We start from the raw sequence: 57671 nt of genomic DNA on the forward strand, positions 1-57671 counted from the left end.
GTGCCGGGCCGGGCCCGGCACACCCCCCGCCGCCGTCTCATGCCTGCCGCAGCTCCAGGGCGTCCAGGGCTGCTTCGGTGACCTCTTCGGGCGTCCGGCCGTCGGTGGCGACCATTGCCGTGGCGACCTCTTCGTAGAGATGCCGTCGCGCCTCGGCCAGCTTCCCCCAGCGCTCATGGGGGTTGGCGGCCAGCAGCGGCCGCGACGAGTCCAGCCCGGTCCTCCGTACGGCCTCCTCGGCGTCCATCGACAGCCATCCGACCCTCAGCCCGGCGAGCAGTGCGCGCGTGTCGGTGTCGAGGATCGCTCCCCCGCCCAGGGCCAGAACGCCCTCGTGCTCGCCGAGCGCCCGCCGCACAGCCGCCTTCTCGATCGCCCGGAAGGCCGACTCGCCCTCATCGACGAAGATCTCGGCGATGCTCCGGCCCTGCGCCGCGACAATGTCGTCGTCGGTATCCCGGTAAGAGACGCCGAGCCGCTCAGCCAGCAACTGCCCGACCGTGGACTTGCCCACACCCATCGGACCGACCAGGACGACCAACGGCCCGCTCATCGGATGGCGAGGTTGTCGAGGTACGACGTCACATTGCGGCGCGTCTCCACCACACTGTCACCGCCGAACTTCTCCGCCACCGCATCCGCCAGCACCAGCGCCACCATCGCCTCGGCGACGATACCGGCGGCCGGAACCGCGGACACGTCGGAGCGCTGATGGTGGGCCTGCGTCGCCTCGCCGGTGGTGACATCCACGGTCTGCAAGGCACGCGGCACGGTCGCGATCGGCTTCATCGCGGCGCGCACCCGCAGCAGCTCACCCGTGGTCAGACCGCCCTCGGTACCGCCCGAACGGCCGGAGGTGCGCCGGATACCGTCCTCGGTCCTCACGATCTCGTCGTGCGCCTTGGAGCCGGGCACGCGGGCGAGGCCGAAACCGTCACCGATCTCCACACCCTTGATCGCCTGGATACCCATGAGAGCACCGGCCAGCCGGGCATCCAGCTTGCGGTCCCAGTGCACATGCGAACCGAGACCGACCGGCACGCCGTACGCCAGGATCTCCACCACACCACCCAAGGTGTCGCCGTCCTTGTGGGCCTGGTCGATCTCCGCGACCATCGCCTTCGACGCGTCCGCGTCCAGACAGCGCACGGGGTCGGCATCCAGCTTCTCGACGTCGGCCGGGGCCGGGTACACGCCCTTCGGCGCCTTCGCCGCCGCCAGCTCCACCACGTGGCTGACGATCTCGACGCCGGTCGTCTCCTTCAAGTACGACCGGGCCACCGCGCCCAACGCGACCCGGGCTGCGGTCTCACGGGCGGAGGCCCGCTCCAGGATCGGCCGGGCCTCGTCGAAGCCGTACTTCTGCATACCCGCGAGGTCGGCGTGACCGGGTCGCGGCCGGGTCAGCGGCGCGTTACGGGCCAACTCGCCCAGAACCTCCGGTCCGACCGGGTCGGCCGCCATGACCTGCTCCCACTTGGGCCACTCCGTGTTGCCCACCATCGCCGCGACCGGTGAGCCGAGGGTGAGACCGTGCCGGACACCGCCGAGGAAGGTGACCTCGTCGCGTTCGAACTTCATCCGGGCACCGCGCCCATAGCCCAGGCGCCGCCTCGCGAGATGGTCCGCCACCATGTCCGTGGTGATCGGCACGCCGGCGGGAAGGCCCTCCAGCGTCGCGACGAGTGCGGGGCCATGGGACTCCCCCGCGGTCAGCCAGCGCAACCTGCTCAACGGTGCTCCTTCGTCATGCCGGCCGTGCCGCCGGGGTGCTCGTATCGGGGGAAGAGGCGTCGCATCTCGTCGTGGAAGCCCGGAAACGTCTTGGCGACGCACGCCGGATCGTCGAGGGTGACGGTCCCGGGGGCCGCGAGTCCGAGCACGGAGAACGCCATGGCGATCCGGTGGTCCCGACGACAGGAGATGCGCGCGGGCCGGAGGGGCCCCGGGTGGATGGTGACGCTGCCGGCGCCCTCCCGCGTCGCGACTCCGCAGGCCGTCAGGTTCGCGACGACCGCGGCGATCCGGTCGGACTCCTTGAGCCGCGCGTGGCCGATTCCCCTGATGGTGACGGGCGCGTCCGCCAGCGGTGCGACGGCGGCGAGGGTCATGAACGTGTCGGAGATCTCGCCCATGTCGACGGTGAACCCACCACGCAGCCCGTCGCCACCGGTCACCGTCGTCGCGGCCGGGCCCACGTCCACCCGGGCACCGGCCCGCGCCAGAACCTCGACGAACCGCAGGTCTCCCTGCAGGCTGTCGGTGGTCAGGCCGGGCACCGTCACCGACTGCCCCGTCACGGCGGCGGCGGCGAAGACGTACGAGGCGGTGGACGCGTCAGGCTCGATCGCCGAGTCGGTCGCCGTGTACGCGCCGGGTTCGACCACGAAACCACCGTCGTCCCGCTCCAGGACCCGCGCTCCGAAACGGCGCATCAGGGACACCGTCATGGCGATGTAGGGGCGGCTGACCAGCGGCCCTCCCTTCACGACGAGTCCACGGCGCATCAGGGGCGCCGCCATCAACAGACCGCTGAGGTACTGGCTGCTCATCGACGAGTCCACCGTGACCTCACCGCCGTCCAGGCCCTCGGCCCGGATCACCAGGGGCAGCCCGCCGCCCGGACCGGCACCGGCCCGCACCCCGATCCGGGAGAGCGCTTCGAACAGCGCCTTCTGCGGACGGGCACGCAACTGCGGGGAGCCGTCGACGAGAAAGGTCCCGTGCCCGGTCGCGACGAAGGGCGGAAGGAACCGGCCCGCGGTTCCGGCGTCCGCGCACCACAACCGGGCCGGACCGACGGGGCCCTTGCCGATTCCGGTCACGTCCCAGGAGTCCGGCAGGCCGTTCTCCACTCGCGCGCCCAGTGCCTCCACGGCGTCCCGGAACGCCACGGTGTCCTCACTGACGAGCGGATCCCGGATGCGGCTGACACCGCCGGCGGCGGCGGCCAGCAGAAGCGCTCTGTTGGTCAGACTCTTCGATCCCGGTATTCGGGCGGTGGACGCTGCGGTGTGCGGGGTGAGCGCGCTCATGTATTCCTTTCCATGGCGGACATGACGGATCGGAATGCCGGGCGGAGATGCCACGACGCCAGCAGAATTCGCGATGGCATCCGCGCCCGCAAGGCGGAAACAGCGTTTCGGATGTGCAACAAGCTGCACCACAGCTTGCTGCATTCGGCGGCGATGGCAGATCGCTCACCGGGAACGGCAATCTGGTGGTGGCGGATTCCCGCAGACTTTCACCGCATTCGGCCTCAACCTCGTAACGGAGGCATTTTCCATGTCCGTTGAGCGAGTTCCCGTACTCGTCGTCGGTGGCGCCTACACCGGGCTGACCACCGCTCTGAGCCTCGCAGCCCGCGGCGTGCGCCCCCTGCTGGTGGAGCGCCGGCCGCACGCCTCCACCTTGCCGAAGGCGTGGGGCCTGAACACACGGTCCCAGGAACTGCTCAACACGCTGCCCGGGGTGGCCCGGCGCCTGCGCGCCGCCCTGGGTGAAGCGCAGTGGCCCCGCATGAGCCACGGCGTCTCCCTGGCCGACCCGCAGCGGACCTTCCTCGACCCCGAGGCGGGACAGCCCGACCCTCAGCTGCTGTCCTCGGTTCCTCCGCTGGCCTGGGTGTCGCAGGCCCAGGTCGAGAACATCCTGCGGGTCAGCGCCGAGGAGGCCGGCGCCGACCTGCGCCCCGGCACCGAGCTGGTCTCCCTCACCCAGGACGAGGACAAGGTCACCGCGACGCTGCGCGAGGTGTCCGACGGCCGCACCTACGTCGTCGAGGCGGACTACCTGGTCGCGGCCGACGGAAACACCAGCGGGGTCCGCGACATGCTCGGCATTCCCGTCCACGGCGGCGGGACCATCGGCCACATGTACATCATCACCTTCGAGGCCGACCTGACCCGGTACGTGGAGAAGGGCGCGGTCGAAGTCATCGGCATGCCCGGCAGCGGGTCGAGTTTCATCCTGGACGGCTCGGAGCGGCACACCCTGTGGGTCGACTACTTCCCCGAGCGGGGCGAGACGCCGGAGGACTTCACGCCGGAGCGCTGCCTGGAGCGGATCCGCGCCGCCATCGGCGATCCCGAGATCGACGTCACCGTCGTCAACGCCCGTTTCTTCCCCATCAATCACAAGCTCGCCGAGCGCTTCCGCGAGGGCCGTGTCTTCCTCGCCGGGGACTCCGCGCACGCCTGCCCGCCGAACGGGGGGCAGGGCGGCAACCTCGCCATTCAGGACGCCTACGACCTGTCCTGGCGGCTTTCCCTGGTACTCACCGGGCAGGCAGGGCCCGGTCTGCTCGACACGTACGAGAGCGAGCGCCGTCCGGTCGTCACCCTCACCCTGGAGCGCGAGCTCGAACTGGCGAAGATCTCCGAGGGCCGGGTTCCCGCGAGTTACAACCCCGCCGATCCCAACGCCCCCATTCCCAAGCCCAAGGAATACCTGGGCTTCCGTTATCACTCTCCGGCGGTCCGCACGGAGGCGGACGACGACGGCAGCCTCCAGGAGGACCCGTGGAATCCGACCGGGCGCCCCGGCGGACGAGCTCCGCACGTCGTTCTCTCCGACGGCCCACGGGAGTTCTCCACACACGACCTGTTCGGTCGCGGTTTCGTCTTTCTGGCCGGGCACGAAGCCCCGGAATGGGTCGCCGCGGCGGAAAAGGTGGCCCGCGAACTCGGGGTGACTCTCACCGCGCACCGGATCGGCGACCGTCTGACCGACACCGGCAACGCCTGGTGCGGCCGGTACGGCGTCGAACCGGCCGGTGCCACCCTGGTGCGCCCCGACGCCGTCGTGGCCTGGCGCGGCAAGCAGGCCGCCGACGATCCGGAGGGCGACCTCACGACCGCCCTGACCGCGATACTCGCCCGCTGACCCGGAGGCGGAACGGCTCCGGACGGCCTGCGAGCCGCCCGGAGCCGTCGCGTCACCTGAGCCGACGGGCCGTACTCCTCAGGCGACATGAGGGTCCGCCGCGGACATCCCGGACCCGGAGCCGGACTCGAGCATGTGGTCGCGGACGATCCATCCGGCCTGGAAGCGGCTCTGCGCGCCCAGATCACCGAACATCTCCGCGATGTACTTGCGGCACGTCCGCACCCCGATACCCAGCCGCCGGGCCACCACTTCATCCTTGTAGCCCGCCGCCAGCAGCCGGACGATCGCGGTCTTCGTCTCCTGGGTCAGGCAGTCCGGGATGCGGTTGCTGCCACCCGTGCGCCGGAAGGCCACGCTCGTCGCCCACGCGCTCACGGCCATGTGCACGATGAACTCCACCAGGGCCTCGTGCCTGACCATGTGGGCCCGGCCCGTGTCCTCGCCGTCCAGCAGGAAGGCCACGGAACGGTCGAAGACGATCAGCGGTGGTAAGGACGCGGCGGTGGTCCGCACCTCTCCTCCCGACGCCGAGATCCGGTCGGCACAGTCGCGCACCTCCGCGTCGTAGCGGGACAGATGCGGGAGCAGCACCCGTACGCCGGCCGAGGACGGCACCGGCACCGAGGCTTGGGAGACGACCTCGCGGGCGAGCGCCGGGGCTCCCTGCCCCAGGGGCTGCACGGCGAACACCTCCTCCGTGCACTGCGCCGCGCAGCCCCGGAGCAGTTCGCTGATGTCGGAGACTCCCTCGACCGTGACCACGGGGCTGGTGCCCGAGCCCTGCACGCCGTCGACGCTGAGACTGGAGAGCGCGTTGAGCTGCTCGCGCATGCCGTCCAGTTGGGCTTGCCAGGCGTCGATGACACCGGAGAGAGGCTCGGCGTACTGGAGCTTGGCGGTCTCGGGATGGACCGCGATCCAGTCGCTGCGGTCCTCGGTCCGGGATCGGGCCAGCTTCATCCTTCGCAGCCGGGACAGCACACGCTCCGTCCGGCCGGCCCCCCATCCCAGACCGCTCGCGAGTCTCTCCAGCTTGGCCCCACCGGAGGCGAGCAGGAACTGATAGGCCGTCAATTCCTCTTCACCCATGAGCGGCATGAGCTGGGTGATGTCCACAGCACTCCCCCTTACCGACTTAGGAAACTGCGAAGCAAGATTAAACATGGGCGCAGTTATGAACGCAAGTCCAAGTTTTTTCCGGAGTTCATAAAGGGCACGTCGCCCCAAAGCGGGCGACTATGCCCACCCGAGATCAAGTCCTCGTGAAGAGCGTGAGGGGATCCCAGGCGAATAATGGTCGCGAGTGTATTTTTGTATCCCGACTTGATCGATCATCCGCCTCGCTCCCCGACTCAAGCCTGGAGACGTCCATGCGTCCAGAACCGTCGAGCCCGACCCCCCTCGCGATCGTCGGCATGGGGTGCCGGTTACCGGGGATCGGGAGTGTCGAAGAGCTGTGGGACGTCCTCATGGCCAACACCGACACCGTGACCCCGGTCCCCCATGACCGCTTCGACGTCGGTGAATACCACGACAACGCCCCCATGACCCCTGGCCGGACCGTGTCCCGGCACGGCGGTTTCCTCACCGACCCCTTCGGGTTCGACGCGGCCTTCTTCGGCATCTCCCCCGCCGAGGCCCGCGCCATGGACCCACAGCACAGGCTTCTGCTGCACGTGGTGTGGGAAGCCCTGGAGTCGGCCGGGACGCCCCCCTCCCGACTCGCCGGCAGCCGGGGCGGCGTGTTCGTCGGGCAGGCGACGTCCGAACACGCGGACACCGACCCCGAAGCCCGCGAACCGGACGTCCGCGACCTGATCGGCAGCCGGCTGCGCGCGGTCACCGCCGGCCGCGTCTCCTACGCCCTCGATCTGCGCGGGCCCAGCGTCGTCCTGGACACCGCCTGCTCCTCGTCGCTGGTCGCCGTGCACGCCGCACGGCAGAGCCTGCTCACCGGTGAGAGCGACCTGTGTGTGGCCGCGGGGGTCAACGTCATCCTGTCCCCGCACGACGCCATCGCCTATTCCCAGGGCGACATGCTCTCCCCCGGTGGCCGCTGCCGCTTCGGCGACGCCCGCGCCGACGGGTTCGTCCGCAGCGAGGGCGTGGGCGCGGTCGTGCTCAAGCGACTGGACGACGCGGTCCGGGACGGCGACCCCGTGTGGGCGGTACTGCTCGGCAGCGCGGTCACCAACGACGGCGCCGGCAGCGGCCTGTTGATCCGCCCCAGCGAGCGCGGGCAGGCCGACATGCTGCGCGATGCCTGCGCCGGCGCCGGCGTCGACCCCTCCGAACTCGACTACGTGGAAGCGCACGGCACCGGTACGAACGTCGGGGACGGAGTGGAGCTCCAGGCACTCGCCCAGGCGGCCGGGGCGGGCCGGCCGGCGGACCGGCCGCTGCTGACCGGATCGGTCAAGACCAACCTCGGTCACACCGAGGCCGCGGCCGGCATCACCGGTCTGATCAAGGCGGCGCTGATACTGCGGCACGGTGTCGTTCCGGCGTCGCTGCACCTCGACGAGCCGCACCCCCTGCTCGCGCAGGACGACTTCCCCGTACGCGTGGTCACCCGCAACCGGCCTCTGGACGCGGCCGGTTCACGCGCGCTGGTCGGCGTCAGCTCCTTCGGGCTGTCCGGCACGAACGCCCACGCGGTCCTCGGCGCCCACACCCCCGCCCCGGCGCCCGAGGACCCGGCCGACACCGAGGGCACCGCTTCGGACAGCGGGCCGCACCTGCTCGTGCTCAGCGCCCGGACGCCCGGCTCCCTCAGCCGCCTCGCCGAGCGTTACGCCGCCTACCTCGCTCCCGGCGGTGCCGGACGCCGGTACCCGCTCGCCGACATCTGCTCCGCGGCGGCCACCGGGCGTGATCCCCACCCCCACCGGCTGTGGGTCGTGGGTGACGACCACGACTCCCTTGCACGGCGACTGTCCGCCCTCGCCGCCGGGGAGACGCTGCCCGACGGCGCGACGGCCGACGCCGGCCTGTCGGGTGACAAGGAGGTCGTGTTCGTCTTCTCGGGTCAGGGCGCGCAGTGGGCCGGCATGAGCCGGGACCTCTACCGCTCCTCGCCCGCCTTCAGGAGCACCCTGGACGCCTGCGACGGTGCGGTGCGCCGGGAGCTCGGCTGGTCGGTCGTGGACCGGCTGATGTCCGACGACCAGGAGTTCCCCACCGATGTGGGCATCGTCCAGCCCGCCCTGTGGGCCGTACAGGTGGCGCTCGCCGCTGCCTGGCGCGAGCGGGGCGTGGAGCCGGGCCTGTGCATGGGGCACAGCATGGGCGAGGTCGCGGCCGCGCATGTCTGCGGTGCCCTCTCGCTCGACGACGCGGCCGCGGTGATCTGCCGTCGCAGCCGGCTGATGCAGCGCGCGGCGGGACAGGGCGCCATGCTCGCGGTCGAGCTGTCCGCCGGGGAGGCCCGCCGGTACGCGGAGCGCTACGGAGACGCGGTGTGCGTGGCGGTCGAGAACGCCCCCGGCAGCACCGTCCTCGCGGGCACCCCCGGCGACCTCGCCGCCCTCCGGGCCGACCTGGAGGAGAACGGGATCATGTGCCGTGCGGTCAAGGTGAACGTCGCCTCGCACTCACCCCAGATGGACGCGCTGTGCGAGGACCTGCTGCAGGAGCTGGCCGGCCTCTCGCCCGTCTCCGGCGCCACGCGCATGGTCTCCACCGTCGACGGCTCCGAGATCGAGGGCCGTGAACTGGCGGCCGCATACTGGACGGACAACCTGCGTCACCCCGTACGGTTCGCCGACGCCGTACGCAAGACGGCCCAGGAGACGGAGTGCGTCTTCCTTGAGGTCAGCCCCCATCCGGTCCTCGTCGCCGCCGTGGACGACACCCTGGGCGAGGGCCACACCGGCTCCCCGGCGGTGGCGTCCCTGCGCCGGGCGTGCGACGAGAACGCGGAACTGGCCCGGGCGGCCGGCCGGCTCTTCGCCCGCGGCGGACGGGTGGACTGGCGGCGCTGGTACGGCGACGGCCCACGGCACGTGCCCTCGCTCCCCACCTACGCCTGGGACACGGTCCGGTTCCGGCGCGAGGCGGCGGCCCCGGCGGACGGGGACCGGTCCTCCGCCTCCAGGGTCCGGCAGCTCGATCTCGCGTCCTGGGCCGCGACCGCCGAGTGGGGTGACGGCGTGGCCGTCGGCGGAGTCACGCCGGTGCCCCCCGTCGTGTACCTCGAAGCACTGCTGGAAACAGCCCGAAAGGCCGAGCCCGGAACGTCGTTCGAACTGCGGGACGTGCGGCTGGGCGATACGCACGTCCCCCTCGAAGCGGCCGGGGAAACGACCCTCCGGGTGACCCTCGAAGGACACCCGGACGAGGACGGACCGGGCCGCGCGGCGACCGTGCGCGCCCTGCTCGGGGACGCCCCGGCCGCCGTCCACTGCGCCTCCGCCAGGGTCGTCGCCGCGGACGACGACGCATCCCCCCCCACGGCCCCGGACCCTCTCGACACCGCGCTCGCCCGGTGCCGGGAGTACCTGGGAGCACAGGACTTCCCGGACTTCGCGCGGCGCCACGGGTACGACGTCGCGGAGCCCTTCCGCGCCGTGGCACACCTGTGGCGGCGCGACGGCGAGGCCGTGGCGCTCGTACGGCCGGCCAGGCCCCTCTCGCGGGCCGGCTGGGAGACCGGCCTCCAGCCGGTCCTCGCGGCCCGGCCGGGAGCCATGTCCGGCGACGGCGTCACCTACGTCCCCGAGTCCTTCGACTCGGTGCGGCTGTACGCGGAGCCCGAGCGGGAGTTCTGGAGCGTGAGCAGCGTGCGCGCCGAGGGCGGCGGGGCCCGGCTGGTGGCCGACGTCCTCCTGATCGCCCCGGACCGTCGCGTCCTGGCCCGCTTCTGCGGGATCCGCATGCGCCGGCTCGCCCGCACTCCCCCGGCAACCACGCCGCTGGCGCAGGTGTCCGCCTTCGTGTCGGCCCTCTCCGAGCAGTGCGCGGCGCCCCTCACCGGCCTGGTCAAGGCGGCACCTCTCACCACCCTGGTCAAGGCAACGCCCCTCACCGGCCTCGTCAGGGCGGAACCCCTCACCAGCCTGTTCAGGAAGGTCGCGGAACCCCTTGGCCCCGGCTTCCTCAGCGCCCTGCTGCCCGCCGGGCCACCCGCCGGTTCCGCCCGGGTACCACCGCCCCCGCCCCGGGAAGCCGCACCGCACGACCGACCCCGGCCCCAGGACCCCGCGGACGCGCTGGTCGAGATCTCCGCGGCGCTGCTGGGGATGCCCGCATCGGACCTCGACGAGCGCCGGTCGCTGCGCGAACTCGGGCTCGACTCCCTCATGGCCTCACAGCTCCGGCAGCGCCTGCACCGCGGTCACGGTATCGAGATCACCGCCGGCCGGCTCCTGGGCGCGGAGAGCGTCGCGAGTCTGCGCGAGGCCCTGACCGGGTCCGCCGCGCCGACCGGCCGTACGCAATAGGAGGGGCGGCATTCAAAGTTGCACCATGGTATAAAAACTACCCGGAGGTCACAGCCTCGACTCGAACAGAAGGGGACACCATGGACTCGCGCGCGACAACGACGCCGCCGCCGGTCGGCCGCCGGGAGCGCAACAAGCAACGAGTCAGAGAACGTCTCTACATGGCCGCGGTCGAGCTCTTCGTGGAGAAGGGGTACGACCAGACATCCATCGACGAGATCGCGGAGCGGGCCGATGTGGCACGTGGCACCTTCTTCAACTACTTCCAGCGCAAGGAAGACATCATCGGCGCCTGGGGGGAAAGGAGGCGTGCCGCGCTCGTGACGGGCCTCGAAGAGAGCGGCGCGTTCACTCCCGGCTCGATCGCCCGGCTGCAGCAGTGCATGGCGGTCCTCGTGCGGATCAACCAGGAGGAACCGCGGCTCACCACGGCCATGCTCACGGCCTGGGTCAAGGCGGGTCGGCCGATCCTGGAGGAACCGTACGTCGCTGAGGTGTTCGCCGAGATCGTCGACAGCGGGATGGGCCAGGGTGAGCTGAACCCCGGGATGTCGCCCATCGGCGTCGGCAACGTGCTGCGGGACGTCTACCTCGGCGCGCTCTACCGCTGGGCCAGCCGATCCCCGGACACGACCGGGACGCTGGCCGAGGAGCTGCAGCAGATCCTGCAGCTCCTCCTCGACGGCATGACCGCGCCGAAGACACGCTAGGGGCGCTGCCAGGACAGGCCCGCGGACCTCAGGCGGAGCCGCCCGGGGCGAGGGTGACGGTCAGGGCGGGCACCCGGCCCGCCGCCTCGCCGAACACCTCCCGGAGGATCTCCCACTCGTCCGCGCGCGTGGCGGCGTACCGCTGCCAGTCGCGTACGACGATCAGCAGCCCCTCGGCCGCGGCGCCCTCGGGCCAGACCGTGGGGTCCGCGAGGCTGTCGGCCAGCGCGTCCCAGTTGCGGCCGAACCAGTCGGGCAGGGCCAGGTCACGGACGCAGCGGTCCATGAGGCCCGCCTTGTCCGTGACCCCGCCCAGGTCCAGGACGAGCACGATCCGACCGGCCGGGTCGTGCACGTCGTGCGCCTGGCCGGTCACCCGTCAGACCCCGTCCGGGTCGGACCTGTTGAGCGCGGACTTCGGCGCCGGTCCGGCCGTCATCAGATAGTCGGCGGCCGAGGTGTCCGTCACCAGGCTGGTGACGAGCCCGGACCGCAGCACCGCGTCGATCGCGGGCCCCTTGCGCTGCCCTCCCGCGATCGCGACGACCTCGGGGATCCGGCGGAGCTGGTCGGCCTTGACGGTGATGCACCGCTCGCCCAGGTCGCGGCCGACCCGGCGGCCGTCGGAGTCGAAGAGATGCGCGGACATCTCGGCGGCGACACCGAGGGAGGCGTAGTGCGCGCGCTCCTCGTCGCTGAGCATGTCGTGCACCGTGGAGATGCCCGGCTCCCAGGAGCCGATGGAGACACAGGCGACGGTGACCTTGTCGAAGTGCTCGAAGGCCCGGGCGATTCCCGTCTGGTTGCGCAGCGCCGTGGCCGTGGCCGCGTCGGGCAGCAGCATCGGGGCGTAGATGGGGTGGGCGTCGCCGCCGGACACCTGGGCGGCGCGGCGTACGGCCTCCACCGAGCCGCGTTCGGCGGTGCCGGCGTCGTAGACACCGGTCAGCTGCACCACCGTGCAGGGCGGCAGCCGGTCGAGCGCCGCCGCCATGTGGATGGTGGAGCGGCCCCAGGCCAGGCCCAGCACATCTCCCTCGTCGACCAGTTCGCCGAGCAGGTCGGCGGCCACTTCTCCCAGGTTCTCGGGGTCGGGGGTCTCCTCGGCCTCGGCCGGGGACTCGACCACGACGGCGTGCCTGAGGCCGTAGCGGGCGCGGAGCGCGTCCGAGCGCTCGGCGTCCAGCTCGGCCGGCACGCGGATCTCGATCCGTACGAGATCCCGTTCGAGAGCGGTTTCCAGGACCCGGGCCACCTTGAAGCGGCTGACGCCGAACTCCTCCGCGATCTGGATCTTGGACTTGCCCTCAAGGTAGAAGCGGCGGGCCATGGCCGCCGCCTGCACCAGCTCAGCGGGTCCCATCCGCATGGCTGACCGGCCCGCCGACATACCCGACACGGCGTTCTCCTCACTGCTGTTCACACTCTGGATTCGCCGTTCATCCTTGCAGATGTGGCGCGGTTGATCAGCCCTGATGAGAGCCGTTCACTTTGCTGTGGCTCAGTGGTTGCAGGCCCAGCTGGCCTTCGACGTCGCCGCCTCGGCCTGGGTGCGTAGTGCACGTACCGCTTCTGCCGGGTCGTTTGCCCCGTAGACAGCCGATCCCGCCACGAAGACGTCGGCTCCGGCGTCGGCGCAGCGCTCGATGGTGGAAGCCGAGACTCCGCCGTCGACCTGGAGCCAGAGCTCCAGTCCGTGCTTGCTGATCAACTCGCGGGTGCGGCGAATCTTCGGAAGCATGATGTCGAGGAAGGCCTGTCCCCCGAAGCCCGGTTCGACCGTCATGATCAGCAGCATGTCGAGCTCGGGGAGCAGGTCCTCGTACGGCTCGATGGGTGTCGCGGGCTTCAGCGCCATGGAGGCGCGGGCGCCCTTGGCGCGGATCTCCCGGGCGAGCCGGACCGGAGCCGCGGCGGCCTCGACGTGGAAGGTGACCGAACCGGCCCCCGCCTCCACGTACTGGGGCGCCCACCGATCGGGGGCCTCGATCATCAGATGGCAGTCCAGCGGAGTGTCCGTCGCACGGGCCAGCGACTCTACGACCGGCACGCCGAGCGTGAGGTTCGGGACGAAATGGTTGTCCATGACGTCGACGTGGAGCCAGTCGGCTCCTCCCACTGCCTTCGCCTCGTCCGCGAGGCGGGCGAAGTCTGCGGACAGGATGCTGGGGTTGATCTGCGCGGCCATGTCCTAAGACTGCCATGCCCTGTGGGGGTTGTGAGCATCGGACCCGGGTCGTCCGCGGGCTGCGGGAATCGTGTGGCTCGTCGCGCCCACGCGGCGGAGCCGCACATGTCACAGCCCCGCGCCCCTCACGGGGCGCTTCCGCTGAGGGGGACGACATGAAGCAGGGCGTCGCGCACCTCGTCTGCGGGCGGCGGGCCAAGTGGCTCGTGCTGGTCTTCTGGGTGGTCGTGCTGGTCGTCGCGGCACCGCTCGCCATGAAGCTCACCGACGCGCAGGACAACGACGCCGCGTCATGGCTGCCCGGCTCCGCGGAGTCGACCCAGGTGCTGCAGATCTCCGAGGACTTCCGGCCGGAGCAGATCCCGGCGGTGGTGATCTACGCGCGGGACAGCGGCCTGACGGCGCAGGACCGGGCGCAGATCGCCGAGGACGTGCGGCAGCTGAAGCAGCTGCGCGACCACGGCATCATCGGGGAGCAGACGCGGGGGCCGGTGTTCGACCGGCAGGCCGATCCGCGCGCGGCCCAGGTCTTCGTGCCGATCATGATGGACGAGGAGGGCTGGGAACGGATCTCGCCCGCCGTGGCCTCGATCCGGGACGACGTCGGCACGGGCAGCGACGGGATGACCGTGCACATCACGGGCCCGGGCGGCACGTCCGCGGACTTCGCGAAGGCCTTCGAGGGCATCGACTCGACTCTGCTGGTCTCGGCGATGGCGGTCGTCATCGTCATGCTGCTCATCACCTACCGCAGCCTGACCCTGCTGCTGGTCCCCCTGATCGCGGTGGTCTGCGCCCTGTTCACCGCCCAGGCGCTGATCTACCTGCTGGCCGAGCACGGCGGCCTGACGGTCAACGGCCAGAGCGCCGGCATCCTCACGGTGCTGGTCTTCGGCGCGGGGACGGACTACGCCCTGCTGCTGGTGGCCCGCTACCGGGAGGAACTGCGCAGGCACGAGGACCGGCACGAGGCGATGGCCCTGGCCCTGCACCGCGCAGGCCCGGCCGTGCTCGCCTCCGGCGCGACGGTCGTGCTGAGCATGCTGGTCCTGCTGGCCGCCGAGATGAACTCCACGAGCGGACTGGGCCCCGTGGCCGCGATCGGCGTCGCCGTCGCCCTGGTGGCGATGATGAGCCTCTTCCCGGCCCTTCTGGTGATCTTCGGCCGCTGGATCTTCTGGCCCGTGGTGCCGCGTCACGGCACGCCCGACCCGACCGAGCGCGGCGTCTGGGCCCGCACGGGACGCAGTATCGCCCGCCGCCCGCGGATGATCTGGGCCGTGACGGCGCTCGCGCTGGCGGTCTGCTCGCTGGGGCTGATCCAGCTGCGCGCGGAGGGCATCGGCAACGCGGACGCGTTCACCGGCAAACCCGACTCGATCACCGGCCAGGAGGTGTCGGCGCGCTACTTCCCGGCGGGCAGCGGCGACCCGCTGGTCATCGTGAGCAACCAGGCGCAGGCCGTACAGGTGGGCCGCGCGGTCGCCGGAACCCCGGGCGTGGTCCCCCAGTCCCTCGGTCTGCCGCCCGGCACCAGACCGGCCTTCGAGGGCAGGGTCCTCTTCGAGGCCACCATGACCGCCCCGTCGGACAGCGAGGCCGCCAAGCAGACGGTCGAGCGGGTGCGGGACGCCGTGCACGCGGTGCCGGACGCCGACGCCGAGGTGGGCGGCGGTACGGCGGCCCTGCTGGACATGGACGAGGCGACCACGCACGACAACGTGCTGATCATCCCGCTGGTGCTGGTGGTCGTCCTGGTGATCCTGTGCGGCCTGCTGCGCGCCCTGATCGCCCCGCTGCTGCTGATCGGGACGGTGATCCTGTCCTTCGCGGCGGCCCTCGGCATCAGCGCGCTCGCGTTCCGGTACGTCTTCGACTACGCGGGCGAGGCGACCGACTTCCCGCTGTTCGTGTTCGTGTTCCTGGTCGCCCTGGGCATCGACTACAACATCTTCCTGACCACGCGCATCCGAGAGGAGGCGGCCCGCCAGGGCACCAGACCGGGTGTGGTCACGGGCCTGGCCGCCACCGGCGCGGTCATCACCTCCGCAGGGCTGGTCCTGGCCGGTACCTTCGCCGCCCTCGGCACCCTTCCGATGGTCGCCTTCGCCGAGATCGGCTTCACGGTCGCCCTCGGCGTCCTCATCGACACCTTCATCGTCCGCTCGGTCCTGGTGACCTCGCTGTTCCTGGACGTCGGGCCGAAGGTGTGGTGGCCGCACCGGCTGGCGCACCACGACGGCGGGGCACCGGACCGGGCGGCGGTGGCAGCGGGAGTCAGCCGGTCCGGCGAATGAGCGCCAGGTACATCGCGTCGGTCCCGTGCAGATGCGGCCACAGCTGCACGTCCGGCCCCTCGCCCAGGTCCGGTACGCCGGGCAGCAGTGGCCGGGCGTCGACGAGGTCGGTGTCCGGGTGCTGCTTGAGCACGTCGGCGACGACGGCCCGGGTCTCGGCGAGGTGCGGCGAGCAGGTCGCGTAGCCCACCACACCACCGACCCGCACCGACTCCAGGGCGGTGCGCAGCAGCCCGCGCTGCAGCGGCGCGAAGCCCTCCAGGTCCTCGGGGCGGCGCCGCCAGCGTGCCTCGGGGCGGCGGCGCAGCGCGCCGAGGCCCGTGCAGGGCACGTCGACCAGCACCCGGTCGAAACTGCCGGGCCGCCACGCCGGGCGCGTCCCGTCGGCGGCGATCACCTGGTACGGCCCGGGATTGCCGTCCAGCGCCCTGGCGACGAGGCCGGCGCGATGCGTCTGCTTCTCGGAGGCGACGAGCAGGGCGCCCCGCTCGGCGGCCAGCGCGCCGAGCAGCGCGGCCTTGCCGCCGGGCCCCGCGCACCCGTCCAGCCAGCGCCGGTCGGGTCCGTCCAGGGGCGCGTTGGCGAGGGCGATCGCGACGAGCTGGCTGCCCTCGTCCTGCACGCCCGCGCGCCCTTCCCGCACGGCCGCGATGGCGCCCGGCTCCCCGCCCTCGGTCAGCCGTACGGCGTAGGGCGACCAGCGGCCCGGCACGGCGGCGTCCTCGTCGAGCAGCTCGTCCGCGGTGGCCCGCCCGGGCCGCGCGACGAGCGTGACCTCGGGCCGCTCGTTGTCGGCGCGCAGCAGCTCCTCGACGCCGTCGCGCCCACCGCCGAGGGAGTCCCACAGCGCGGACACGACCCAGCGCGGGTGGGAGTGGACGACGGACAGGTGATCCTCGGGATCCTCGTCGTAGGGGGGCGCGACCCGCTCCAGCCAGCCGTCCAGATCGTCCTGCGCGACCTTGCGCAGCACGGCGTTGACGAACTTGGCCCGCCCGTCGCCGAGCACGACCCGCGCGAGCTCGACGGTGGCGGACACGGCCGCGTGGGTCGGGATGCGGGTGCCGAGCAGCTGGTGCGCGCCGAGGCTCAGCACGTCCAGCACCGGCGGGTCGACCTCCCCGAGCGGCCGGTCCACGCAGGACGCGAGGACCGCGTCGTACGTGCCCTGCCGCCGCAGCGTGCCGTACACCAGCTCGGTGGCGAGCGCGGCGTCCCGGGCGTCGAAGTCGTCGCCCTCCCGGGCCTTGCGCAGCAGCGGGGGCAGTACGAGGTTGGCGTAGGCGTCCCGCTCGTCCACGGCCCTCAGCGCCTCGAAGGCGAGGATGCGGACGGGGTCCTTCTTGGGCCGGCGGTAGGGCTTGCCTGACGTGCGGGCTCGACGGGGCTGTTCGCTCACGAAAAAGGTGCTCCGGGGGTGAGAAGAAGTGCGCCGTCAAGCCTACGCCGCCGGGTGCGGTCAGGAACCGGCAGCGGGGGGTCGGTCCGCGTGAGGGGCCCGGCCCGGATTCATCCTCCGAGCTGCTCGCCCTCGCCGATCCGTACCCCGCGCGCCCAGTCCGCCGCCCGCATCGGCTTCTTGCCCTGGGCCTGCACCCACAGCAGCTCGACGCCGTACGAGCCGGTGCCCGCGTACACGTTGTTCTTCCCGGCGGCGATCTGCCCCGGGGCGAGGTCCGCCCGGTCGGGCACGGGGGCGACCTGGATGAGCTTGAGCCGCTCACCGCGGAACGTGGTCCAGGCGCCGGGGGCCGGGGTGCAGCCCCGCACCATCCGGTCGACCCGCAGCGCGGGCGCGCTCCAGTCCAGGTGCGCGTCCTCGACGTTGACCTTCGGAGCGAGGCTGATCCCGTCGGCCGGCTGCGGTACGGCCTTCACCGTGCCGTCCTCGATGCCGTCCATGGTCGCCGCGAGCAGCCCGGCACCGGCGAAGGCGAGCCGTGTCAGCAGGTCCCCGCTGGTGTCGGTGGCCCGGATCTCCTCCGTCACCGTCCCGTACACCGGGCCGGAGTCCAGCCCCTCCTCGATCAGGAAGGTCGACGCCCCGGTGATCTCGTCACCGGCCATGATGGCGTGCTGCACGGGCGCGGCACCGCGCCAGGCCGGCAGCAGGGAGAAGTGCAGATTGACCCAGCCGTGGGCCGGGATGTCGAGGGCCACCCGGGGCAGCAGCGCCCCGTAGGCGACGACGGGGCAGCAGTCCGGCCCGATCTCCCGCAGCCGCTCCAGGAACTCGGGGTCCTTCGGCTTCGCGGGCTTCAGCACCTCGATCCCGGCCTCCTCCGCCCGCTCGGCGACGGGCGAGGCGACGAGCCTGCGTCCGCGGCCGGCCGGCGCGTCGGGCCGCGTGACGACGGCGGCCACCTCGTGCCGCCCGGAGGCGAGCAGAGCGTCCAGAGCGGGAACGGCGACCTCGGGTGTACCGGCGAAGACGAGCTTCATGGGGTGGTGGGGGCCTCTCGGGCGGGATCGGACGACGGGCAGCACACAAGTCTATGAGCCGGACACGGAAAGCCGCCGACGGCGGCCCACGCCCGCGGGAGCGCTCGGCCTCTCGGCCGGCAGTCACGGGCGGTGCGAGGGCCGGAGACACGGGCCGACGGCCGAAGGCCGAGGCGCACATCCCGCCCGCACAGGCGCACGCATGTACTCCCACGCCCCCACACCGTGACCCACGGAGCGAATCCGCGTTGGTCAAGACAGAGTTGACCACAACGGGCCGCGATCGCGGCCCCTTCCCTTTCAACGCCGGTTCGAGAGGCTTGTTCATGGCCGACCACGCAACCCACGACGCCCAGGCTCGGGCCAGCCTGCACTTGCTGGTGCGGGACATCGAGCGGGTCCGCCGGCAGGTGGACGCACTGCGCACCCTGACCGCCCAGTTGGGCAACGTCTACCGCCCGCGCCGCTCCGGCCCTTCCACGGGCTTCGTCGTCTACGGACGCGCTCCCGCCCCGACCGTACGTCTCGCCCAGGAGCTGCGGGACAGTGTCGAGACCCTGGTCACGGCGGCCGTGGACTTCGACCGCTCACTCGGCTTCTCCTGGGACGCGGTGGGCTCCGCGCTCGGAGTCACCAAGCAGGCGGTCCACCGTCGTTACGGGGCCCGCCGCGCCACGGCCCAGTCGGCCGCGCCCGAGCCCGAGCGCACACCGGAGCCGACGGGCGGGCGTCCGGTCGGTGTGACGACCGGCCTGCCCCCGGTTCCGACGGTCCCCGCGGCCCGTTCCATGCCGACGCAGCCCACGGCCGGCAGCCCCGCTCTCCGCGACGAGGCCAGGCCGACGGCCTTCCCGGGGCCGCGCAACGGCTGACACACGCCCCGCCCTGCCCTCTCGGTCACCTTCCGGGAGGGCGGCCGTCTGTCCGCCCGGAACCCGCCGACCACTCCGGCCGCCACCTGCAACGCCCGATCCGGCCACATGCCACACCCGGCTCCGCACCCGCAACGCCCGTCCCCGCACGCGCACCCACCCCCTGCACCGCCCGACGCCGCACCTGCCCCACCCGGCCCCGCACTGCAGCGCCGCCCGGCATCCGCGACACCGACCACTCCCCCGACCGCGGCGCCTCCTCGTGCCCGCCCCGGGCGACGCTCACCCGATGTCGGCCGGGTCGATCCGCACCCAGACCCCGGCACCGGCACCCGCCCCACTGCCGTTTCCCCTGGCCATCCGCGCGGCCTGTGCGGCTTTGAGCGCGGCGGCCAGCGCGGCGCCCCTGCCCGGCGGCACCCGCAGCAGCGCCCGCTCCCACTGCTCCCCGGGCGGCGGCGCCCCCGCCCGGCGAGGTCGCCCGGGCGCGGGGACGGGCAACGGCACCGGCCCCAGCACCTCCGCCTCGGGAGGCAGTTCGGCCGCACGGAGGAATTCGGCCACCGCATCCGGCGGACCCGACACGGCCGCCATCCGCGACACCGGCGGAAACCCCAGCTCGGACCGCTCGGCGAGCTCCCGCACCGCATGCCCCACGGGGTCCCAGCGGACGAGCGCCTGCACGGGCCGCAGCGTCGGCTCGGCCACGACCACCACCGTGCCCCCGGCCGACTGCGGCCGGACGAGGGACGCGGCCGCGATCCACCGCCGCAACGCGTCCTCCCCGGCCCGCAGGTCGGGCCGCCCGAGCATGGCCCACCCGTCGAGCAGCAGCGCCGCCGCGTATCCGCCCTCGGCGACGGGCTCGGCACCCGGGGTGCTCACGACCAGCGCGGGCGCCCCCGGCACCGTGTCGAGCACGTGTTCGCGCCCCGAGGTGCGGACCGGTACGGCGGGAAAGGCCCGGCCCAGTTCCTCGGCGGTCCGCCGGGCCCCGACGACCGAGGCGCGCAGGCGAAAAGAGCCGCAGTCGGGACAGTGCCAGCCGCTCTCCTCGCGCCCGCACCACCCGCAGTTCAGGGCGCCGCCGTCCGGCGCCTCCAGCGGCCCGGAGCAGTGCCGGCAGCGCACAGGGGCACGGCACTGGGCACACGCCATGCGCGGCACATATCCCCTGCGGGGCACCTGCACCAGCACCGGGCCGTGCCGCAGGCCCTCCCTGACGGCCTGCCAGGCGAGGGTCGGCAGCCGGGCGGCGCGGGCGGCCTCGTCCCGGGCGAGATCCTGGTCCCCGACGGTCCGCACCAGCGGGGCGGTCCCCCGCACCTGCTCCCGCCCGGCGACGAGCGGCCCGGCCCAGCCGCTCTCCACGAGCTGCGCGGCCTCCACCGTGCAGCCCCAGCTCCCCAGCAGGAAACCGCACTTGTCCTGGGCGGCCCGCAGCAGGAGCACCTCGCGGGCGTGGGGCTGCGGGGCGTGCTGCTCGCTGTGGCTGTCGTCGCCGTCGTCCCAGAGGGCGACCAGGCCGAGGTCCTGGACGGGCGCGAACATGGCGGCCCGGGTCCCGATCACGGCCCGCACGGAACCGCGCCGCACCGCGAGCCACTGCGCGTAGCGCTTCTCGGGGCCGGCGTCGGCGGTGAGCACCGCGTGCCGCCCCTTCCCCAGCAGGGAGGTCAGGGCGGCGTCGACCCGTGCGACCGCCCGTCCGTCGGGCAGGACGGCGAGCGCCCCTCGCCCGGAGGCCAGCGTCGCGGTGACGGCCCGCGCGAGCTCCTCGCTCCACTGCGGGCCGGGGAGCGCGTTCCACACGGCGCGGGGCGCTCCGCCGGACACCAGGGACTCCAGGAAGGCCGCCCCCCGCTCGTACCGCTGCCAGCTTCCCGCCTCGGGCGCCGGGGGCGGAGGCAGCGGGTCGGGTGAGGGTCGCTGCTCGGCTCGTGCGTTGCGTGGCGGGACGGCGAGTTGCAGGACGTCGGCGAGGCTGCCCGCGTACCGGTCGGCGACCGCCCGGGCGAGCCCCAGCAGTTCCTCGCTCAGCACCCGCTCGGGCGACACGACCTGGGCGAGGGCCGCCAGTGGCCCGGAGTAGTCGGACTCGGCCAGCCGCTCGACGAGGAAGCCGTCGATCAGTCCGCCGCCCTCGCGCCGCCCTTCGCGCACGCGATGCCGCCCGGCCCCGAACCGGACCCGCACCCGCACGCCCGGCTGGGCGTCCGCGTCCAGCTCCTCGGGCACGGCGTAGTCGAAGTACCGGTCGAGATGGAGCACGCCCTTGTCGACCAGGACCCGTGCGACGGGCAGCTCCGCGGCGAGCGCGGCTCCGCGCCAGGTCCGCGGCTTGGCCCGGGGCGTCTTCGCCTTGCGCACACTGTCCCGGATGAGCGCGAGCTGCTCGGGCGGCGCACCCTCCGCGCCCCCGCCCGACTGTCCGTTCTCGCTGCTCACGCTTGCATTCTTACCAAACCCCACTGACAACCGGGGGTTCCCGGGAGGGCACCCCCGGACACGGCAAAGCCCGGCCCCCTGGGGGGGCCGGGCCTCACGTCCTGGGACTTACAGCCCCGCGGCCTTGCGCAGCGCGTCCACGCGGTCCGTGCGCTCCCACGTGAAGTCGGGAAGCTCGCGGCCGAAGTGGCCGTACGCCGCGGTCTGGGAGTAGATCGGGCGGAGCAGGTCGAGGTCGCGGATGATGGCGGCCGGACGGAGGTCGAAGACCTCGTCGATCGCCTTCTCGATCTTCTCCGTGTCGATCTTGGCGGTGCCGAAGGTCTCGACGAACAGGCCCACCGGCTCGGCCTTGCCGATCGCGTACGCGACCTGGACCTCGCACCGGGTGGCCAGACCCGCGGCGACCACGTTCTTCGCGACCCAGCGCATCGCGTACGCGGCGGAGCGGTCGACCTTGGACGGGTCCTTGCCGGAGAACGCGCCACCGCCGTGACGGGCCATGCCGCCGTAGGTGTCGATGATGATCTTGCGGCCGGTCAGGCCCGCGTCACCCATCGGACCGCCGATCTCGAAGCGGCCGGTGGGGTTGACCAGGAGACGGTAGTTCTCCGTGTCGATCTTGATGCCCTCGTCGAGCAGCGCCTTCAGCTCCGGCTCGACCACGAACTCCTTGATGTCCGGAGCCAGCAGCGAGTCCAGGTCGATGTCGGAGGCGTGCTGCGAGGAGACGACGACGGTGTCCAGACGGACCGCCTTGTCGCCGTCGTACTCGATGGTGACCTGCGTCTTGCCGTCCGGGCGCAGGTAGGGGATGGTGCCGTTCTTGCGCACGTCGGACAGGCGCTTCGACAGGCGGTGGGCCAGGAAGATCGGCAGCGGCATGAGCGTCGGCGTCTCGTCCGTCGCGTAGCCGAACATCAGGCCCTGGTCGCCGGCGCCCTGCTTGTCGAGCTCGTCCTCGTCGCCCTCGACACGCTTCTCGTAGGCCGTGTCCACGCCCTGGGCGATGTCCGGGGACTGCGCGCCGATGGACACCGACACGCCGCAGGACGCGCCGTCGAAGCCCTTCTTGGAGGAGTCGTAGCCGATCTCGAGGATCTTGTTGCGGACCAGCGTCGCGATGTCCGCGTACGTCTTGGTCGTGACCTCGCCGGCCACGTGCACCAGGCCGGTCGTGATCAGGGTCTCGACGGCGACCCGGGAGGACGGGTCCTCGCGCAGGAGCGCGTCGAGAATGGTGTCGCTGATCTGGTCAGCGATCTTGTCGGGGTGACCCTCGGTCACGGACTCCGAGGTGAAAAGGCGACGGGACACAACGCTCCCTGGGGTTGCAGCGGCTGCTGGCTGATCATTGGCGGACGGCGGGGGCTGCACCCGGCGCCGTCCGTGGAACAGTTTACGGGTCACGCTTCGGCCACGGTCCCCCTGTCTCGCCACTCGGGAGTGCTGTGACCTGCGGCACGGGCATTCTGCCCAATGGCGAGTGACGTTGGCCAGAGGCGCCACGCCCGGGTCGACCCGTTTTCGAGCGGGCCCGCGGCGGTCGGACCTCAGCGCAGGCGCTCGGCCACGAGGTCCCAGACGGTCTCGGCCAGGGCTTCCTTGGGGCCGTGCGCCACGGCGGTCTCGCTGCCGTCGGCGCCGAGCACGACCGCCTCGTTCTCCTCGGAACCGAAGGTCTTGCGCTCGCCCACCTCGTTCACGACCAGCAGGTCGCAGCCCTTGCGCTTGAGCTTGGCGCGGCCGTTGGCGAGGACGTCGTCCGTCTCCGCGGCGAAGCCGACGATCACCTGTCCGGCGCGGGCCCGGTCCCCCGAGATCTCCGCGAGGATGTCCGGATTCCGCACCAGAATGATCGGCTCCGGTTCCTGGCCGTCCTTCTTCTTGATCTTCCCCGCCGCGTACGCCGCCGGACGGAAGTCCGCCACGGCGGCCGCCATCACCACGGCGTCGGCGTCGGGAGCGGCGTGCAGCACCGCCTCGCGCAGCTCCACGGCGGTGCCGACCGGCACGACGTCGACGCCGGCCGGGGCGGGCAGGGTGCTGTTGGCCGCGATCAGCGTGACGCGGGCGCCACGGGCGGCGGCGGTGCGGGCGAAGGCGTAGCCCTGCTTGCCGGAGGAGCGGTTGCCGAGGAAGCGGACGGGGTCCAGGGGCTCGCGGGTGCCACCGGCGCTGACGACCACGTGCCGGCCCGCGAGGTCGGGCTCGGTGACGCCCCGGGCCAGCACCCGGCGGCAGACCTCGAAGATCTCGCCCGGGTCGGGCAGCCGGCCCTTGCCGGTGTCGACGCCGGTGAGGCGGCCCACGGCCGGCTCGATGACGAGGGCCCCTCGGCGGCGCAGCGTCGCCACGTTCTCCTGGGTGGCCGGGTGCTCCCACATCTCCGTGTGCATGGCGGGCGCGAAGACCACCGGGCAGCGGGCGGTGAGCAGCGTGTTGGTCAGGAGGTCGTCGGCGAGGCCGTGGGCCGCCTTCGCGAGCATGTCGGCGGTGGCCGGGGCGACGACGACCAGGTCCGCGTGCTGCCCGATGCGGACGTGCGGGACCTCGTGCACGTCGTCCCACACCTCGGTGGAGACCGGGTGGCCGGAGAGCGCGGACCAGGTCGCGGCGCCGACGAAGTGCAGCGCGGAGGCGGTGGGCACCACGCGCACGTCGTGGCCCGACTCCGTCAGCCGCCGCAGCAGCTCACAGGCCTTGTACGCGGCGATGCCCCCGCTGACCCCCAGAACGACCTTCGGCTTGTCCACGTCTCTCCCCGTCTCTCCCCGGACCTCGGCAACCGGCACACCGTACGACTCCATGACACACCACAGGCCCGGCAGTCGGCCTGCCGGGCCTGTGGTCACGTCAGCGTCAAGCTGTCAATCCTGCTTACTGCGCCGGGCCCTCGACGGCCTCGGACGTCAGGAGCCCCGCGTTGATCTCGCGGAGGGCGATCGAGAGCGGCTTCTCGTGGACGTGGGTGTCGACGAGAGGACCGACGTACTCGAGGAGACCCTCGCCGAGCTGCGAGTAGTACGCGTTGATCTGGCGGGCACGCTTGGCCGCGTAGATCACCAGGCTGTACTTCGAGTCGGTGGCCTCGAGGAGCTCGTCGATCGGCGGGTTGATGATGCCCTCGGGCGCGGAGATGGAAGAGGACACGCTCTACCTTCCGATGGATGGGAAAGAATCTGTCGGGGTGATCGGCCGGCCGGAAAGGTCGGCGATGGTCACACCACGTCCATCAAGGCTAGCAGCTCGCGTGCCACGTCCTCGACGGAGGTGTTGACCAGGGTGGTGTCGAACTCCGGCTCGGCCGCGAGTTCGATCTTCGCCGCATCGAGCCGGCGCTCGATCACCTCGGGCGGTTCGGTGCCCCGCCCGGTGAGTCTGCGCACGAGCTCCTCCCAGGAGGGGGGAGCCAGGAACACCAGCTGGGCCTCGGGCATCGACTCGCGGACCAGGCGGGCGCCCTGCAGGTCGATCTCCAGGAGCACGGGCTCGCCGTTCTCCAGGCGCTCCTGCACGGCCGCACGCGGCGTGCCGTAGCGGTTGCCGGCGAACTCGGCCCACTCCAGCAGTTCCCCGTTGGCGATCAGCTTGTCCATCTCGTCGTCGGAGACGAAGAAGTAGTGGACTCCATGCTGCTCGCCGGGGCGGGGCTTGCGGGTCGTGGCCGACACGGAGAGCCAGACCTCGGGGTGTTCCTTGCGCATATGGGCGACGACCGTGCTCTTGCCGACCCCTGAGGGGCCGGAGAGCACGGTCAGCCGCGGACGTACGTCCGGGGGTACGGGGGACGTCCCCCGGGGTGTTGCAGCCATGCAGCGATTATCCAGCAATCGCGGAGTGCCCGGGACTCGCTTCCCCGGACTGCCCGGCTCAGGAGCCGGTGCTGCCGAACTCGCGCTCCAGGGAGGCGATCTGGTTGGAACCGAGGCCACGTACCCGGCGGCTCTCGGAGATACCGAGTCGCTCCATGATCTGCTTGGCGCGGACCTTGCCCACGCCGGGCAGCGACTCGAGGAGGGCGGAGACCTTCATCTTGCCGATGACGTCGTTCTCCTGGCCCTGCTTGATGACCTCGTGAAGGGAGGCGCCGGAGTGCTTGAGTCGATTCTTGACCTCGGCCCGCTCCCGGCGAGCCGCGGCGGCCTTTTCGAGCGCGGCTGCGCGCTGTTCAGGGGTAAGGGGCGGAAGAGCCACGCCTACGTCACCTCGGATGTCGAACTGTCGGATACGGACCGGTGAGGAACCTAGTCGCCCCACACCTGGGGAGCCACGAGCAACACACGCTTGCCCGTTCTCTCGTCGGAGACTAGCGGGCAAGTGCGCCGGAGTCATTGAGAACAGCGGAAAAGTCCTGGTCAGCCTTCATCTGAACAGACATTTAGGACATACTGCCCCGGATTTGAGGATGTATTCAGGCTCAAGGCCGCCCCGGACCACTCGTCGGAGCTCTCACCGGAACGTCCGGACCACCTCACGAGGGCGTCACGGCCTGACGGATCTCCTCCGCGAAGCGCTGTGCGGCGTCACGCAGAGCGACCGCGTCGGGACCGTGGCGCAGCACTCCGCGGCTGACGTTCGGCACGACGTTGCGCACCGCCGCACCGAAGACCCCGGGAAGATCGGCCGGCTCGGCGCCCTGGGCGCCGATACCGGGCGCAAGGAGCGGGCCGTTGATGTCCAGGTCGTACGTCGAGAGATCACCGAGGGTGGCGCCCACGACCGCGCCGAAGGATCCCAGAGGCTCCTCCCCCGTGTTCTCGGCGGCCAGGTGCGCGAGCATCGTCGCTCCGACGTTCCGGCCGTCGGAGCGCACGGCATGCTGGACCTCGCCGCCCTCCGGGTTGGAGGTCAGCGCCAGCACGAACAGTCCTGCGCCGCTCTCGCGGGCCAGCGCGACGGCCGGGCCGAGCGAGCCGTACCCGAGGTACGGCGAGACGGTCAGCGCGTCGGAGAACAGCGGCGCGTCCTTGTGCAGGAAGGACTCGGCGTAGGCGGCCATGGTCGAGCCGATGTCGCCGCGCTTGGCATCCATCACGACCAGGGCGCCGGCCGCCCGCGCCTCGGCGACGGACTTCTCCAGTACGGCGACACCGCGGGAGCCGAAGCGCTCGAAGAACGCGCTCTGCGGCTTGAGCACCGCGACCCGGTCGGCCACCGCCTCGACGACCGTGCGACTGAACCGCTCCAGGCCCGAAACGTCGTCGTTCAGGCCCCACGCGGCGAGCAGGGAGGCGTGCGGGTCGATGCCGACGCACAGCGGGCCGCGCTCGTCCATGGCCCGGCGCAGACGGGCGCCGAAGGGTTCGAGACCACTCATGCCGTCTTCCTCACGTCGGCGCCCACCGCGTCGGCGAGCGTGGCGTAGGGGCCGGCGGCCAGGCGAGCGGCGAGCCCCTTGTGGATCGCACGGCCCCAGAAGGGCCCCTCGTAGATGAAGGCGCTGTAGCCCTGGACCAGCGTGGCACCGGCCAGGATGCGCTGCCAGGCGTCCTCGGCGTTCTCGACGCCGCCGACGCCCACCAGGGTGATCCGGTCCCCCACGCGCGCGTAGAGGCGGCGCAGGACCTCCAGGGAGCGTTCCTTCAGGGGCGCCCCGGACAGGCCGCCGGTCTCCCCGACCAGCGAGGCGTCCGACTTCAGGCCGAGGCCCTCGCGCGCGATGGTGGTGTTCGTGGCGATGATCCCGTCCAGGCCGAGCTCCACGGCGAGGTCGGCGACGGCGTCGACGTCCTCGTCGGCGAGGTCCGGCGCGATCTTGACCAGGAGCGGCACCCGGCGGGCGGAGACCGTGCGGTCGGCGGCCTCGCGGACGGCGCTCAGCAGGGGACGCAGCGCCTCCGTCGCCTGGAGGTTGCGCAGACCCGGCGTGTTCGGCGAGGAGACGTTGACGACCAGGTAGTCGGCGTACGGGGCGAGCCGCTCGGCGGACTTCACGTAGTCCGCCACGGCCTCCTCCTCGGGGACGACCTTGGTCTTGCCGATGTTGACGCCGACGACCGGCTTGAAGACGGGCGTCCGGGCGGCCAGGCGGGCGGCGACGCGGAGCGAGCCGTCGTTGTTGAAGCCCATGCGGTTGATCAGCGCCCGGTCCTGGACCAGGCGGAACAGCCGCTGCTTGGGGTTGCCGGGCTGCGGTTCGCCGGTCACCGTGCCGATCTCGACGTGGTCGAAGCCGAGCATCGCCATGCCGTCGATGCCGACGGCGTTCTTGTCGAAGCCGGCCGCGAGCCCGAAGGGGCCGTGCATCCGCAGGCCGAGGGCCTCGGTGCGCAGCTCCTTGTACCGGGGCGCGAGGGCCGCCGCGAGGAAGGTGCGCAGCACGGGCACGCGGGCGGCCAGGCGGATCCAGCGGAAGGCCATGTGGTGGGCCTGCTCCGGGTCCAGCCTCTTGAAGAAGAGACGGAAGAAGATCTTGTACATGGTGTCCTCACGAGGACTCGGCGTCCTCACGAAGAGGGGGACACCGTTTCCGGTGTCCCCCTCGGGGCTGCTAGTCGCGGGCCGCGGTCAGGTGTTCCGCGTGTTCCTGGAGCGATCGGACGCTCACGTCGCCGCGGTTGAGGGCGTCGATGCCCTGGACCGCCGCCGCGAGGGCCTGGACCGTCGTCAGGCAGGGCACGGAGCGCGCCACGGCCGCCGTACGGATGTCGTAGCCGTCGAGGCGGCCGCCCGTGCCGTACGGGGTGTTGACGATGAGGTCGACCTCGCCGTCGTGGATGAGCTGGACGATGGTCTTCTCGCCGTTCGGGCCGGTCCCCTCGGACTGCTTGCGCACGATGGTGGCGTTGATGCCGTTGCGCTTGAGGACCTCCGCCGTGCCGGACGTGGCGAGCAGCTCGAAGCCGTGCGCGACCAGCTCGCGGGCCGGGAAGATCATCGAGCGCTTGTCGCGGTTGGCGACCGAGATGAACGCGCGGCCCTTGGTGGGCAGCGGGCCGTAGGCACCGGCCTGCGACTTGGCGTACGCCGTGCCGAAGACCGAGTCGATGCCCATGACCTCGCCGGTGGAGCGCATCTCCGGGCCGAGGACCGTGTCGACGCCGCGGCCGTGGATGTCGCGGAAGCGCGACCACGGCATGACGGCCTCCTTGACGGAGATCGGCGCGTCGAACGGCAGCTCGCCGCCGTCGCCGGTGGCCGGGAGCAGGCCCTCGGCGCGCAGCTCGGCGATGGTGGCGCCGAGCGAGATGCGCGCGGCGGCCTTGGCCAGCGGCACCGCCGTCGCCTTCGAGGTGAAGGGGACGGTCCGGGACGCGCGCGGGTTGGCCTCCAGGACGTAGAGGATGTCCCCCGCGAGCGCGAACTGGATGTTGATCAGGCCGCGGACCCCGACGCCCTTCGCGATGCCCTCCGTGGAGGCGCGCAGGCGCTTGATGTCGAAGCCGCCCAGCGTGATCGGGGGCAGGGCGCACGCCGAGTCGCCGGAGTGGATGCCGGCCTCCTCGATGTGCTCCATGACGCCGCCGAGGTAGAGCTCCTCGCCGTCGTAGAGGGCGTCGACGTCGATCTCGATCGCGTCGTCGAGGAACCGGTCGACGAGGACCGGCCGCGAGGGGCTGATCTCGGTCGACTCGGCGATGTACGCCTCCAGGCGCGTCTCGTCGTAGACGATCTCCATGCCGCGGCCGCCGAGCACGTACGAGGGGCGGACCAGGACCGGGTAGCCGATCTCGTCGGCGATGGTCTTGGCCTCGGCGAAGGTGGTGGCGGTGCCGTGCTTGGGGGCCGGGAGGCCGGCCTCCGCCAGGACCCGGCCGAAGGCGCCCCGGTCCTCGGCGGCGTGGATGGCCTCCGGGGAGGTGCCGACGATCGGCACGCCGTTGTCCTTGAGCGCCTGCGACAGGCCCAGCGGGGTCTGCCCGCCGAGCTGCACGACGACGCCCGCGACCGGTCCGGCCTGCTGCTCGGCGTGCACGATCTCCAGCACGTCTTCCAGCGTCAGCGGCTCGAAGTACAGGCGGTCGGAGGTGTCGTAGTCCGTGGAGACGGTCTCGGGGTTGCAGTTGACCATGACCGTCTCGTAGCCCGCGTCGCTGAGCGCGAAGGAGGCGTGGACGCAGGAGTAGTCGAACTCGATGCCCTGGCCGATGCGGTTCGGGCCGGAGCCCAGGATGATGACGGCCGGCTTCTCGCGGGAGGCGACCTCCGTCTCCTCGTCGTAGGAGGAGTAGAAGTACGGCGTCTTCGCGGCGAACTCGGCGGCGCAGGTGTCGACCGTCTTGTAGACCGGGCGGATGCCGAGGGCGTGCCGGACCTCGCGGACGACGTCCTCGCGCAGGCCTCGGATGTCGCCGATCTGCGCGTCGGAGAAGCCGTGCCGCTTGGCCTCGGCGAACAGGTCGGTGGTCAGCTCGGGCGCCTCGGCCAGCTCGTCGGCGATCTCCTTGATCAGGAAGAGCTGGTCGACGAACCACGGGTCGATCTTCGTGTAGTCGAAGACCTCCTCGGGCGTGGCGCCGGCGCGGATGGCCTGCATGACGGTGTTGATGCGGCCGTCGGTGGGGCGGACGGCCTGCTCCAGGAGCTGGGCCTTGTCACCGGGATCACCGACGAAGGTGAACTGGCTGCCCTTCTTCTCCAGCGAGCGCAGCGCCTTCTGGAAGGCCTCGGTGAAGTTGCGGCCGATGGCCATGGCCTCGCCGACCGACTTCATGGTGGTGGTCAGCGTGCTGTCGGCGCTCGGGAACTTCTCGAAGGCGAAGCGCGGGGCCTTCACGACCACGTAGTCGAGCGTGGGCTCGAAGGAGGCCGGGGTCTCCTGCGTGATGTCGTTGGGGATCTCGTCGAGGGTGTAGCCGACGGCGAGCTTGGCGGCGATCTTGGCGATCGGGAAGCCGGTCGCCTTGGAGGCGAGGGCCGAGGAGCGGGAGACGCGCGGGTTCATCTCGATGACGATGACCCGGCCGTCCTCGGGGTTGACCGCGAACTGGATGTTGCAGCCGCCGGTGTCGACGCCGACCTCACGGATCACGGCGATGCCGATGTCGCGCAGGGTCTGGTACTCGCGGTCGGTGAGCGTCATCGCCGGGGCGACGGTGATCGAGTCGCCGGTGTGCACGCCCATGGGGTCGAAGTTCTCGATGGAGCAGACGACCACGACGTTGTCGTGCTTGTCGCGCATCAGCTCCAGCTCGTACTCCTTCCAGCCGAGGATGGACTCCTCCAGGAGCACCTCGGTGGTCGGGGAGAGCGTGAGGCCCTGGCCGGCGATGCGGCGCAGCTCCTCCTCGTCGTGGGCGAAGCCGGAGCCGGCGCCGCCCATGGTGAAGGAGGGGCGGACCACGACGGGGTAACCACCGAGGGTCTCGACACCCTGGAGCACGTCGTCCATGGAGTGGCAGATCACCGAGCGGGCGGACTCGCCGTGGCCGATCTTGCCGCGGACGGCCTCGACGACCTCCTTGAAGAGGTCGCGGTCCTCGCCCTTGTTGATGGCTTCGACGTTGGCGCCGATCAGCTCGACGCCGTACTTGTCTAGCGTCCCGGCCTCGTGCAGCGAGATCGCGGTGTTGAGGGCCGTCTGGCCGCCCAGGGTGGGCAGCAGCGCGTCGGGGCGCTCCTTGGCGATGATCTTCTCGACGAACTCGGGGGTGATCGGCTCGACGTAGGTGGCGTCGGCGATCTCCGGGTCGGTCATGATCGTCGCCGGGTTGGAGTTCACCAGGACGACCCGGAGGCCCTCGGCGCGCAGGATGCGGCACGCCTGGGTGCCGGAGTAGTCGAACTCGGCGGCCTGGCCGATGACGATCGGGCCGGAGCCGATGACCAGGACGGACTGGATATCGGTGCGCTTAGGCACGCTGGCCCTCCATCAGGGATACGAAGCGGTCGAACAGGTAGGCGGCGTCGTGCGGGCCGGCTGCCGCTTCGGGGTGGTACTGGACGCTGAAAGCGGGGCGGTCGAGGAGCTGGAGCCCCTCCACCACGTTGTCGTTCAGACAGACGTGGGACACCTCGGCGCGGCCGAACGGGGTCTCGGAGACCTTCTCGAGCGGGGCGTCGACGGCGAAGCCGTGGTTGTGCGCGGTGACCTCGACCTTGCCGGTCGTGCGGTCCTGCACCGGCTGGTTGATGCCCCGGTGGCCGTACTTCAGCTTGAAGGTGCCGAAGCCGAGCGCACGGCCGAGGATCTGGTTGCCGAAGCAGATGCCGAACAGCGGGGTGCCGCGCTCCAGGACGCCCTGCATCACGGAGACGGGGTGGTCGGCGGTGGCCGGGTCGCCCGGGCCGTTGGAGAAGAACACGCCGTCCGGGTCGACCGCGTAGATGTCCTCGACGGTGGCGGTCGCCGGGAGCACGTGCACCTCGATGCCGCGCTCGGCCATGCGGTGCGGGGTCATCCCCTTGATGCCGAGGTCGACGGCGGCGACGGTGAACTTCTTCTCGCCGATGGCCGGGACGACGTACGGCTCGGTGGTGGCGACCTCGGCGGAGAGGTTCGCGCCCTTCATCTGCGGGGCTTCCTGGACGCGGGCCAGCAGCGCGGCGTCGTCCCGGACGGCGTCGCCGCTGAAGATGCCGACGCGCATGGCGCCGCGCTCGCGCAGGTGGCGGGTGAGCGCCCGGGTGTCGATGCCGCTGATGCCGACGACGCCCTGGGCGTCCAGCTCCTCGTCCAGCGTGCGCCGGGAGCGCCAGTTGGACGGCACGCGCGCGGGGTCGCGCACGACGTAGCCGGAGACCCAGATCTTTCTGGACTCCATGTCCTCGTCGTTGACTCCCGTGTTGCCGACGTGCGGGGCGGTCATGACGACCACCTGGCGGTGGTAGGAGGGGTCGGTGAGGGTTTCCTGGTAGCCGGTCATGCCGGTGGAGAACACCGCTTCGCCGAAGGTCTCCCCCACGGCCCCGTAGGCGCGGCCGCGGAAGACCCGGCCGTCCTCCAGGACGAGTACGGCGGGAGTTTTGGCGGCTCCCCTGGTGGAGGTGGTCATCGTTCGGCGCCTTCCCTGGTGTTCGTTTCGATCATGGAGTTGAGGTTCTGGACCCACTCGTGGTGCTCGGCCGCGTGGTCGGAGCGGAACCCGGAGTCGATCAGCCGGTCGCCGTGCTCCCAGGTGACGACGAGCAGGCCGCCCTCGGTGAGCGCCTTGCCGGCGATGCCCTTGTCGAGCCGGGCCTCGCGCAGCGCCGCGGCCGGGACGAAGAAGTCCTTTGCGCCGGGGCGTACGACGTCGAGGCCGGCGTCCGTGAGGGTCAGCTCGGCTCGGCTGCGGGTGCCCAGGCCGTGCGCGACGATGCGGTCGAGCCACTGCCCGGCGGTGGTGGAGCCGTGGTAGCGGCCGCTCATGCTGAGCTTGGCGGGGCCCGGGTCGTCCGGTGCGGTGGGCAGCTCGGGCAGGTCGCCCTGGAGGGTGCCGCGCCACTTCCAGCCCTCGCGCATCAGCCAGTAGACGAGCGCGACGAACAGGGCGAGGCCGACGACCCAGCCGATGCGGGCGGCCCAGTCGGTCACTTGCGCCGATTCCTTCTCGGCGGCCAGCAGGAGTACAGGTGTCACGTGAGCTTCCCGTCGACGAGCGTGGCCTTGCCCCGCAGCCACGTGTGCGTCACACGGCCCGGCAGCTCACGCCCCTCGTAGGGGGTGTTGCGGCTGCGCGAGGCGAAGCCCGCGGGTTCCACGAGCCCACGGTATGCCGTGTCGACCAGGGTGAGGTTGGCGGGCTCACCTGCCGAGACGGGACGGCCGTGGCCCGTGGCCTGTCCGATCTGCGCGGGCTTGACGGACATCCGGTCGGCGACGCCGGCCCAGTCCAGCAGACCCGTGTCGACCATCGTCTCCTGCACCACCGACAGCGCGGTCTCCAGGCCGACCATGCCCATTGCGGCCGCGGCCCACTCGCAGTCCTTGTCCTCGTGCGGGTGCGGGGCGTGGTCGGTGGCGACGATGTCGATCGTGCCGTCGGCGAGCGCCTCGCGCAGGGCCAGCACGTCGCGCTCGGTGCGCAGCGGCGGGTTGACCTTGTAGACGGGGTTGTAGGTGCGCACCAGCTCGTCCGTGAGGAGGAGGTGGTGGGGGGTGACCTCGGCGGTGACCTGGATGCCGCGGGACTTGGCCCAGCGGACGATCTCGACGGAGCCGGCCGTCGACAGGTGGCAGATGTGGACGCGGGAGCCGACGTGGTCGGCGAGCAGGACATCCCGGGCGATGATCGATTCTTCGGCCACCGCGGGCCAGCCGCCGAGGCCCAGCTCGGCGGAGACGACACCCTCGTTCATCTCGGCGCCCTCGGTCAGCCGCGGCTCCTGCGCGTGCTGGGCGACGACTCCGCCGAAGGCCTTCACGTACTCCAGGGCCCGGCGCATGATCACGGCGTCGTGGACGCACTTGCCGTCGTCGGAGAAGACGGTGACGCCGGCGGCGGACTCGTGCATGGCGCCCAGCTCGGCGAGCTTGCGGCCCTCCAGGCCGACGGTGACCGCGCCGATGGGCTGGACGTCGCAGTAGCCGTGCTCCTTGCCGAGCCGCCAGACCTGCTCGACGACACCGGCGGTGTCGGCGACCGGGAAGGTGTTGGCCATGGCGAAGACGGTGGTGAAGCCGCCGGAGGCGGCGGCGCGCGTGCCGGTGAGGACGGTCTCGGAGTCCTCGCGGCCGGGCTCGCGCAGATGGGTGTGCAGGTCGACCAGGCCCGGCAGCAGCACCTTGCCGTCGGCCTCGACGACCTCCGCGCCGTCGGCGCTGAGACCGTCACCCACCTCGGCGATGGTCCCGCCGTCGATCAGGACGTCCTGCGGCTGGCCGCCGAGCACCTTCGCACCACGGATCAGGATCTTGCTCATCTGTCTTACTTCTCCTCGGTGCGGGGGTGGGTGACGGCGGGTTCGTTCCCACCGAGCAGCAGGTACAGGACGGCCATCCGGATGGACACTCCGTTTGCGACCTGCTCGACGACGGTGCAGCGGTCGGAGTCGGCGACCTCGGCGGTGATCTCCATGCCGCGGACCATCGGGCCGGGGTGCATCACGATGGCGTGCTCGGGCATCCGCGCCATGCGGTCGCCGTCGAGGCCGTAGCGCCGGGAGTACTCGCGCTCGGTGGGGAAGAACGCGGCGTTCATGCGCTCACGCTGGACGCGCAGCATCATCACCGCGTCGGACTTGGGCAGCGTGCTGTCGAGGTCGTAGGAGACCTCGCAGGGCCAGGTCTCGATGCCGACCGGCAGCAGGGTGGGCGGGGCGACGAGGGTGACCTCGGCGCCGAGGGTGTGCAGCAGGTCGACGTTGGAGCGGGCGACCCGGCTGTGCAGGACGTCCCCGACGAGCGTGATGCGCTTGCCGTCGAGGTCGCGGCCGAGTCCGGCGTCCGGGCCGATCAGGCGGCGGCGCATGGTGAAGGCGTCCAGCAGGGCCTGGGTGGGGTGCTGGTGGGTGCCGTCACCGGCGTTGACCACGGCGGCGTCGATCCAGCCGGAGTTGGCGAGGCGGTACGGGGCTCCGGAGGCCCCGTGCCGGATGACGACGGCGTCGACGCCCATCGCCTCCAGGGTCTGGGCGGTGTCCTTCAGGGACTCGCCCTTGGAGACGCTGGAGCCCTTGGCGGTGAAGTTGATGACGTCCGCGGACAGCCGCTTCTCGGCGGCCTCGAAGGAGATCCGGGTCCGGGTGGAGTCCTCGAAGAAGAGGTTGACGATCGTGCGGCCGCGCAGGGTCGGCAGCTTCTTGATCGGCCGGTCGGCGACCCGGGCCATCTCCTCCGCGGTGTCGAGGATCAGGACGGCGTCGTCGCGGGTGAGGTCGGCGGCCGAGATGAGATGACGCTGCATCTGTCAGGCTCCGTAAGGCAGTTGATTCGGGAGAATCGGGGCAGACGGGCGCGCGAGGGCGCGCACTGAGCGGGCGTACGACGGCGGCGTACGCCTGGAGCGCTACTGAGAGGTCGGCTTGGCACCGAGCAGCACGGTGTCGCGACCGTCCTCCTCTGCGAGCTGGACCTTGACCGTCTCCCGCAACGACGTGGGGAGGTTCTTGCCGACGTAGTCGGCGCGGATGGGCAGTTCGCGGTGACCGCGGTCGACGAGGACGGCGAGCTGCACCGCGCGCGGGCGCCCGAGGTCGTTCAGGGCGTCGAGGGCGGCGCGGATGGTGCGGCCGGAGAACAGCACGTCGTCGACGAGGACGACGAGCTTGCCGTCGAGGCCGTCACCGGGGATCTCGGTGCGGGCAAGCGCCCGCGGCGGGTGCATGCGCAGGTCGTCGCGGTACATGGTGATGTCGAGCGAGCCGCACGGAACCTTGCGCTCGGTGATCTGCTCGAGCTTGTCGGCGATGCGCCGGGCGAGGAAGACGCCCCGGGTCGGAATGCCGAGGAGCACCACGTCGTCGGCGCCCTTGGCGCGTTCGACGATCTCGTGGGCGATGCGGGTCAGTACCCGCGCGATGTCGGGCCCTTCGAGAACGGGCCGGGCATCGGACTGCGTGTCGCGCGTGTCGTGCGTGTCCATACGAAACGGACCTCCTTCTCCGCCTCACGGGACGGACCTTAAAGGACGTCGAGATTGCGCCATACACGGTAGCAGGTCCCGGTGATCGCCCGTACGGCCCCCCTGGATCACCCATTCGGCGCAACGGAACGCCGATACCACGGAAGAGTCGGTGCGGACCATTCGGCTTGACGCGGCAGTGTAACGCTGCGTAACCTCACAGTGAGTTACCAGCCGCGCGGCCTGGCACCCACGCCAGACGCGTCGACACAGTGCCGGGGAGCTATATGTCCAGCGAATACGCCAAACAGCTCGGGGCCAAGCTCCGGGCGATCCGCACCCAGCAGGGCCTTTCCCTCCACGGTGTCGAGGAGAAGTCCCAGGGACGCTGGAAGGCGGTCGTGGTCGGTTCGTACGAGCGCGGCGACCGTGCCGTGACCGTACAGCGCCTTGCCGAGCTGGCGGATTTCTACGGCGTTCCGGTGCAGGAACTGCTTCCGGGCACGACCCCGGGCGGGGCCGCCGAGCCGCCGCCGAAGCTGGTCCTGGACCTGGAGCGGCTGGCCACGGTGCCGGCCGAGAAGGCGGGTCCCCTCCAGCGCTACGCGGCCACGATCCAGTCGCAGCGCGGTGACTACAACGGCAAGGTGCTGTCGATCCGCCAGGACGACCTGCGCACACTCGCCGTCATCTACGACCAGTCGCCGTCGGTCCTGACCGAGCAGCTGATCAGCTGGGGTGTCCTGGACGCGGACGCGCGCCGCGCGGTGGCGTCCCACGAGGACGCCTGACCGCTCCGCGGGGCCGGAAGAGGGGTCCAGCAGAAACGTGCCGCCGGGGTGGCCGAAACCGTATGGTTCTCGGCCGCCCCGGCGGCGTTGTGAGGCGCTGCGGATGCTCGGCAGTGCCCGGGGGCTCATGGAGACGCACGGAACGCCGGAGGGCCCGCAGCGGTGACGCTGCGGGCCCTCCGGCATGTGGTCCGTCTCAGACCTCGTCGCGGCGGAGCGAGGGCTTGAGCTCCTTGAGCCGGCCGAGCAGCCCGTTCACGAACGAGGGCGACTCGTCCGTGGAGAACTCCTTCGCCAGCTGCACCATCTCGTCGAGGACGACGGCGTCCGGCGTCGCGTCGACCCAGATCAGCTCGTAGGCGCCGAGCCGCAGGATGTTGCGGTCGACGACGGGCATCCGGTCGAGGGTCCAGCCGACGGAGTACTGAGCGATCAGCTCGTCGATGCGCTTCGCGTGCTTCGCGTAGCCCTCGACCAGCTCCATCGTGTACTCGCTGACCGGCGGCTGCCGGGTGTCCGCCCGGGACAGCCGGACCCAGTCCGCGAGGACGGTCAGCACCTCGGCGCCGCGCTGGTCCCCCTCGAAGAGGATCTGGAAGGCGCGCTTACGGGCCGTGTTGCGGGCAGCCACGGTTAGCTGTTCACCCGGCCGAGGTAGTCGCTGGTGCGGGTGTCGACCTTGATCTTCTCACCGGTGGTGATGAAGAGCGGCACGTTGATCTGGTGGCCGGTCTCCAGGGTGGCGGGCTTGGTGCCACCGGTGGAGCGGTCGCCCTGGACGCCCGGCTCGGTCTCCTGGATGACGAGCTCGACGGCGGCGGGCAGCTCCACGAAGAGCACCTCGCCCTCGTGCTGCGCGACGGTGGCGGTGAAGCCCTCGATCAGGAAGTTCGCGGCGTCGCCGACGGCCTTCCTGTCGACGTGCAGCTGGTCGTAGGTCTCCATGTCCATGAAGACGAAGTACTCGCCGTCCATGTAGGAGAACTGCATGTCGCGCTTGTCGACGGTGGCCGTTTCGACCTTGACGCCGGCGTTGAAGGTCTTGTCGACGACCTTGCCGGAGAGCACGTTCTTGAGCTTGGTGCGCACGAAGGCCGGGCCCTTGCCGGGCTTGACGTGCTGGAACTCGACGACGGACCAGAGCTGGCCGCCTTCGAGCTTGAGCACCATGCCGTTCTTGAGGTCGTTCGTGGAAGCCACGGTTGCGGAATCTCCTGGACTGACGTACGACCCCGGGGCACGCACCTGCCTGGCTACAGGGCGAGCAGCTCCTTGGTCGTGATGGTGAGTAGCTCGGGTCCGCCGTCCGCCTCGGGGCGGACGACGAGCGTGTCATCGATCCGGACACCGCCCCGGCCCGGGAGGTGGACCCCCGGTTCGACGGTGACTGGCACGCAAGCGTCCAGTTTACCCATGGCCGCGGGACTCAATTGAGGGTCCTCGTCGATTTCGAGCCCTACACCGTGTCCGGTCAGGACCGTGAGGCCCTCCGTGTACCCCGCGGAGTCCAGGACCTGGCGGGCGGCACGGTCGACGTCCCGGCAGGCGGCGCCGGGTACCAGGCTCTCACGCCCGGCCCGCTGGGCGGCGAAGACCAGGTCGTACAACTCGATCTGCCAGTCCGCGGGGGCCGTGCCGATGACGAAGGTGCGGCCGATCTCGCAGCGGTAGCCGCGGTACGTCGCGCCGAGGCAGACGGAGAGGAAGTCGCCCTCCTCGACGCGGCGGTCGGTGGGCCGGTGCCCGGGCCGGCCTGAGTTCGGTCCGGTGGCCACGGATGTCGGGAAGGCCGGCCCGTCCGCCCCGTGGTCCACGAGTCGTCGCTCGAGTTCCAGGGCGAGGTGGCGCTCGGTGCGGCCTACGAGGATCGACTCCAGCAGCTCGCCCAGGGCCTGGTCGGCGATCTCGGCGCCGATGCGCAGGCAGGAGATCTCCTCCTCGTCCTTGACGACCCTGAGCTGTTCGACCGCGCTGCCGAGGCCCGCCAGGCGCAGCCCGGGGGCGACCGAGCCGAGGGCGCGGTGCCGGGCCACGGTGAGGTGGTGCTCCTCCACCGCGAGGGAGTCGGCGTCCTGGTCCATGGCGAGGCGGGCCGCCGCGACGGCCGGGTCACCGCCGCCGACTCCGGGCAGGGTGTGGACGCGCAGGGCCTCGTCCGGGCGCTCCTGCGGAGGGCGGTCGGCTGTCGGCCCGGCGGAGACGAGGAGGTCCTGCTCCCCTGTCCTGCCCAGCAGCAGAACGGCGCCCTGCGGGGCGGCACCCGCGAGATAACGCACGTTGGCGGGGCGGGAGACCAGCGCCGCCGCGCTGCCGCCCGCGTTGCAGTATTCCCTCAGACGCGTCCGGCGGGCCGCGTACACCTCTGACATGACCCGAGCGTATGAGCTCCGCCGGGTTGGCGCCGGTTGAGGGCGTCTGAGTGGGCGGTGTCCGGTGTGTCCGGGTGGGTGGGGGTGCTGTGCGGCGAGTGTGCGTGCCGCGCGGGGTCGTGTGCCGTCCGCGGCTGTGTGGGGGGCTTGTCGCGCAGTTCCCCGCGCCCCTATGGGGCGCTCACCACTGGGGTGGGCTGGCGATCGATCTGGCCAGGACGTCGTCCAGGACTCTCGCCGTCTCCGGGACGTCCAGCTGGGAGTTGTCGATGATCGGCAGACCGGATCCGTACCAGCCGGCCATGCGGCCGTGGATGCGGGCGACCTCCTCGTCCGACAGCCGTCGGTTGCCCGAGCGCTCCGCGTTGCGTTCGAGGACGATGTCCAGCCCGGGCAGGAGGACGACCGGCAGCAGACCCGGTCCGACGTGGCGCTTCCAGCCGCCGAGACCGACGACCGGGCGGTCGGGGAAGACCGCGTCGTCGAGGATGCACGAGATGCCGTTGGCCAGGAAGTTCCGCGCGGCGAAGCCGCAGGTGCGGCGCGCCAGGCGGTACTGCGCCTCGGAGTTGTCGTTCCACCCGGACTGGGGGTCGGCGAAGCCGGAGCGGACCCACTCGCGTACGTCGTCGAGGCTGATGTGGGCCGTCGGGACCCGGCGGTGGTCCGCCCAGTACTTGGCGACGCTGGTCTTGCCCGCACCCGCGGGGCCGATGAGCAGCACCGCGAGCGTCGTACCGGCGGGGTCGGGAACCGTCGCCGCGGGCGGAGCCATGGGCATGGCCACGGGGCCGCCGGGCGGCAGCGGCACATGGCCGGTGGTCTCCGGCGCCGATGGGGCGCAGGAGGAGGCCGGTCCGGGCGGGGGCGCCGGATATCCCGGTGCCGGGGGCGGCGGGGGCACGGGCACGGAGCCCTGGTGGGCGCCCGCGCTCTGCGGGCCGGGGTGATGTGCGGCCGGCGACCAGCCCGTGGCCGGTCCGTGCCCCGGCTGATGGGGCGGCGGCAGCGGAGAACCCACTGCGTGCTGCATCCGGTGCCACTCCGTCTCGTACAGGCGATGGGCGCTGACAGGGGGCGGAACCCCTTGCTACCGAACGGTACCGCCCCCGGTCGTCGATGTGTGAACGGCCGGGGGCGGCCCGAAGTGCCCGGCTCCGAAGGTGAATTCGGGCGGAAGGCGCGTCGGAGGACTTACTGCCCGACTTCGCCGTACGCGGCGAGCAGCACGGCCGGGTCGGGTCCCTCCAGGACGGTGGGCTTGGCCAGACCGTCGAGGACGATGAAACGCAGCAGGTTGCCGCGGGACTTCTTGTCGACCTTCATGGTCTCCAGCAGCTTGGGCCACTGGTCGTACCGGTAGTGCAGGGGCAGTCCGACCGCTTCGAGGATCGTGCGGTGACGGTCGGCCGTCGCGTCGTCCAGCCGGCCTGCCAGGCGTCCCAGTTCGGCGGCGAAGTGCATGCCGACCGAGACGGCCGCGCCGTGGCGCCACTTGTAGCGCTCGTTCTTCTCGATGGCGTGGCCGAGGGTGTGCCCGTAGTTGAGGATCTCGCGCAGGCCCGACTCCTTCAGGTCCGACGACACGACGTCGGCCTTGACCCGGATGGAGCGCTCGATGAGCTCCGCGGTGTGCGGGCCGGCCGGGGTGCGTGCGGCCTCGGTGTCGGACTCGATGAGGTCCAGGATCACCGGGTCGGCGATGAACCCGGCCTTGATGACCTCGGCGAGGCCGGAGACGTAGTCGTTGACCGGCAGGGAGTCCAGCGCGGACAGGTCGCAGAGCACACCGGCGGGCGGGTGGAAGGCGCCGACGAGGTTCTTGCCCTCGGCGGTGTTGATGCCGGTCTTGCCGCCGACGGCCGCGTCCACCATGGCGAGCACGGTGGTGGGGATCGCGATCCAGCGCACGCCGCGCAGCCAGGTGGCCGCGACGAACCCGGCCAGGTCGGTGGTCGCACCGCCGCCTACGCCGACGACGACGTCGGTACGCGTGAATCCGGACTGGCCGAGCGCCTTCCAGCAGTAGGCGGCGACCTCGGCGGTCTTGGCCTCCTCCGCGTTGGGCACCTGGATGGCGATGGCCTCGTAGCCCTGCTCGGCCAGGTCGGCGCGCAGGGCGTCACCGGTCTCGGCCAGCGCCTCGGGGTGGAGGATCGCGACCCGCTGGGCCTTCTCGCCGATCAGACCGCCGAGTTCACCCAGCAGCTGCCGGCCCACCAGGACCTCGTACGGGTCGGTGCCCGCCGTGCCGCCGACCTGGATCCGGGTGACTGCCTCGCTCATGCTTCCTTCAACTCCAGTGCGTCCAGGGCTGCTTCGGTGACCTCTTCGGGCGTCCGGCCGTCGGTGGCGACCACGGCCGTGGCAACCTCTTCGTACAGATGGCGACGGGCCTCCATCAGCTCGCGCCACTGCTTGCGCGGGTTGACCGCGAGCAGCGGGCGGGCCGTGTTGAGGCCGGTGCGCTTGACCGCTTCCTCTACGTCCATCGACAGGTACGCCACGCGCTGCCCGGCGAGCAGTGCGCGCGTGTCGGTGTCGAGGATCGCTCCCCCGCCCAGGGCCAGGATGCCGTCGTGCTCGGCGAGCGCCCGGTGCACGGCGGCCTTCTCGATCGCCCGGAAGGCGGGCTCGCCCTCGTCGACGAAGATCTCGGCGACGGTCCTGCCCTGCTCGGCCACGATGTCCTCGTCGGTGTCCCGGTAGGAAGCGCCGAGCCGCTCGGCCAGCAGCTGCCCGACGGTGGACTTGCCCACACCCATCGGCCCGACCAGGACGACCAACGGCCCGCTCATCGGATGGCGAGGTTGTCGAGGTACGACGTCACATTGCGGCGCGTCTCCGCCACCGAGTCGCCACCGAACTTCTCGGCGACCGCGTCCGCGAGCGCCAGGGCCACCATGGCCTCGGCGACGATGCCGGCGGCCGGGACCGCGGAGACGTCGGAGCGCTGGTGGTGGGCCTGCGTGGCCTCGCCGGTCGTGACGTCCACGGTCTGCAGGGCGCGCGGTACGGTCGCGATCGGCTTCATCGCGGCGCGCACCCGCAGCAGCTCACCGGTGGTCAGACCACCCTCGGTGCCACCGGAGCGGCCGGAGGTGCGGCGGATGCCGTCGTCGGTCTTCACGATCTCGTCGTGCGCCTTGGAGCCGGGCACGCGGGCCAGCTCGAAACCGTCGCCGATCTCGACACCCTTGATGGCCTGGATGCCCATGAGGGCACCGGCGAGGCGGGCGTCCAGCTTGCGGTCCCAGTGGACGTGCGAACCGAGGCCGACGGGCACGCCGTAGGCCAGGATCTCGACCACACCGCCCAGGGTGTCGCCGTCCTTGTGGGCCTGGTCGATCTCGGCGACCATCGCCTTCGAGGCGTCGGCATCCAGGCAGCGCACGGGGTCCGCGTCCAGCTTCTCGACGTCGGCCGGGGTCGGGTACACGCCCTTCGGCGCCTTCGCCCCCGCCAGCTCCACCACGTGGCTGACGATCTCGACGCCGGTGGTCTCCTTCAGGTACGAGCGGGCCACCGCGCCCAGTGCCACGCGAGCGGCCGTCTCACGCGCCGAGGCACGCTCCAGGATCGGCCGGGCCTCGTCGAAGCCGTACTTCTGCATACCCGCGAGGTCGGCGTGGCCGGGGCGCGGGCGGGTCAGCGGGGCGTTGCGGGCGAGCCCGTCGAGGATCTCCGGGTCGACCGGGTCGGCGGCCATGACCTGTTCCCACTTGGGCCACTCCGTGTTGCCCACCATGACCGCGACCGGGGAGCCGAGAGTGAGGCCGTGCCGGACGCCGCCGAGGAAGGTGACCTCGTCGCGTTCGAACTTCATCCGGGCACCGCGCCCATAGCCCAGGCGCCGCCTCGCAAGATGGTCCGCCACCATGTCCGTGGTGATCGGCACGCCGGCGGGAAGGCCCTCCAGCGTCGCGACGAGTGCGGGGCCATGGGACTCCCCCGCGGTCAGCCAGCGCAACCTGCTCAACGGTGCTCCTCAGTGCTCGCGCTCTGGTACTGCCCTGCGTACGCGCCTCGTCGCGTACGGCGACGGCGTGACCGGGTGCGCGGCCCGGTCCACCATCTCCGATCCTCCCACGCCGGGGCCCCTTGCCCGGCGCCCGGTCCATCAAGCGGACGCGTTCGCGGACGGCCCCTCGCCCTGACGCCGCTGCGGCGCGTACGCCCCGAGGAAGTCGGCGCCGCTCGGCTGCTGGGCGGGCTGCGCCTGCTGCGGGGCGTAGGCCCCCAGGTGGTCGGCGCCGCTGCCGCGCTGCTGGGCCGGCTCTGCCTGCTGCGGCGCGTACTGTCCCAGGTAGTCCGCACCGCGCCCCTGCCCGTGCTGGGCCGCCGCGTGGATCGGCTGCCCGTTGCGGAGAGCACGCCGGTAGTCGATCTTGCGCTTGATCTTGACGACCCAGGACGCCACGACGGCGAGCACGATCAGGGCGAGCACCGTGATCTGCACCCAGTCGGGCAGGAATCCCAGCAGGGACTCGAATATCTGGGACTTGACGGATGCCTGAGGCAGGCCTGCGGACATGACGGACGTTCCCCTCCCCTGTTCCGCCCCCTGCGGAACCGAGAGCGGATCTTATCGGTCGGCGAGAGCCCGCTCGCCCGCTTTTCGCATGGCGTCCAGGGGCGCCGGTGCCAGCCCCGTCATCTGCTCGACCTGGAGCACAGCCTGGTGCACCAGCAGGTCGAGCCCGCTGACGACGGCACCGCCGTACGCCGACCAGCGGGCGGCGAGGTCGGTCGGCCAGGGGTCGTACAGCACGTCGAAGAGGGCCGCCGGGCGTTCCGGTACGGACCGGGCGAGGGCGTCGGTGACACCGGCCGGCGTGGTACTGATCACCAGCGGGGCGCGCAGGGCCTGCTCGGCATCCGCCCAGTCGGCGATGCGGACGGAGACGTCCAGCCGCTCGGCCCACTGCCGCATCTCGGCGGCCCGGGCCTCGCTACGCACGTACACGGCGATCTCGCCCGGGCAGATCCGGGACAGCGCGGCCAGCGCGGACGAGGCGGTGGCGCCCGCGCCGAGGATGGCGGCGGAGTCGACCTGCTCGATGCCGTGCTCGCGCAGCGCCGCGACGATGCCGGGGATGTCGGTGTTGTCGCCGATACGGCGGCCGTCCTCGGTGAACACGACGGTGTTGACCGCCTCCACCGACGCGGCGGTTTCACTGACCTCGTCCAGCAGCGGGATGACGGCCCGCTTCAAGGGCATGGTCAGCGACAGCCCGGCCCACTCGGGGCCGAGCGTCTCGAAGAACGCGGGCAGCCCGGCCTCGTCGACCTCGAACCTGTCATATATCCAGCCCGCCAGGCCCAACTCCTGATAGGCGGTGCGGTGCAGGACCGGGGAGAGCGAGTGGGCGATCGGGGAGCCGAGTACGGCGGCCCGGCGGGCGTGGGCGTCAGTTCCCCGTGCTGGCATGGAACTCATCCTACGCATCCCACATCTCAGTCTCACAACCGGGCTCTCACCATGCCTCACTCGACAGGAACCCAGCAAGCTGGATGAGCGATAAGCAAAACCCACATCACTGCTGCGATAGATCCTACCGCGCTCGCGGCCCGCTCCTCATGTCATGCCGTTCAGCGCCAGGCCCAAGGCAAGACAGCCCATATCTAGGCGCGGTCGGACCTAATGGGGCCACAGGTTTCTTTGTAGACCGTGAGGCCCTTGCCGAGGCAGGCCTGGAGACGGACAGTGGCACCCTCGCGTATCCAGCTCCTGGGTATGGTCTCGCAGGTGTTAACCCCGCCCGATGCCCAATCTTCCCCCTGCTGCTCGACCTCCTCCCCCACGACCCAGAGCAGGGTTACCGCAGCGTAGCCGTCCTTCTTTTCGTCGCACGTGACGGTTTTATCTCCGTTCGCCACCCAATGAGCGGATGCCCCTCCGCTAGCCGAATAGGTGACCCCGTCCGCATAAGCCGGAACCGCCGCAAATCCAATAGCAGCAATTCCCATAGCCGCAACAGGCCCTAGACGAGCCATCTTCATAGTTTCTCCCATTAAGGACGTCGAGAAGCCAGGTCACCACGGTCTGCGATCACCAGGATGAGGTTAGCGATCTTAGCGCATATGAACGGCCCCGAAAGTCGATTCAATACCACCCGCCAACGGCACGATAGGGGCGCATCGACTCAAGCACGACCATGATGGACAGAGAGGGCGCCTCACATTCGAGCCTAGTGGGCGCAAATTGATCCCCCCTTGCCTGGCAGGAAGAGTGCTACTACTGAGCTTGAATGCCTTATTTCGTCATGGTGGCTGGCGTCGCATTCCTATGCCGCTGAGCCAGTCGTCGAAGCCGTCGTGGCGGTACGGAGCTGGCGGCGTAGGTCGCATCGGACGGAGCCTCAAGTCTGCGCCGGTCACCGAAGGAACGACTGAGCCATTGGTGCATCGCACGCAGGAACAGACCAGCGGCCCCATGAAGGGAATGGAGGTTGGCCCAGACCAGCGCAATCCGGCCAACAAGCTGCTGCTCTGTAGTCCGAATCAGGTCGCGATTGTCTTCGCAGGGGAACGCTCTGGGTCTCTCGGACCGGGCATAGGGCAGAACCGGCACATCAACGGCGAGGATCGCGGCGGGAGGCGTTGTGATCCTCCTTCCAGTTGGGTAGTCCCACGTCCTGGTAGCAACGGTAGTGCGATCAGGCCCGGTGACTCCGTCGGGCGACCACCGTGGGGGTGATGGCGACTGCGGCTTTGGCCCGGATTCCTCCTGTGCCCGGCAGTTGTTGTGATTGCCGGGCAGCGGCTTGCCGACAGCGACGACCCAGCGAGTGTCGGCGTCGATGACGACCTGTTGGTGGAGCAGCGGTTGTTCTTCCCGACACTGGAGGCGGCCACGAACCGGTCGTGTGGGGAACAGTGCGTCCACGATGACACGGTGTCTTTGCGGCACCGTCGCCGCGGTTGGAGGGCGAGTACCGGCCCGAGGTGGACGACCCGGTCGGCCGCCGACTTCGAGACACCGAACAGCGGGTCAAGCTGGCGCAGTGTGAGGTTAGTGCGCCAGTACGCGGCCACCAGCAGCACCTGGTCCTCCAGCGGCAGCGACCACAGCCGGTCTCTGCGGACGTGGTCGGCCCCTCACGGCGCAGCGCGGTGATCAGCTCAGTGACACTGATACGCCCGAACGGAAGTGATCGGTCCCGAGGGATGCACGTCCTCCTTTGAGCATGCGTCGGCGCGAAGTTGCATCCCTTTGCTATCCACTGTTCCGTGAGGCATTGAACTGGTCTACCAGCTTCTGATGTTCGGCGTTCGTCTTCGTGAACTTGCTGGTCTTGCCGTCGAGCGAGATGAAGTAGTACCAGCCGTCGTCCGTCGGGTTGAGGGCGCCCTTGATGGCGTCCTCGCCCGGGTTGTCGATCGGCCCCGGCGGCAGGCCCTTGTGGAAGTACGTGTTGTACGGGTTGTCGTAGTTCCGCAGTTCGCTCAAGCTCAGGTCGATCTTGCTCTGATTCTTGATGTAGTTGTAGGTGGAGTCGAACTCCAGCATGCCGTTGGTCTGCGGGTTCCCGGGCTTCATGCGGTTGTAGACGACCTCGGCCATCTTGCGGAAGTCGTCGTGGCTCGTGCCCTCGGCCTGGACCAGGCTGGCGACGGTGACGAGCTGCCACGGGTCCTCGAGTCCGAGACTCTTGGCCTTCTTCTCGACCCCGAGCTTGTCGTACGTCGCGGTGGCCCGCTGGACCATCTGCTTCAGGACGGCCTCGGGCTTCTGCCCCTCGCTCACGCCGTAGCTGGAGGGGAAGAGGAAGCCTTCCAGCGGGTCCTTGACCTCGGCGTGGTTCTGCGCCCAAGCGGGCAAGCCGAGCTTCTTGTAGTCCTTCTTGGCGACGGCAGCGGTAGTGCCGACCTTGACCTTGAGACGCTTGTCGATGAGCCGGTAGATGTCGGCGTTGCGCTTGCCCTCCGCGATGATCAGGTTGTCGCGGCTCTTGGGGCTGAGCATCAACTCGACCGCGCTCCCGGCCGACATTTGCTTCTGCAGCGTGTACACGCCGGCTTGGATGGTCCGGCCTTCAGGGTTGCCGGCCTGGGCCGAGACGAAGGCGTCGACGCTCTTGACCACACCGGCGGACTTCAGCGCCCGCCCGATCGCATAACCGTCCGCGCCCTCCGGGATCTCGACGGACACCTGCTGCCCGTTGCCCCCACCCGCGTAGTCCGGGGCGTCGCCGAAACGGTCCTGGTAGAACTGGTAGCCGAAGTAGCCGGCGCCCGCCAGGCCGCCGCCGAGGATCACGGCGACCAGCAGGCAGGCCATGCCGTTGCGGCTCTTCTTCTTCGGTTTCCCGCCGCCGCGTCCGCGCTTGTCGTCGCGACCGCGACGACCCTCCGGCTCCTCGCCGCCGTCGTCGTCATCGTCGCCGCCCGCGAAGAAGGCGTGTTCGCCCTGGTCGGGCCCTGGGTCCCAGTCGGTGGCCGGTTCGTGAGCGGGCTCATGAGCGGGTTCCTGTGCGGGCTCTGCCCCATGCCGGCCGGGCGGCTCCGGGGGTGGATACGCCTCAGGCGTGCCGTAGTAGTCCTGCTGACCCCCGCCGTACGCACCGGCCTGCTGCCCGTACGGATCCTGTGGGTCACCGGAGTACGAGACCTGCTGGTGGGGGTCGTTGGCCCAGCCACCGGTGTCGTACTGCTGCTGGTGGTAGCCCTGAGCCTGGTGATGTCCGTGGTCCTGCTGGCCGGGGTACTGCTGGTTCCCGTGGGCCTGCGCCGCGTACTGCTGGTCGTACGGGTACTGCTGCTGCGCCTGACCGTATCCGGCCTGGTCAGCGGTGCCCCAGTCGCCGTACTGCGGCTGCTGCGGCTGCTCTGGATAGTGCTGCGGCTGGCCGCCGTAGGGGGACTGCTGACCCTGATGGGCCTGCTGTCCGCCCCATCCGCCGTCCCCGTACAACGGGTCCTCCGGATGCCACGGTTCGGAGCCTTGGCCCCGGCCATACTCAGTCATCGATCCCCTAGAGCCGCGAGGCGGCGGTCGCGCGACTTCCGGCTCGGCTCCCGTCCCGCCTCTTGCTGTGCGGAGGCTGTTCGAACGCCGCCGCATCGCGCGGAACGTTACCGTATCGCGATCAGATGACCACTTCGACGCCTTCGCCGGGTGCTTTACCTGACATCCGTTCGGATTCGAGGGCCTGTTGCAGGATGATCACGGCTGCGGCCTGGTCGATGACGGACCGGCCCTTCTTGGATTTCACACCGGAGGCGCGCAGTCCCTGACTGGCCGTCACCGTCGTCATGCGTTCGTCGACGAGTCTCACCGGAACCGGGGAGATCATGCGGGCCAGCTCCTGGGTGAAGCCGCGGACCTTGACCGCGGCCGGGCCCTCGCCCCCCTTCAGGGAGCGCGGGAGCCCGACCACGACCTCCAAGGGCTCGTACTCCTCGACGAGTTGCTTCAACCGCCGCTGAGCCGCGGGGATGTCACGCCCCGGAACCGTCTCCACCGGGGTGGCGAGGATCCCGTCGGGGTCGCACGAGGCGACCCCGATGCGGGCGTCCCCGACGTCGATCGCGAGTCGACGTCCTTTGCGCATGCTGTCCGACCCGTCTCTTACTTGGCCGTCTCGGTGACCAGGCGCTCGACGGCGTCCACGGCGTCACCGATGGCGGCCGGGTTCTGGCCGCCGCCCTGGGCGACGTCCGGCTTGCCGCCACCGCCGCCACCGAGGGTCTTGGCGGCCGTACGGACCAGTTCGCCGGCCTTCAGGCCGCGTTCGCGGGCGGCCTCGTTGGTGGCGATGACCGTGAGCGGCTTACCGTTCGCCACCGTGAACAGAGCGACCACGGCGGCCCGTCCGCCCTGGATGCGTCCGCGCACGTCGAGGACCAGCTTGCGCAGGTCGTCGGCGGTCGTTCCGTCCGGCACCTGACCGGTCACGACAGCAACGCCACGGATGTCCTTGGCGGACTCGGCGAGACCGGCGGCGGCCTGGAGGACCTTCTCGGCGCGGAACTTCTCGATCTCCTTCTCGGCGTCCTTCAGCTTGCCGAGCATGGCGGAGACCTTCTCCGGGAGCTCCTCCGGGCGGCCCTTGATCAGCTCCTGGAGCTGGGCGACGACCGTGTGCTCCCGGGCGAGGAAGTTGTAGGCGTCCACGCCGACGAGGGCCTCGATCCGGCGGACACCGGAGCCGATGGAGGATTCGCCGAGCAGCTTGACCAGACCGAGCTGGGCGGTGTTGTGCACGTGGGTGCCGCCGCACAGCTCCTTGGAGAAGTCCCCGATGGTGACCACGCGGACGCGCTCGCCGTACTTCTCGCCGAACTCGGCGATGGCACCCTGCTTCTTGGCCTCGTCGATGCCCATGACGTCGGCGCGGACGTCGAGGTCGCGGGCGAGCACCTCGTTGATCTTCTGCTCGACATCGGTCATCACGGCCGTCGGGACGGCGGACGGGGAACCGAAGTCGAAGCGGAAGCGGCCGGGCTGGTTCTCGGAACCGGCCTGGGCGGCCGTCGGGCCGAGGGCGTCGCGCAGGGCCTGGTGCGTCAGGTGCGTGGCCGAGTGGGCGCGGGCGATGGCCTTGCGGCGGCGGTCGTCGATCGAGGCGTGGGCCTTGGCGCCGACGGTCACCTCGCCGACCTGGACGACGCCCTTGTGCACGTAGACACCCGGAACCGGCTTCTGGCAGTCGCGGATCTCGATGACGGCACCGGTGTCGACCCTGATCTTGCCGGTGTCGCCGATCTGGCCGCCGCCCTCGGCGTAGAACGGGGTGCGGTCGAGGACGATCTCGACCTCGTCGCCCTCGGTGGCGGCCGGGGAGGAGGCGCCGTCGACGAGGATGCCGACGATCGTGGACTCGCTCTCGGTGTCGGTGTAGCCGATGAAGTCGGTGGCACCGGCCTGGTCGGCGATCTCACGGTAGGCACCGGCACCGGCGTGGCCGGTCTTCTTGGCCTGGGCGTCGGCCTTGGCGCGCTCCCGCTGCTCCTTCATCAGGCGGCGGAAGCCGTCCTCGTCCACGGACAGGCCCTGCTCGGCGGCCATCTCCAGGGTGAGGTCGATCGGGAAGCCCCAGGTGTCGTGGAGCAGGAACGCCTTGTCGCCGGGCAGGACGGTGCCGCCGGCGGACTTGGTGTCGGTGACGGCCGTGTCGAGGATGTTGGTGCCGGCCTTCAGCGTCTTGAGGAAGGCGTTCTCCTCGGCGAGGGCGACCTTCTCGATGCGCTCGCGGTCGGTGATGAGCTCGGGGTACTGCTGGCCCATCATCTCGATCACGGTGTCGATGAGGTCCTTGACGACCGGACCGGTGGCGCCGAGCAGGCGCATGTTGCGGATGGCGCGGCGCATGATGCGGCGCAGCACGTAACCGCGGCCCTCGTTGCCGGGGGTGACGCCGTCGCCGATGAGCATCACCGAGGTGCGCATGTGGTCGGTGACCACGCGCAGGGAGACGTCCGAGTCGTGGGCGTCGCCGTAGCGGACGCCGGTCAGCTCGGTGGCCTTGGCGATGACGGCCATCGACGTGTCGATCTCGTACATGTTCTGCACGCCCTGCAGAATCATGGCGAGGCGTTCGAGGCCGAGGCCGGTGTCGATGTTCTTGCTGGGCAGGTCGCCGAGGATCTCGAAGTTGTCCTTGCCGATGCCCTCGCCCCGCTCGTACTGCATGAAGACGAGGTTCCAGATCTCCACGTACCGCTCGTCGTTGACGGCGGGGCCGCCCTCGACGCCGAACTCGGGGCCGCGGTCGTAGTTGATCTCGGAGCAGGGGCCGCAGGGGCCGGGGACGCCCATGGACCAGTAGTTGTCCTTCATGCCGAGGCGCTGGATGCGCTCCTTCGGCACGCCGACGACCTCGTGCCAGATGCGCTCGGCCTCGTCGTCGTCCTTGTAGACGGTGATCCACAGGCGCTCGGGGTCGAGGCCGTAACCGCCCTTGTCCTGGGGGCTGGTGAGCAGCTCCCAGGCGTGCTTGATGGCGCCTTCCTTGAAGTAGTCGCCGAAGGAGAAGTTGCCGCACATCTGGAAGAAGGTGCCGTGCCGGGTGGTCTTGCCGACCTCTTCGATGTCCGGCGTGCGCACGCACTTCTGCACGCTGGTGGCACGGGCGAAGGGCGGCTTGACCTCACCCAGGAAGTAGGGCTTGAAGGGCACCATGCCGGCCGGGACGAGGAGCAGAGTCGGGTCGTCCGCGATGAGCGACGCCGAAGGGACGACGGTGTGACCGCGCTCCTCGAAGAAGCTCAACCAGCGGCGGCGAATCTCAGCCGACTCCATCAGTGGTCCTCATTCCGGTTGTACGAGTACGTCGTCCAGTCGCTGTCGACGGACTTCGGGTTGGTGCGGTTCTCGATGGCGGCGAAGCGCCGGGGGCCGGGGAGCTCGGGATTCTCGTTGATCCCGAGGGCGTCACCCAACTCGGCCTCGCGCACGGCCATGTTGTCCCGGACGTCGAGGGCGAAGCCGACCGCACGGTCCTTGATGCGGTGACCGGCCTCGATCGCCTTGTTCCCGGCGGTTCTGGCAAGGCTCTCGGGGGTCAGCTGCTTCAGCTTGCGATTGACCTTGGTGGTGGCCCACACACCGGCGGCGACGCCCGTGGTGAACCAGAAGGTACGGCGGAACATCGCTGGCTCTCAGTCCCTCTTGTCTCGGGCGCTGCGCCGGGTGATCGTGCGGCCCACGATCACGGTACGCCTGGACGCCTTGGCGGGCACGTCCTCCTTGCCGCCGCCGAGGGCCCGGCGCACGCCGTAGCCGAAGGCCGCGACCTTGACCAGGGGGCCGCCGAAGGTGGAGGCGACGGTCGTCGACAGCGCGGAGGCGTTCGACGTGACCTCCTGGACGTCGGAGGCGATCGAGTCGACCCGGTCGATCTGGGTCTGCGCGGAGCGCACCGCCGCGGAGGCGTCGGCCAGCAGCGGGACGGCCTGGTCGGTCACGTCCGCCACGAGCTTGGTGGTCGCCTTGAGCGTCTGGGCCACCCTCGCCAGCGCGACGGCGAGGAAGGAGACCAGGATCGCCCAGAAGACGGCCACCAGGATTCCGGCAACCTCTCCACCGGACACTGTGTGCACCCGCTCCCTGAAACGTGCCTGAACATCGAAAAAGTCGTGCGACGAGCCTATCGCGCCGGGGGTGGCGCTCCGTACCGGATTACCCCCGGGGCCGGGTCGACCGCGAAAGCCCGCACCGGATCATCCCCCGGCGCCGGGGCGATGGCGAGCGCCCGCACCGGATCACCCTCCGGCACCCGGCCGATCGCGAAAGCCCGCCGCCTCGCCCGCCCGGGAAGGGCGGGGAGACGGCGGGCTGAGGTACCGCGTGCCTGCCGTGGATCAGCGGGCGTAGTACTCGACGACGAGCTGCTCGTCGCAGATCACCGGGATCTCCTTGCGGTTCGGCTCACGGTCCAGGCGGAACGCCAGGCCCTTGAGGTTCACCTGGAGGTAGCGCGGGGTCTCACCGTCGGGGGCGAAGCCACCCTCACGAGCGATCGTGAAGAGGGTCTTCTCCTTCGAGCGCTCGCGGACCTGCACGACGTCGTCCGGACGGACACGGAAGGAGGGCTTGTCGACCTTCTTGCCGTTGACCGCGATGTGGCCGTGGACGACCATCTGGCGGGCCTGGTAGATCGTGCGGGCGATGCCCGAACGCAGAACCAGGGCGTCGAGGCGACGCTCCAGCTCGATGATCAGGGCCTCACCGGTCTTGCCCTGGACCTTGGAGGCACGCTCGTAGGCGCGGACGAGCTGGCGCTCGGACACGTCGTACTGCGCGCGCAGACGCTGCTTCTCGAGCAGACGGACCTTGTAGTCCGAGTTCTGCTTGCGGCCGCGGCCGTGCTCACCCGGCGGGTAGGGGCGGGCCTCGAAGTACTTGACGGCCTTCGGGGTCAGCGCGATGCCGAGGGCACGCGACTTCTTGACCTTGGGGCGGGACTGGTTCGCCACAGTTTTCGCTTTCGTCGTATCGGCTTGTCAGGGTTGTGGGAGGTCGCATCCGCAGCCGGGGAAACCCGCCTGGAACCCTGTCGGGCCCGGGTGGGCAGCCGCTCCCCTGGTCTGGGCACATACGTGCAGCACGCGAGTGGCCCACCGGCCGGTCCCGTCACCAGGACGGGTGGTGGTGGGCTGCCCGCGACACCGTTCGACGGTGCGCGACGCTCCTGGAGCCGATCCCGGGGGATCTGGACTCCGGCCGACTGTCCCGTTCTGACTGCACGGGACGCGGCACTCCGGTCGAGTTTACAGGGTGCTCAGGACCGCTTTCGACCGAGGTTCTTCCGGGTCCACTCCACCGCGTCCGCGTAGCGGGCCTCCGCGCCGTGCCGGGTCGGCTCGTAGTACTCGCGGTTCTTCAGCTCGTCCGGGGCGTACTGCTGGGCCGCGATGCCCTCGGGCAGGTCGTGCGGGTAGACGTAGCCCTGGCCGTGGCCGAGCTTGGTCGCGCCCTTGTAGTGGCTGTCGCGCAGGTGGGCGGGGACGGGTCCGGCGTGGCCCTTGCGGACGTCCTCCAGGGCGGCGCCGATCGCGGTGGTCGCGGCGTTGGACTTGGGCGCCAGGGCGAGGGCGATGGTGGCGTGGCTGAGGGTGAGGGCCGCCTCGGGGAAGCCGATCATGGCGACGGCCTGGGCGGCGGCGACCGCTGTCTGCAAGGCCGTCGGGTCGGCCAGGCCGATGTCCTCGCTGGCGGAGATCATCAGACGCCGGGCGATGAAGCGGGGGTCCTCGCCGGCCTCGATCATGCGGGCCAGGTAGTGCAGGGCCGCGTCGACGTCGGAGCCGCGGATGGACTTGATCAGGGCGCTGGCCACGTCGTAGTGCTGGTCGCCGTCGCGGTCGTACTTCACTGCGGCCCGGTCGACCGTCTCCTCCAGGGTGGTCAGACCGATCTCCGCCTCGCCCTTGTCGAGGGCGGCTCCGGCAGCCGCCTCCAGGGCGGTCAGGGCACGGCGGGCGTCGCCGCCGGCGATGCGCAGGAGGTGGTCCTCGGTCTCCTCGGGGAGGGAGACCGCCTCCTTGAGGCCCCGCTCGTCGGTGAGGGCGCGGCGGATGAGGCTCCTGATGTCCTCGTCCGTGAGCGGTTCGAGGGTGAGCAGCAGGGAGCGGGACAGCAGGGGCGAGATCACCGAGAAGTACGGGTTCTCCGTCGTCGCCGCGATGAGCGTCACCCAGCGGTTCTCGACGGCCGGGAGCAGGGAGTCCTGCTGGGCCTTGCTGAAGCGGTGGATCTCGTCGAGGAAGAGGACGGTCTCCTTGCCGTACCCGCCGGAGGCGCGGCGGGCGCCGTCGATGACCGCGCGGACCTCCTTGACGCCCGCGGTGATGGCGGACAGCTCCACGAAGCGGGCGTCGGTCGCCTTGGAGACGACGTAGGCCAGGGTGGTCTTGCCGGTGCCGGGCGGGCCCCACAGGAGCACCGAGGAGGGCCCGGCCGGGCCGGAGGCCTCCCCCACCAGTCTGCGCAGGGGTGAGCCCGGCTTCAGCAGGTGCTGCTGGCCCACGACCTCGTCGAGGGTGCGCGGGCGCATCCGCACGGCCAGGGGGCTGCTGGACGGCTCCTTCTCCTGGCGTTCTTCGGCTGCGGCGGTGAACAGGTCGGGCTCCACGTCAGAAACCCTAAATCACGGCACTGACAGTCCGGCCCTGCCCCGGAACCGCGGGGCTCAGCTGAGCCAGAAGTCCCACCAGCGGGTCAGGATCAGCATGCCGATGATGCCGATGTGCAGCACCGGCATGACCCACGTGAACTCGCCGAAGAAGCTCTTGAGCCAGCTCGGGGCGGGCAGGAAGCCCTTGCGGATGTTGAACGACGTGACGTACCAGAACATCAGGATCGTGGCGACCCAGGCCAGGCTGCACCACAGGCACAGCGCGTTGATGCGGTACAGGGACTGGAACATCAGCCAGGCGCAGAAGCTCACGCCGAAGAGGCAGCCCGCGTTGAAAGTGAGCCAGTACCAGCGCGGGAAGCGGGCGCGGGCGAGCAGCGCCATGCCGACGCCGATGACGATCCCGTAGCAGACGAGGCCGAGCATCGGGTTCGGGAAGCCGAAGACCGCGGCCTGCTTGCTCTCCATGACGCTGCCGCACGAGACCACGGGGTTGAGGCTGCAGCCGGGTGTGAACGTCGTGCCCGCGACCTTGGCCTCTAGGATCTTGAACTTGTCGATCGTGATGACCCAGGCGGCGAGCAGTCCGGCGGCGCCGGTGATGATCAGCAACAGGGCGAGGGCCCGGCTGCCGCCCTCCGCACGGGGTGCGATCTCGGCGCGCTGCGGCTCTGGCTCCACGGAGACGTCCTCAACTGTCGTCTTGCTCATCACGCCGATCCGTCACTTGAGACCTGAACATCTTCGGGCAGGGCCCATTGTGCCGCACCGGTGCCCGTGTCCACCGTTGCGTGGACATAAGGATGCCGGTCCGGTCGCCCCTGGGGGTTGAGTTCCGGCCGACGCCCGTCGCACGACCGCACGGGGGTGCGAACGCGCCGACCGCATCGGTCTCGGCAAAGCGGAGGAAGGCGCCGTGCCCGGCGCCTTCCTCCGCCCTGTCTCAGCCGAGCCGCGCTTCCAGTTCTGCCACGATCTCGTTCACGCCCACCGCCGTCTGCTCGCCCGACTCCATGTCCTTGAGCTGGACGACGCCCTCGGCGAGGTCGCGTTCGCCGGCGACGACCGTGTAGCGGGCGCCGCTGCGGTTGGCGTTCTTCATCGCACCCTTGAGGCCCTTGCCGCCGTAGGAGAAGTCCGCCGCGATGCCGTTCTTGCGCAGCTCCGTGACCTTGGCGAACAGGACCCGGCGGGCCTCCTCGCCGAGCGGGACGGCGAACACGCTGGTGGTGGCGGGGAGTTCGAGCTCGACGCCCTCCGCCTCCAGGGCGAGGACCGTGCGGTCGACGCCGAGGGCCCAGCCGACGGACGGCAGCGCGGGGCCGCCGATCATCTCGGAGAGACCGTCGTAGCGGCCGCCGCCGCCCACCGCGGACTGCGAGCCGAGGCCGTCGTGGACGAACTCGAAGGTGGTGCGGGTGTAGTAGTCCAGGCCGCGGACCAGCTTCGGATCGTCCTCGAAGGAGACGCCCGCCGCCGTGATCAGCTCACGGACCTCCTCGTGGTACGCCTTGCACGCGTCGCACAGGTAGTCGCGCAGCAGCGGCGCGTCGCCCAGCTGCTTCTGGACCGACTCGCGCTTGTCGTCCAGGACGCGCAGCGGGTTGATCTCCGCGCGGCGCAGGGTGTCCTCGTCGAGGTCCAGGTTCCGCAGGAACTCCTGCAGCGCCGAACGGTAGACGGGGCGGCACTCCTGGTCGCCGAGGCTGTTGAGCAGAATCCGGAAGTTGCTCAGGCCCAGCGAGCGGTACGCCTGGTCGGCCAGGATGAGCAGTTCGGCGTCCAGCGCCGGGTCCTCCGCGCCGATCGCCTCGGCACCCACCTGGGAGAAGTGGCGGTAACGGCCCTTCTGGGGGCGCTCGTAGCGGTAGTACGAGCCCGAGTACCAGAGCTTGACGGGGAGGTTGCCGGCCTTGTGCAGGTTGGCCTCCAGCGCGGCGCGCAGGACGGAGGCCGTGCCCTCGGGACGCAGGGCGAGCCGGTCGCCGCCCTTGGTCTCGAAGGCGTACATCTCCTTGGTGACGATGTCGGTGGACTCACCGACGCCGCGCGCGAAGAGCTCGACGTTCTCGAAGCCCGGCGTCTCGATGTAGCCGTAGCCGGAGTTGCGCAGCGGAGCGGCGATCGCCTCACGGACGGCGAGGTACTTCGCGCTGTCGGGCGGGATCAGGTCGTACGTGCCCTTGGGGGCCTTGAAGGTGCTCACGGAAGGTCTCGTCACATTCCTCGTCGGGGAGCGGGCTGGGCTCCCTGGCCGGCCGCCACCTGCCGCAGATACGGGTTGGTGGAGCGCTCCTGGCCGATGGTCGTCTGGGGGCCGTGGCCGGACAGCACCACGGTCGAGTCGTCGAGCGGCAGGCACACGCGGGCCAGCGAGTCGAGCATCTCGGCCATGTCGCCGCCGGGCAGGTCGGTGCGTCCGATGGAGCCGGCGAACAGCAGGTCGCCCGAGAAGAGGATCGGCGGGATGTCCGCCGCCTCGGGCATGCCGAAGGTCACCGACCCCTTCGTATGGCCCGGCGCGTGCGCGACGGACAGCTCCAGGCCCGCAAGCTCCAGCTTCGCCCCGTCGGTCAGCTCCTTGACGTCGTCCGGCTCCCCCACGGTCAGCTCGCCCAGCAGCGGCATCCCGATGGAACGGCCGATCCCCTTCTCGGGGTCGCTCATCATGTACCGGTCGTCGGGGTGGATCCAGGCCGGCACGTCGTGCGCGCCGCACACCGGGACGACCGAGGCCACATGGTCGATGTGGCCGTGGGTGAGGACGACGGCGACGGGCTTGAGGCGATGCTTCCTGATCGCTTCCGCGACGCCGTCGGCGGCCTGATGGCCGGGGTCGATGATCACGCACTCCTCACCGGCGGCGGGGGCGACGAGGTAGCAGTTCGTCCCCCAGGCCCCGGCGGGGAACCCGGCAATGAGCACGATCGTCCTTCGTTGTGTCGATACGGGCGGCTACGGCTGCTCACAGAGCCTACCGGCGCTGCCGATTCCTCAGCGAACCCATATACGGTACGGGGCACACGCACGCGCTCGGCACACAGGACGCAGGCGTACCGGTCGACGTTCGAGACCCATGAGGAGAGAACCCGGTGGTCAGCCAGGAACAGCGGCGGCGTCAGCTCGCCCGGGAGAAGTTCTTGCGGCAGCAGCAGCGGCGCACGGACGCGCGACGCAAGGCCCGAATCCGCAACTCCGTGATCGCCTCGGTTCTCG

General features: G+C 70.9%; 49 protein-coding genes and 1 pseudogene (1 of these 50 running past the window's edge). 7 read left to right on the forward strand and 43 right to left on the reverse strand.

Features of this window, described 5'->3' with window-relative positions:
* Positions 1-37: 37 nt before the first annotated feature.
* From ACFCXS_RS21740 to aroA, 3 genes are read right to left on the reverse strand one after another with little or no spacing between them, the layout of a single operon-like run.
* Positions 38-553, reverse strand: a complete 516-nt coding sequence (locus ACFCXS_RS21740) for a shikimate kinase (protein ID WP_376645005.1) — start codon at positions 551-553, stop codon at positions 38-40.
* Entirely contained in the window at positions 550-1734 is a 1185-nt protein-coding gene (gene aroC, locus ACFCXS_RS21745) for a chorismate synthase (RefSeq protein ID WP_376645006.1), read from the reverse strand. Before aroC (ACFCXS_RS21745) ends, ACFCXS_RS21740 begins: the two co-directional genes overlap by 4 nt.
* Positions 1731-3035, reverse strand: a complete 1305-nt coding sequence (gene aroA / locus ACFCXS_RS21750) for a 3-phosphoshikimate 1-carboxyvinyltransferase (protein WP_376645007.1) — start codon at positions 3033-3035, stop codon at positions 1731-1733. The genes aroC (ACFCXS_RS21745) and aroA overlap by 4 nt, the downstream gene beginning before the upstream one ends.
* 250 nt (positions 3036-3285) lie before the next feature.
* On the opposite strand from aroA, the gene ACFCXS_RS21755 reads away from it, so the two are divergent.
* On the forward strand, positions 3286-4884 hold the full coding sequence (locus tag ACFCXS_RS21755; RefSeq protein WP_376645008.1) for an FAD-dependent monooxygenase: 1599 nt from the start codon (positions 3286-3288) through the stop codon (positions 4882-4884).
* A 78-nt stretch (positions 4885-4962) separates the two neighbouring features.
* Here the strand turns inward: ACFCXS_RS21755 and ACFCXS_RS21760 are convergent, their stop codons facing one another.
* Positions 4963-6003: a hypothetical protein gene (locus ACFCXS_RS21760; RefSeq protein ID WP_376645009.1), complete on the reverse strand. Its 1041-nt coding sequence runs from the start codon at positions 6001-6003 to the stop codon at positions 4963-4965.
* 254 nt (positions 6004-6257) lie between these two features.
* Here ACFCXS_RS21760 and ACFCXS_RS21765 point away from each other — a divergent pair, with 254 nt between their 5' ends.
* Together ACFCXS_RS21765 and ACFCXS_RS21770 are read left to right on the forward strand one after the other, a co-directional pair.
* Positions 6258-10328, forward strand: a complete 4071-nt coding sequence (locus ACFCXS_RS21765; RefSeq protein ID WP_376645010.1) for a type I polyketide synthase — start codon at positions 6258-6260, stop codon at positions 10326-10328.
* Positions 10329-10489: 161 nt separating this feature from the next.
* Complete coding sequence (locus ACFCXS_RS21770) at positions 10490-11038, forward strand: TetR/AcrR family transcriptional regulator (RefSeq protein WP_376645011.1); 549 nt, start codon at positions 10490-10492, stop codon at positions 11036-11038.
* A 28-nt stretch (positions 11039-11066) separates the two neighbouring features.
* On the opposite strand, the gene ACFCXS_RS21775 is transcribed toward ACFCXS_RS21770, so the two are convergent.
* From ACFCXS_RS21775 to rpe, 3 genes are all read right to left on the reverse strand, one after another.
* Entirely contained in the window at positions 11067-11414 is a 348-nt protein-coding gene (locus tag ACFCXS_RS21775; RefSeq protein ID WP_376645012.1) for a barstar family protein, read from the reverse strand.
* Positions 11415-11417: 3 nt separating this feature from the next.
* Positions 11418-12461: a sugar-binding transcriptional regulator gene (locus ACFCXS_RS21780; RefSeq protein WP_376645013.1), complete on the reverse strand. Its 1044-nt coding sequence runs from the start codon at positions 12459-12461 to the stop codon at positions 11418-11420.
* Between the two features lie 78 nt (positions 12462-12539).
* Positions 12540-13226 (reverse strand): ribulose-phosphate 3-epimerase, encoded by a 687-nt coding sequence (gene rpe, locus ACFCXS_RS21785; RefSeq protein WP_376645014.1) that lies wholly within the window; start codon positions 13224-13226, stop codon positions 12540-12542.
* Positions 13227-13381: 155 nt separating this feature from the next.
* On the opposite strand from rpe, the gene ACFCXS_RS21790 reads away from it, so the two are divergent.
* Positions 13382-15523, forward strand: coding sequence for an MMPL family transporter (locus ACFCXS_RS21790; protein ID WP_376645015.1), 2142 nt, complete (start codon positions 13382-13384; stop codon positions 15521-15523).
* Here the strand turns inward: ACFCXS_RS21790 and ACFCXS_RS21795 are convergent.
* Both ACFCXS_RS21795 and fmt read right to left on the reverse strand, forming a co-directional pair.
* Positions 15504-16922 carry an RsmB/NOP family class I SAM-dependent RNA methyltransferase gene (locus ACFCXS_RS21795; protein WP_376645016.1) on the reverse strand — a complete coding sequence of 473 codons (1419 nt, stop codon included), beginning with the start codon at positions 16920-16922 and terminating at the stop codon, positions 15504-15506. The two genes, ACFCXS_RS21790 and ACFCXS_RS21795, sit on opposite strands and share 20 nt — an antisense overlap.
* A 110-nt stretch (positions 16923-17032) precedes the next feature.
* On the reverse strand, positions 17033-17965 hold the full coding sequence (gene fmt, locus ACFCXS_RS21800) for a methionyl-tRNA formyltransferase (RefSeq protein ID WP_376645017.1): 933 nt from the start codon (positions 17963-17965) through the stop codon (positions 17033-17035).
* A 326-nt stretch (positions 17966-18291) separates the two neighbouring features.
* Between fmt and ACFCXS_RS21805 the strand changes: the two genes are divergently transcribed.
* The gene (locus tag ACFCXS_RS21805) at positions 18292-18837 is read left to right on the forward strand and encodes a hypothetical protein (protein ID WP_376645018.1); all 546 of its coding nucleotides are present in this window, start codon (positions 18292-18294) and stop codon (positions 18835-18837) included.
* A gap of 282 nt (positions 18838-19119) precedes the next feature.
* Here the strand turns inward: ACFCXS_RS21805 and ACFCXS_RS21810 are convergent, their stop codons facing one another.
* The 14 genes from ACFCXS_RS21810 to pyrR all read right to left on the reverse strand — a co-directional run bounded on the left by ACFCXS_RS21810 (position 19120) and on the right by pyrR (position 35732).
* The gene (locus ACFCXS_RS21810) at positions 19120-21285 is read right to left on the reverse strand and encodes a primosomal protein N' (RefSeq protein ID WP_376645019.1); all 2166 of its coding nucleotides are present in this window, start codon (positions 21283-21285) and stop codon (positions 19120-19122) included.
* Between the two features lie 108 nt (positions 21286-21393).
* The gene (gene metK, locus ACFCXS_RS21815; protein ID WP_362240195.1) at positions 21394-22602 is read right to left on the reverse strand and encodes a methionine adenosyltransferase; all 1209 of its coding nucleotides are present in this window, start codon (positions 22600-22602) and stop codon (positions 21394-21396) included.
* 236 nt (positions 22603-22838) lie between these two features.
* Positions 22839-24041 carry a bifunctional phosphopantothenoylcysteine decarboxylase/phosphopantothenate--cysteine ligase CoaBC gene (gene coaBC / locus ACFCXS_RS21820; RefSeq protein WP_376645020.1) on the reverse strand — a complete coding sequence of 401 codons (1203 nt, stop codon included), beginning with the start codon at positions 24039-24041 and terminating at the stop codon, positions 22839-22841.
* Positions 24042-24165: 124 nt separating this feature from the next.
* Positions 24166-24438, reverse strand: coding sequence for a DNA-directed RNA polymerase subunit omega (gene rpoZ / locus ACFCXS_RS21825; RefSeq protein WP_003988945.1), 273 nt, complete (start codon positions 24436-24438; stop codon positions 24166-24168).
* 68 nt (positions 24439-24506) lie between these two features.
* Complete coding sequence (gene gmk, locus ACFCXS_RS21830; protein ID WP_051814725.1) at positions 24507-25100, reverse strand: guanylate kinase; 594 nt, start codon at positions 25098-25100, stop codon at positions 24507-24509.
* Between the two features lie 58 nt (positions 25101-25158).
* Positions 25159-25482, reverse strand: a complete 324-nt coding sequence (locus ACFCXS_RS21835; RefSeq protein WP_003977346.1) for an integration host factor — start codon at positions 25480-25482, stop codon at positions 25159-25161.
* Positions 25483-25759: 277 nt separating this feature from the next.
* Positions 25760-26605, reverse strand: a complete 846-nt coding sequence (pyrF, locus tag ACFCXS_RS21840; RefSeq protein ID WP_376645021.1) for an orotidine-5'-phosphate decarboxylase — start codon at positions 26603-26605, stop codon at positions 25760-25762.
* A complete protein-coding gene (locus tag ACFCXS_RS21845; RefSeq protein WP_376645022.1) occupies positions 26602-27708 on the reverse strand; it encodes a quinone-dependent dihydroorotate dehydrogenase in 1107 nt (368 codons plus the stop codon). The genes pyrF and ACFCXS_RS21845 overlap by 4 nt, the downstream gene beginning before the upstream one ends.
* Positions 27709-27778: 70 nt before the next feature.
* A complete protein-coding gene (gene carB, locus ACFCXS_RS21850; protein WP_376645023.1) occupies positions 27779-31087 on the reverse strand; it encodes a carbamoyl-phosphate synthase large subunit in 3309 nt (1102 codons plus the stop codon).
* The gene (gene carA / locus ACFCXS_RS21855; protein WP_376645024.1) at positions 31080-32222 is read right to left on the reverse strand and encodes a glutamine-hydrolyzing carbamoyl-phosphate synthase small subunit; all 1143 of its coding nucleotides are present in this window, start codon (positions 32220-32222) and stop codon (positions 31080-31082) included. Before carA ends, carB begins: the two co-directional genes overlap by 8 nt.
* A complete protein-coding gene (locus ACFCXS_RS21860) occupies positions 32219-32788 on the reverse strand; it encodes a hypothetical protein (protein ID WP_376645025.1) in 570 nt (189 codons plus the stop codon). The genes carA and ACFCXS_RS21860 overlap by 4 nt, the downstream gene beginning before the upstream one ends.
* The gene (locus ACFCXS_RS21865) at positions 32785-34071 is read right to left on the reverse strand and encodes a dihydroorotase (protein ID WP_376645026.1); all 1287 of its coding nucleotides are present in this window, start codon (positions 34069-34071) and stop codon (positions 32785-32787) included. The genes ACFCXS_RS21860 and ACFCXS_RS21865 overlap by 4 nt, the downstream gene beginning before the upstream one ends.
* 5 nt (positions 34072-34076) lie before the next feature.
* Positions 34077-35054 carry an aspartate carbamoyltransferase catalytic subunit gene (locus ACFCXS_RS21870; RefSeq protein ID WP_344454650.1) on the reverse strand — a complete coding sequence of 326 codons (978 nt, stop codon included), beginning with the start codon at positions 35052-35054 and terminating at the stop codon, positions 34077-34079.
* A gap of 102 nt (positions 35055-35156) precedes the next feature.
* Positions 35157-35732 (reverse strand): bifunctional pyr operon transcriptional regulator/uracil phosphoribosyltransferase PyrR, encoded by a 576-nt coding sequence (pyrR, locus tag ACFCXS_RS21875; RefSeq protein ID WP_362240217.1) that lies wholly within the window; start codon positions 35730-35732, stop codon positions 35157-35159.
* Positions 35733-35998: 266 nt separating this feature from the next.
* Between pyrR and bldD the strand changes: the two genes are divergently transcribed.
* Positions 35999-36502, forward strand: a complete 504-nt coding sequence (gene bldD, locus ACFCXS_RS21880; RefSeq protein ID WP_006131213.1) for a transcriptional regulator BldD — start codon at positions 35999-36001, stop codon at positions 36500-36502.
* Between the two features lie 196 nt (positions 36503-36698).
* Here bldD and nusB read toward each other — a convergent pair whose 3' ends face one another.
* The 20 genes and pseudogenes from nusB to ACFCXS_RS21980 all read right to left on the reverse strand — a co-directional run bounded on the left by nusB (position 36699) and on the right by ACFCXS_RS21980 (position 57380).
* Entirely contained in the window at positions 36699-37133 is a 435-nt protein-coding gene (gene nusB, locus ACFCXS_RS21885; RefSeq protein ID WP_344454648.1) for a transcription antitermination factor NusB, read from the reverse strand.
* Between the two features lie 2 nt (positions 37134-37135).
* Positions 37136-37702 (reverse strand): elongation factor P, encoded by a 567-nt coding sequence (gene efp, locus ACFCXS_RS21890; RefSeq protein ID WP_095933031.1) that lies wholly within the window; start codon positions 37700-37702, stop codon positions 37136-37138.
* 53 nt (positions 37703-37755) lie between these two features.
* Positions 37756-38871: an aminopeptidase P family protein gene (locus ACFCXS_RS21895; protein WP_376645027.1), complete on the reverse strand. Its 1116-nt coding sequence runs from the start codon at positions 38869-38871 to the stop codon at positions 37756-37758.
* A gap of 181 nt (positions 38872-39052) precedes the next feature.
* Positions 39053-39904, reverse strand: coding sequence for a Pro-rich N-terminal domain-containing protein (locus tag ACFCXS_RS21900; protein WP_376645028.1), 852 nt, complete (start codon positions 39902-39904; stop codon positions 39053-39055).
* Positions 39905-40065: 161 nt separating this feature from the next.
* Positions 40066-41157 (reverse strand): 3-dehydroquinate synthase, encoded by a 1092-nt coding sequence (aroB, locus tag ACFCXS_RS21905; RefSeq protein WP_053668313.1) that lies wholly within the window; start codon positions 41155-41157, stop codon positions 40066-40068.
* Positions 41154-41669 carry a shikimate kinase gene (locus ACFCXS_RS21910; RefSeq protein ID WP_376645029.1) on the reverse strand — a complete coding sequence of 172 codons (516 nt, stop codon included), beginning with the start codon at positions 41667-41669 and terminating at the stop codon, positions 41154-41156. Before ACFCXS_RS21910 ends, aroB begins: the two co-directional genes overlap by 4 nt.
* The gene (gene aroC / locus ACFCXS_RS21915; RefSeq protein WP_376645030.1) at positions 41666-42850 is read right to left on the reverse strand and encodes a chorismate synthase; all 1185 of its coding nucleotides are present in this window, start codon (positions 42848-42850) and stop codon (positions 41666-41668) included. Before aroC (ACFCXS_RS21915) ends, ACFCXS_RS21910 begins: the two co-directional genes overlap by 4 nt.
* A 141-nt stretch (positions 42851-42991) precedes the next feature.
* Complete coding sequence (locus ACFCXS_RS21920) at positions 42992-43405, reverse strand: hypothetical protein (RefSeq protein WP_376645031.1); 414 nt, start codon at positions 43403-43405, stop codon at positions 42992-42994.
* A 51-nt stretch (positions 43406-43456) separates the two neighbouring features.
* A complete protein-coding gene (locus ACFCXS_RS21925) occupies positions 43457-44302 on the reverse strand; it encodes a shikimate dehydrogenase (protein ID WP_376645032.1) in 846 nt (281 codons plus the stop codon).
* 1233 nt (positions 44303-45535) lie between these two features.
* A pseudogene (locus ACFCXS_RS21930) lies at positions 45536-45960 on the reverse strand (transposase family protein); the annotation flags it as partial.
* Positions 45961-46090: 130 nt separating this feature from the next.
* A complete protein-coding gene (gene mltG, locus ACFCXS_RS21935) occupies positions 46091-47842 on the reverse strand; it encodes an endolytic transglycosylase MltG (protein ID WP_376645033.1) in 1752 nt (583 codons plus the stop codon).
* Positions 47843-47963: 121 nt separating this feature from the next.
* On the reverse strand, positions 47964-48428 hold the full coding sequence (gene ruvX, locus ACFCXS_RS21940; protein ID WP_376645034.1) for a Holliday junction resolvase RuvX: 465 nt from the start codon (positions 48426-48428) through the stop codon (positions 47964-47966).
* A 17-nt stretch (positions 48429-48445) separates the two neighbouring features.
* Positions 48446-51118 carry an alanine--tRNA ligase gene (gene alaS / locus ACFCXS_RS21945; RefSeq protein WP_376645035.1) on the reverse strand — a complete coding sequence of 891 codons (2673 nt, stop codon included), beginning with the start codon at positions 51116-51118 and terminating at the stop codon, positions 48446-48448.
* On the reverse strand, positions 51118-51468 hold the full coding sequence (locus ACFCXS_RS21950; protein WP_376645036.1) for a hypothetical protein: 351 nt from the start codon (positions 51466-51468) through the stop codon (positions 51118-51120). The genes alaS and ACFCXS_RS21950 overlap by 1 nt, the downstream gene beginning before the upstream one ends.
* A gap of 9 nt (positions 51469-51477) precedes the next feature.
* On the reverse strand, positions 51478-51918 hold the full coding sequence (locus ACFCXS_RS21955; protein ID WP_376645037.1) for a DUF948 domain-containing protein: 441 nt from the start codon (positions 51916-51918) through the stop codon (positions 51478-51480).
* 261 nt (positions 51919-52179) lie between these two features.
* On the reverse strand, positions 52180-52794 hold the full coding sequence (gene rpsD / locus ACFCXS_RS21960; protein WP_031104240.1) for a 30S ribosomal protein S4: 615 nt from the start codon (positions 52792-52794) through the stop codon (positions 52180-52182).
* A 305-nt stretch (positions 52795-53099) separates the two neighbouring features.
* Positions 53100-54452: a replication-associated recombination protein A gene (locus tag ACFCXS_RS21965; protein ID WP_376645038.1), complete on the reverse strand. Its 1353-nt coding sequence runs from the start codon at positions 54450-54452 to the stop codon at positions 53100-53102.
* A 57-nt stretch (positions 54453-54509) separates the two neighbouring features.
* Positions 54510-55166 carry a vitamin K epoxide reductase family protein gene (locus ACFCXS_RS21970; protein ID WP_376645039.1) on the reverse strand — a complete coding sequence of 219 codons (657 nt, stop codon included), beginning with the start codon at positions 55164-55166 and terminating at the stop codon, positions 54510-54512.
* A gap of 232 nt (positions 55167-55398) precedes the next feature.
* Entirely contained in the window at positions 55399-56661 is a 1263-nt protein-coding gene (hisS, locus tag ACFCXS_RS21975) for a histidine--tRNA ligase (protein ID WP_376645040.1), read from the reverse strand.
* An 11-nt stretch (positions 56662-56672) separates the two neighbouring features.
* Positions 56673-57380 carry an MBL fold metallo-hydrolase gene (locus ACFCXS_RS21980; RefSeq protein WP_376645041.1) on the reverse strand — a complete coding sequence of 236 codons (708 nt, stop codon included), beginning with the start codon at positions 57378-57380 and terminating at the stop codon, positions 56673-56675.
* Between the two features lie 167 nt (positions 57381-57547).
* Between ACFCXS_RS21980 and ACFCXS_RS21985 the strand changes: the two genes are divergently transcribed.
* A protein-coding gene (locus ACFCXS_RS21985) for a peptidylprolyl isomerase (RefSeq protein ID WP_376645042.1) crosses the window boundary here: on the forward strand, positions 57548-57671 show its 5' end (the start). The gene runs 722 nt beyond the window's last position; only the first 124 of its 846 coding nucleotides appear in the window; its start codon is at positions 57548-57550; its stop codon lies off the right edge, out of view.

It is taken from the genome of Streptomyces sp. NPDC056373 (assembly GCF_042262425.1).
Taxonomy (GTDB): domain Bacteria; phylum Actinomycetota; class Actinomycetes; order Streptomycetales; family Streptomycetaceae; genus Streptomyces.

Coding starts and splice junctions, on each gene's coding strand:
- ACFCXS_RS21740 (WP_376645005.1), bottom strand. CDS start 553: ATGAGCGGGCCGTTGGTCGTCCTGGTCGGTCCGATGGGTGTGGGCAAG.
- aroA (WP_376645007.1), bottom strand. CDS start 3,035: ATGAGCGCGCTCACCCCGCACACCGCAGCGTCCACCGCCCGAATACCG.
- ACFCXS_RS21755 (WP_376645008.1), top strand. CDS start 3,286: ATGTCCGTTGAGCGAGTTCCCGTACTCGTCGTCGGTGGCGCCTACACC.
- ACFCXS_RS21765 (WP_376645010.1), top strand. CDS start 6,258: ATGCGTCCAGAACCGTCGAGCCCGACCCCCCTCGCGATCGTCGGCATG.
- ACFCXS_RS21770 (WP_376645011.1), top strand. CDS start 10,490: ATGGCCGCGGTCGAGCTCTTCGTGGAGAAGGGGTACGACCAGACATCC.
- rpe (WP_376645014.1), bottom strand. CDS start 13,226: ATGGCCGCGCAGATCAACCCCAGCATCCTGTCCGCAGACTTCGCCCGC.
- ACFCXS_RS21790 (WP_376645015.1), top strand. CDS start 13,382: ATGAAGCAGGGCGTCGCGCACCTCGTCTGCGGGCGGCGGGCCAAGTGG.
- fmt (WP_376645017.1), bottom strand. CDS start 17,965: ATGAAGCTCGTCTTCGCCGGTACACCCGAGGTCGCCGTTCCCGCTCTG.
- ACFCXS_RS21805 (WP_376645018.1), top strand. CDS start 18,292: ATGGCCGACCACGCAACCCACGACGCCCAGGCTCGGGCCAGCCTGCAC.
- gmk (WP_051814725.1), bottom strand. CDS start 25,100: ATGGCTGCAACACCCCGGGGGACGTCCCCCGTACCCCCGGACGTACGT.
- pyrF (WP_376645021.1), bottom strand. CDS start 26,605: ATGAGTGGTCTCGAACCCTTCGGCGCCCGTCTGCGCCGGGCCATGGAC.
- ACFCXS_RS21845 (WP_376645022.1), bottom strand. CDS start 27,708: ATGTACAAGATCTTCTTCCGTCTCTTCTTCAAGAGGCTGGACCCGGAG.
- carA (WP_376645024.1), bottom strand. CDS start 32,222: ATGACCACCTCCACCAGGGGAGCCGCCAAAACTCCCGCCGTACTCGTC.
- ACFCXS_RS21865 (WP_376645026.1), bottom strand. CDS start 34,071: ATGAGCAAGATCCTGATCCGTGGTGCGAAGGTGCTCGGCGGCCAGCCG.
- ACFCXS_RS21870 (WP_344454650.1), bottom strand. CDS start 35,054: ATGCAGCGTCATCTCATCTCGGCCGCCGACCTCACCCGCGACGACGCC.
- pyrR (WP_362240217.1), bottom strand. CDS start 35,732: ATGGACACGCACGACACGCGCGACACGCAGTCCGATGCCCGGCCCGTT.
- bldD (WP_006131213.1), top strand. CDS start 35,999: ATGTCCAGCGAATACGCCAAACAGCTCGGGGCCAAGCTCCGGGCGATC.
- ACFCXS_RS21895 (WP_376645027.1), bottom strand. CDS start 38,871: ATGTCAGAGGTGTACGCGGCCCGCCGGACGCGTCTGAGGGAATACTGC.
- ACFCXS_RS21900 (WP_376645028.1), bottom strand. CDS start 39,904: ATGCAGCACGCAGTGGGTTCTCCGCTGCCGCCGCCCCATCAGCCGGGG.
- aroB (WP_053668313.1), bottom strand. CDS start 41,157: ATGAGCGAGGCAGTCACCCGGATCCAGGTCGGCGGCACGGCGGGCACC.
- ACFCXS_RS21910 (WP_376645029.1), bottom strand. CDS start 41,669: ATGAGCGGGCCGTTGGTCGTCCTGGTCGGGCCGATGGGTGTGGGCAAG.
- ACFCXS_RS21920 (WP_376645031.1), bottom strand. CDS start 43,405: ATGTCCGCAGGCCTGCCTCAGGCATCCGTCAAGTCCCAGATATTCGAG.
- ACFCXS_RS21925 (WP_376645032.1), bottom strand. CDS start 44,302: ATGCCAGCACGGGGAACTGACGCCCACGCCCGCCGGGCCGCCGTACTC.
- mltG (WP_376645033.1), bottom strand. CDS start 47,842: ATGACTGAGTATGGCCGGGGCCAAGGCTCCGAACCGTGGCATCCGGAG.
- ruvX (WP_376645034.1), bottom strand. CDS start 48,428: ATGCGCAAAGGACGTCGACTCGCGATCGACGTCGGGGACGCCCGCATC.
- alaS (WP_376645035.1), bottom strand. CDS start 51,118: ATGGAGTCGGCTGAGATTCGCCGCCGCTGGTTGAGCTTCTTCGAGGAG.
- ACFCXS_RS21950 (WP_376645036.1), bottom strand. CDS start 51,468: ATGTTCCGCCGTACCTTCTGGTTCACCACGGGCGTCGCCGCCGGTGTG.
- ACFCXS_RS21970 (WP_376645039.1), bottom strand. CDS start 55,166: ATGAGCAAGACGACAGTTGAGGACGTCTCCGTGGAGCCAGAGCCGCAG.